Here is a 57,671-nt window from a genome sequence, read left to right as displayed (position 1 = left end):
CAGACCCATCGACATGATGCTGTCGCCGCCGAGATCGAAGAAGCTGTCGTGGACGCCCACCACGTCCAGCCCCAGCGCCTCGCGGAACAGCCCGCACAGGATCTCCTCCTGGGGGGTGCGCGGACCGCTCCACTCCCGCGGGTTGTAGTCGGGTGCGGGCAGCGCCTTGCGGTCCACCTTGCCGCTGGCGGATCGCGGCATCTGGTCCACCACCACGAACGCGGACGGGACCATGTAGTCGGGCACCGCGGCGGACAGCCGTTCGCGCACGGCCCCGACGTCCAGCCCGGCGCCCGCCACCGGCGCCAGGTAGGCGACCAGCCGCCTGCCCGGCCCATCGTCCGTGCGCAGGACCACGGTCGCCTGGCCCACCGCGGGGTCCTGGGTCAAGGCGGCCTCGATCTCGCCGAGTTCGACGCGGTAGCCGCGGACCTTGACCTGGTCGTCCATCCGCCCCAGGTACTCCAACTGCCCGTCGTCGTTCCAGCGCGCCAGGTCGCCCGTGCGGTACAGGCGACCGCCCGGCGCGCCGAACGGATCGGCCACGAACCGGGAGGCGGTGAGGCCGGGCCGCCCCAGGTAGCCGCGGGCCAGTTGCTCGCCGCCGATGTACAACTCGCCGACGGCGCCGCGCGGCGCGGGCCGCAGCCCGGCGTCCAGTACGTACAGCCGGGTGTTGGGCGTCGGCCGGCCGATCGGCACCGCGCCCGACGGCGTCTCCTCACCCGGTTCCAGTCGCAGCACGGCACAGCCCACGGTGGCCTCGGTCGGCCCGTACTCGTTGACCACGGCCACGTCCCGGTGCGCGGCGCGCCACAGCTCCAGCGTCTCGCCCAGCAGCTGCTCGCCCCCGACCACCAGCTCGCGGGTCGGGGAGCACTCGGGGTCGGCACCGGTCAGCAGCGGCAGATGCGACGGGGTGACCTTGCAGAACGCCGGCCGGACCCGCCCCTGTGCGGGCTGCTCCAGCTCCGCCACATGGACACAGCCGCCGGTGGTCAGCGGTCCGAACAGCGAGGTGACCGCCATGTCGAAGGAGACCGGCGAGTGCAGCAGGGCCCGCTCTCCCAGCGAGGGGTAGGCCTCGGCGGCGTAGTCGAGGTACTGCGCGAACGAGCGGTGTTCGACCACGACACCCTTGGGCCGCCCGGTAGAGCCCGAGGTGTAGATCACATACGCGGGGCTCTGCGCATGCCACCGGTGGCCACCGGCTACGGCGGGGGCGGGCTCGGCCGACGGCTCGTCCAGCAGCCGCACCGGTGCCGCCGTCTCGGGCAGGCCGGGCGCGATGTCCGAACGGGTCAGCACCAGCACCGGAGCCGCGTCGGTGAGGACGTGGCGCAGCCGGTCGCCCGGGTCGCCCGGGTCCACGGGCAGATAGCCGCCGCCCGAGATGAGCACCGCGAGCGCGGCGATCACCAGCTCCGCAGAGCGCGGCAGGGCGAGCGCCACCAGCCGCTCGGGGCCGACCCCGGCCGCGATCAGCTCGGCGGCCAGCCGATCGGCGGCCGCGTTCAGCTCGGCGTAGCTGAGCGCGGTGCCGTCCGCGAGCAACAGCGCGGCGGCGTCCGGGGTGCGCTCGACCTGGGCCCGGAAGCGCTCGGGCACCAGGGCGGCGGGCGCGGGTCGCGCCGTGGCGTTGAACTCCTCCAGCAGGGTGCGGCGTTCGTCGGCGGCCAGCAGATCGACGCGGAGCACCGGCTGCTCCGGCGCGCCGATCATGGCGTCGAACGCCCGCACCAGCCTGCCGCCGATGGCCTCGACGGCGTCGCGGCCCACCATGTCCGGCCGGTAGCCCAAGCGCAGCCGCAGGGCACGTCCCGGCATCGCCACCAGGCTGATCGGGTAGTGGTTGGCGTCCGAGCCATAGGCGCCGATGATGCGCAGGCCGTCCTCGACGGCGGGCATCCCGTCGCCTTCCAGCGGATAGTTCTCGGTCACCACGATGGTGTCGAACAGCGTGTCCGGCTCCACCAGGCGCAGCACGTCCTGGAGGCCCAGATAGTGGTGGTCCATCACAGCCGTCTGCTGGCGCCGCAGCCGCTCCAGCAGGGTCGCCCAGGTGTCGCCGGCCCCGAACCGGGCGCGTACCGGGACGGTGTTGATGAACAGGCCCACCATGGTCTCCACGCCCGGGAGGTCGGCTGGGCGGCCGGAGACGGTCGCGCCGAACACCACATCGGTCCGGCCGGTCAGCCCGGCCAGCACCACGCTCCACGCCGCCTGGACGACCGTGTTCAGGGTCACCTCGTGGCGTCGGGCCAGCGCGGTCAGTCGCGTGGTGGTGGCCTCGGGGAGTTCCACGAGCACATCGCCGGGGACCGCGGCGGGCTTGCCGCCGCTGTCGGGCGCGATCAGGGTCGCGTCGTCCACTCCGGAGAGCACCTCGCGCCATGCCGCGTGTGCCGCCTGCTTGTCCTGCTGCCCGAGCCACGCCAGATAGTCGCGGTACGGGGTGACCTCCGGCAGTGCCGACTCGTCGCCGTCCGCCTCGTACAGCGCGAACAGCTCACGCATCAGCAGCGGGCCCGACCAGCCGTCGAGCAGCAGATGGTGGTTGGTCATCAGGAACCGGGCCAGTCCCTCGCCCATGTGGATCAGGGTGAAGCGCAGCAGCGGCGGCCGCTCCGGGTCGAACCGGCGCACCCGGTCCTCGTCCATCAGCGCGTCCAGCCGGGCGGCCCGCTCCGCCTCCGGCAGAGGGGTGAAGTCCACCTCGGTCCACGGCAGTTCGAGGTCCCCGATCACCACCTGTACGGGGCGGCTCAGCCCCTGCTGGCGGAAGCCGGCGCGCAGGTTGGCGTGGCGCCGCAGCAGCGCCCTCGCCGCGCCGCGCAGCCGGTCCGCGTCCAGGGGGCCCGCGAGGTCGATGCCGAGCTGCACGGTGTAGAGGTCGGGCTCGTCCTCGTCGAACTGGGCGTGGAAGAGCAGGCCTTCCTGCATCGGCGTGAGCGGCAGGACGTCCTCCAGCCGCTCCTCCCCCGCGGACTCGACCGCGTCGATCTCCTCCTGGGTCAGCGGGACGAGTGTCAGGTCGGAGGGGCTGTAGCCGCCCGCCTCCGGCCGCTCGGCATGCCTGACCAGGGCGGTGAGCGCGGTCAGCCAGTTCTCGCCCAGTTCGCGGACGTCCTCCTCGCTCAGCAGCTCCCCCGCCCATGACACATCGGCGACCAGATGCGGGCCGTCCGGCAGGTCCTGGGTCATCGCGTTGATGTCGACGGCGTGCGCGAGCGGGCGGTCGGGGTCGCTGCCGCCGTCGAGGTCGAAGCCCTCCGGTGCCGGCCCCCAGTCGGCCAGGGTGGCCTCCGGCGTCGCGACGGCACCGGGGAAACGACCCAGGTAGTTGAAGCTGATCTGGGGTTCGGGCAGCCGCGAGAGCACCGGAGCGGTCTGCGGGTTGAGGTACCGCAGCAGGCCGTAACCGATCCCGTTGTCCGGCAGGGCGCGCAGTTGCTCCTTGACCCGCTTGAGCACCCGGCCGGTCACCGGGCCGCCCGCCCGGAACTCGTCCCAGTCGTGCGCGCCGGGGTCGAGCCGTACCGGGAACAGGCTGGTGAACCATCCGACGGTCCGGGACAGGTCGATGCCCTCGTCGAGCTCCTCCCGGCCGTGGCCCTCCAGGTTGACCAGGACATGGCCGGGTTGGTGGCCGCGCCGCGCGCGCCACTGGGCGACGGCGACCGAGAACGCGCTCAGCAGGACGTCGTTCATCCGGGCGTGGAACGCGGCGGGCACCGTGGTGAGCAGGGCCGAGGTCTGCTCGGTGGGCAGCGTGAGCATCAGCCGCTTCGTCGTCGCGGTGATGTCCCGCCGGGGGTCCAGCGGCCGCCCGGCCAGCGCCGGATCCGGCTCGGCGAGGGTGTCCAGCCAGAACCGCAGTTCCTCGATGCGCTCCGGCCGCTGAGCGGCGTCGGACAGCAGCTGTGCCCACTCCCGGAACGAGGTGCCGACGGCATCGAGACCGGCGGTGTCGCCGCCCGCCTGTGCGGACCAGGCCCGGGTCAGGTCAGGCAGCAGGATGCGCCAGGACACACCGTCGACCGCCAGGTGGTGGATGGTGAGCAGCAGCCTGCCGGAGACGTCCGGGCCCGCGTCGAACCAGACGGCCTGGAGCATCAGCCCCGCCTCGGGGTCGAGCCGGTCCCAGGCGCCCTTGGTCTCCTCCGCCATCCGGGCCCTGGCCCGCTCGGCGTCCAGTCCGGTCAGATCGACCCGGCGCAGGCAGTCCGCCGCCCGGACCGCGCCGCGCTCGGGCACCTCCAGGCTCCACACCACGCCACCGGTGCGGCGCAGCCGCATCCGGAGCGCGTCGTGGTGGTCGAGGACCGTCTGCAGCGCGGACCGCAGGCCCTGCTCGCCGAGGTCTGCGGGGACCACGATCATGTTGGTCTGGCTGAAGCGGTCGGGACGGCCGCCCCGCTCGCGCATCCAGTGGATGATCGGCGTCAGCGGTACGTCGCCGACCCCGGCGGCGGCCGCCACGGGCTCGGCCGCGACGGCGTCAGCGGGAGCCTCCTCGACGGCTGTGGCCTTGGCGAGACCCGCCACCGTCTTGTGCTCGAACACATCCCGCGGGGTCAGCTTGATGCCCGCGTCGCGGGCCCGGCGGACCAGCTGGATGGACATGATGCTGTCCCCGCCGGTGTCGAAGAAGCTGTCGTGGATGCCGACCCTCTCCAGCCCGAGGACCTCGGCGAACAGCGCGCACAACAGCTCTTCATGGGGGGTGCGCGGTCCGTCCGCGGCGCCGGTGGCCGTGGTGTACTCCGGCGCGGGCAGCGCTTTGCGGTCGACCTTGCCGTTCGGGGTCACCGGCAGCGAGTCCAGCGGCACCACCGCGGCGGGCACCATGTACTCGGGCAGCTCCGCGGCCATTCGCGTGCGCAGGTCGGCTCCCGCGAGCGGCCCGGCCGCGGCATCGGCCACCGCGTAGGCCACCAGCCGCGGCTCACCGGGGCGGTCCTCGCGCACCATCACCTCGGCCTGACGGACCGAGGGCTGACGCAGCAGCACCGAGCGGACCTCGCCGAGCTCGATCCGGAAGCCGTGCAGCTTGACCTGCTCATCGGCGCGGCCGACGAACCTCAGCACGCCGTCGCGGGTCCACCTGGCCAGGTCACCCGTGCGGTACATCCGGCTGCCGGGCGGGCCGAACGGATCGGCCACGAAGCGCTCCGCGCTCGCACCGGGCCGGTTCAGGTAGCCGCGGGCGAGCCCGGGGCCCGAGAGGTACAGCTCGCCGACCACACCGGGGGCCACCGGCCGCAGCGCCGCGTCGAGCACATGCACCCGGGCGTTGGGGATCGGTGTGCCCAGCGGCGGCTCGGCCACGCCGGACAGCGGCGCGCTGATGGTGGCGCACACCGTCGCCTCGGTCGGGCCGTACGCGTTCACCATCCGCCTGCCCGCCGACCAGCGGCCGGCCAGCTCCGGCGGGGTCGCCTCCCCCGCCACCAGCAGGGTGACGCTCGCGGGCACCTCGCCGTCCGCCATCACACCGAGCGCGGCCGGAGGGATGGTCGCCTGGGTGACCCGCTGCTCGGCGAGCAACCCGGCCAGCGGGGCGCCGGGGTCCAGGCGCTCGGGCGGCGCCATCACCAGCGTGGAGCCGGAGAGGAGCGCCTTGCACAGCTCGGCGAAGGCGGCGTCGAAGCTCGGCGAGGCGAACTGCAGGACGCGGCTGCCCGGACCGAGCCCGAGCGCCTCCACATAGCCGGTGAGCAGACTGGCGAAGCCGGTGTGCGGAACCACCACGCCCTTGGGCCGGCCGGTGGAGCCGGAGGTGTAGATCAGATAGGCCGGGTGGTCCACCGACAGCCGGACCTCCGGCGCGGTGTCCGGCGCCGTGGCGATCCTGGCCGCGGTGGCCTCCTCGTCGAGGAGCAGGACCGTGGCGTCGCCCATGGGGGGCAGGGTCGCGGCGATCGCCCGGGTGGTGACGACCACGCCGGGCCGGGCGTCGGAGAGCATGTAGGCGAGGCGCTCGGCGGGGTACGCCGGGTCGAGCGGCACATAGGCCGCGCCCGCCTTGTGCACGGCCAGGACCGCGGCCGGCCAGTCGGGGGACCGGGGGAGCGCCAGGGCGACGAACCGCTCGGGGGCCGCGCCCTCGGCGCGCAGCACATGCGCGAGCCGGTTCGCCCTGCGGTCCAGTTCGGCGAAGGAGACCTCGCGGCCCTCGAAGGCCACCGCGGGGTCGTCGGGCGCCTCGGCGACACGGCGGGCGAACAGCGCGGGGAAGGTCGCCGGGGGGAGGTCGCGCGCGGTGTCGTTCGCGGCGGCGAGTTGGGCCTGCTCCTCCTCGGTGAGCGGGGAGATGTCGCACACGCGCAGGTCCGGATCCTCGGCGACCCGCTCCAGAAGCCGCACCAGGCGCTCGAACAGGGCCACGACCGTCTCCCGGTCGAAGAGGTCGAGCCGGAAGTCGATCAGCGCCTGGAGGCCGGCCGGGGCACCGCCCGGCCCGGTGCTCTCGTTGAAGGTGAAGGCCAGGTCGAACTGGGTCGCGTTGACCGGCACCGGGTACGCGACGGCGTCGACCCCGGGGAGGCCGACCGGCGAGGTGGTGGTGGTCTCCAGGTTCTGGACGTTCAGCCAGATCTGGAACAGGGGGTGCCAGGCCAGCGAGCGCTCGGGGTTGAGGAGCTCGACCAGGCGCTCGAAGGGCACCTCCTGGTGGGCGTACGCGGCCAGGTCGTACTCGCGGACCCGGTCCAGCAGTTCGCGGAACGTGGGATCGCCGGAGGTGTCGGTGCGCAGCACCAGCGTGTTGACGAAGAAGCCGATCATCCCCTCCAGCGCCTTGTCGTTGCGCCCGGCGATCGGCGAGCCCATGGGGATGTCGGTGCCCGCGCCATGGGCGGAGAGGAGCGAGGCCAGACCGGCCTGCAGCACCATGAAGAGGCTGGTCCCGGTCGTGCGGGCGACGCGGGCCAGCGCGCGGTGCAGTTCCGGTGAGATCTGCCGCTCGACCGTCTCGGCCGTGTAGTCGGCCTCCGGCGGCCGGGGACGGTCGGTGGGCAGCGCGAGGACGTCGGGGCTGCCCTCCAGCCGCTGCCGCCAGAAGTCGAGCTGCTTGCTGACCAGGCTCTCCGGGTCGCTCTCCGCGCCGAGGACCGAGTAGTTCCACATCGTGTAGTCGGCGTACTGGACCGGCAGCGGCTCCCAGTCCGGGGCCCGGCCGGCCGCCCTCGCCAGATAGGCCGAGGTGAGGTCGGCGGCGAAGGGGCCGACCGACCAGCCGTCGCCCGCGATGTGGTGAATGATGATCAGCAGGACGTGGTGGTCCGGGGCCACCCGGAACAGCGTCACCCGTATCGGGGTCTCGGTCGCCAGGTCGAAGTCGCGCGCCGCCTGCTCGGCGATGGCCGCGTCCAGCGTCCGCTCGTCGACGGTGGTGACGACCAGTTCGGCCGGGCACCGGTCCGCGGGGAGGATCAGCTGCCGCGCGGAGCCGTCGGTCTCCGGGAAGATCGTGCGCAGCGTCTCGTGCCGGGCCGTGATGTCCCGGACGGCCGCCGCCAGCGCCTCCTGATCCAGCGTGCCCTTCAGCCGCAGGCCGAGGCTGATGTTGTGGGCCGCGGCGCCGTTCTCGAACCGGTTGAGGAACCACAGCCTGCGCTGGGCGTAGGACAGCGGGATCCGCTCGGGGCGCTCCACCGGGACCACCGGCGGCCGCGCGGTGTCGGCGTCACGGAGCCGTTCCGCCAGGCGCGCCACCGTGGGCGCCTCCCACAGCGCGCGCAGCGGCAGTTCCACGGAGAAGGCGGTCCGGGCCCGGCTGACCAGCCTGGTGGCGTGCAGCGAGTGGCCGCCCAGCTCGAAGAAGTCGTCGTGGATGCCGACCGAGTCCAGGCCGAGTGCCTCCATGAACAGGCCGCAGAGGATCTCCTCCTGCGGGGTGCGCGGGGCCACGCTCGTGGACAGGGCGGCGAAGTCGGGCGCGGGCAGCGCCTTGCGGTCGGTCTTCCCGTTGGGCGTCAGCGGCATCTCGTCGAGCACCATGAACGCCGACGGCATCATGTACTCCGGCAGCCGCGCGCCGATCCCCTGCCGCAGCGCGGGCACCGGCACCGTCGCGCCCGGGGCGGCGACCACGTAGGCCACCAGCCGCTGCTCGCCCGAGCCGTCCTCGCGTGCGGCCACGGCCGCCTGGGCGACCCCGGGCAGCTCGCCGAGCACGGTCTCGATCTCGCCCAGTTCGATCCGGAACCCGCGCACCTTGACCTGGTCGTCGGTGCGGCCGGCGAACTCCAGCTCTCCGTCGGCCGTCCACCGGGCCATGTCGCCGGTCCGGTACATCCGGGTGCCCGGCGCGCCGAACGGGCAGGCGACGAACCGCTCGGCGGTCAGGTCCGGGCGGCCGGAGTAGCCGCGCGCCACGCCCCGTCCGGCGATGTAGAGGTCGCCGAGGACCCCGGGCGGGGCCGGGGACAGCCCGGCGTCCAGGATGTAGACCTGGGTGCTCGCGATGGGCCTGCCGATGGCCGGGGGGCCGGAGACCTCGGTGAGCCGGGCCGCCGTCGACCACACGGTGGTCTCGGTGGGGCCGTACAGGTTGGTCACCTCGGGCGCCAGCTCGCACAGCCGGGACGCCAGCGCGGCGGGCAGCGCCTCACCGCCGGCCAGCACCCTCAGCCCGGTCAGCGCCTCCGGGTGCTGCGCCACCAGGGCCTGCCACAGGGTGGGGGTGGCCTGCATCACGGACGCGCCGGTGGCCTTCAGCAGCGCGGCCAGCCGGGGTACGTCGATCACCTCGTCCCGGGTGGCCAGCACGACCCCGGCACCGCAGACCAGCGGCACGTACAGTTCCAGGCCCGCGATGTCGAAGGCGATGGTGGTGACGGCGGCCAGCCGGTCGCCGGGGCCCAGCGCGAACCGGTCGCGCATGTCCTGGACGAAGTTGGTGAGGTTGTCGCGGGTGACGACGACGCCCTTGGGCTTCCCCGTCGATCCGGAGGTGTAGATGGCGTAGGCCGGACGCGCCCCCGCCGGCGTGGCGAGCTCCAGCGCCTCGCCGGACAGGGCGGCGAGCCGGGAGCGTACGGCCGGGTCGTCCAGCAGCACCCGCTCGACGCCGTCGGCCACGGGCACCGAGGTGACCGAGGAGTCGGTCACCACCACCGCGGGCGCGGCGTCGGCCACGATGTACGCGACGCGCTCCGCCGGGTACTCCGGGTCGAGCGGGATGTACGCGCCGCCGGCCTTCATCACCGCGAGCAGGGTGGCCACCAGGTCCGCCCCGCGCGGCAACGCCACCGCCACCCGCACCTCGGGGCCGACGCCCAGGCCGGTCAGCAGCCTGGCGAGCCGGTTGGCGCGGGCGTCCAGGTCGCCGTAGGTCAGCTCGGTGCCGCCCGCGATCAGCGCCACCGCGGCCGGGTCGGCGGCCACCGCTGCCTCGAACAGCTCCGGTACGGACGCCCCGGGCGCCCCGCCGTCCGGCTCGTTCCAGTCCCGCAGGACGGTGCGCAGCTCCCCGGGCGCCAGCACCTCGGTGCGGCCGACCGGCGCGGACGGGTCCGCCTCGATCTGCTCCAGAACCCGGCAGAAGGCGTCCAGCAGCGCCTGCGCCCGCTCGCGCTCGTACAGGTCGGGCCGGTATCCCAGGCGCAGCCGCAGGGTCGGGCCGGGGGTGGGGAAGAGGGTGAGCGCGTAGTGGGTCGCGTCCTGGCCGGTGAGGTCGGTTATCCGGGCACCCTCGGTCCGTTCGGCCAGGCCCTCGGAGTCCAGCGGGTAGTTTTCGAAGACCACCAGCGTGTCGAAGAGTTCGCCGGTGACCGAGGTGGCCTCCCGCACGGCGGACAGCGGCAGGTGGTGGTGGTCCAGCAACGCGGCCTGCTGCCGCTGCACCGCCGTCAGCAGCTGGGTCCAGGAGCCGCCGTGGTCCACCTGGACGCGGACCGGCAGGGTGTTGATGAAGAGCCCGACCATGGACTCCACCCCCGGGATGTCCGCCGGGCGCCCCGACACGGTGGCGCCGAACACCACATCGCCGCGGCCGGTCAGCCGGCCCAGCAGCACCCCCCAGGCGCTCTGCACCAGCGTGTTCAGGGTGACACCGGCCGAGCGGGCCAGCTCGCCGAGGCGGGCGGTGCGGTCCGCGGGCACCTCGGCGACCAGGTCCTCGGGCAGCACCGCCGCGCCGGGGCCCGCGTCGGGCACCAGCAGCGTCGGCGAGTCGACGCCTTCGAGCGCCTCCCGCCAGGCCCGCTTCGCCGCCTCCTCGTCCTGCCCGGCCAGCCAGGAGAGATAGGTGCGGTACGGGGTGACCGGCGGCAGGGAGGTGTCCTCGCCTCCCGCCCGGTAGTGCTGGAACAGCTCCCGCATGACCAGCGGCGCGGACCAGCCGTCCAGCAGGATGTGGTGCGCGGTGAGCACCAGCCAGAAGGCGTCGGCGGCGACCTTGATCATGGTGACCCGCAGCAGCGGCGGCCGCTCCAGGTCGAAGCGGCGCGCGCGGTCCTCGTCGGCGAACGCCCGGACCCTCGCCCGCTGTTCGTCCTGCGGGCTGTCCGTGAAGTCCAGCTCGGTCACCGGGAGTTCGACGTCCCGGAGGATCACCTGCATCGGGTCACCGGTCTTGCGGCGCCGGAACACCGCCCGCAGGCTCGCGTGCCTGCGCATCAGCGCGGCCGCCGCCCGGCGCACCGCGGGGGCGTCCACCGGGCCCTCGGCCCTGACGGCCAGTTGCACCGTGTAGACGTCGAGCGCGTCCTCGGAGTACTGCGCGTGGAAGAGCAGCCCTTCCTGGAGCGGCGACAAAGGCAGAAGGTCCTCGATACGTGTCTGCTTCACTGCACAGGCTCCCTGGGCGTCTTCGTGAGGCGGTGTGTCATGGGATCCGGCGGGCTGATGGGCGGCAGCGATACGCCTGACCCGCGTCGTCGGCCTCGGCGGGGCCGATCCCCCTGTCGGGGTGAGCCCCGCCGGTCCGACGGTAGCGGCGCCGCGGCCCGGTGACGGCCGCACATCAACAACTCGGAAGTGGGGCTTGTCCGCTACGGCTGCCAGTCGTCCAACTCGCTCGCGAGCTGGTCCAACTCGTCCTGGCCGATCTCGATCAGGTCCATGTCGGACGGGGTGTGGCGGACGGCCTGGGGAGTGTCGGCATGCCGGGCCAGCGCCTCCAGGGCGCGGACGAAGGTCTCCGCGAGATCCCGCACCACGGCCTCCTCCAGCAGCGCCGAGGGCCACTGCCAGAGCACCGACAGCTCCGGGCCGCCCCTGCCGTCCTGTGCGGAGGAGGTGACCTCCAGCGCGTGTGCGACCGGCATGCCCGGGTCCTCACCGCCGACCGCACCCGCCTCGGGGGCCAGTGCCCAGTCGGCGGCCTCGGGCGCGGCCGAAGTGTCGAAGCGGCCGAGGTAGTTGAAACCGATCTGCGGCTCGGCCAGGTTCCGCAGCGAGGGCGCGGTGTCCGGGTTCAGATGGCGCAGCAGGCCGTAGCCGACCCCGTTGTCCGGGATCGAGCGCAGTTGCTCCTTCACCCGGGCGAGGATGTCGCCGAGGGCCGCCCCGCCGGTCCACACCTCGCCCCACGCGACCCGCCCGGGGTCCAGCCGCACCGGGTAGACGCTGGTGAACCAGCCGACGGTGCGGGACAGTTCGGCGTGTTCCACGATCTCCTCGCGGCCGTGCCCCTCCAGGTCCACGAGCAGCCCCCGCGTGGGCCCGCCGAAGCGCCGCCGGCGCCAGTCGGCCACGGCGAGGGTCAGACCGGTGAGCAGGACGTCGTTGACCGACGCGTTGAACAGGGCGGGCAGCCGGGTCAGCAGGTTCGAGGTGATGTCCGCCGGCAGGGACAGGGCGATCGTGCGCAGGGTGCGGGTCAGGTCCCGGTCCGGATCGAGGGTCAGCTCGGCCATGGGGGCCGGGGCGTCGGCGAGCCGGTGCCGCCAGCCGGACAGTTCGGCGATGCGCTCCGGCCGTGCGGCCTCGTCCAGGAGCGCCTGCGACCACCGCCGCAGGGAGGTGCCGACCGGCTGGAGTTCCGGTGTGCGTCCCTTCCGTACCGCCTCCCAGGCCACCGCCAGGTCGGGCAGCAGGATCCGCCAGGACACCCCGTCGACGACGAGGTGGTGCACCGCGAAGAACAGTCTGCCGCGCTCCTCGGGTCCGGCGTCGAACCAGACGCACTGCACCATGGTGCCGTCGTCGGGGGCGAGCCGGTCCAGCGCCGCGTCGCTGTGCTCGGCGAGCACCGCGCGGCGTTCGGCGTCGTCCAGGCCGGTGATGTCGACCCGCCGGATCAGGTCGCGCGCGGGCACCGCGCCGCGGTCCGCCACCACCAGGGTCCACTCGTCTCCGGTCCGGTTCAGCCGGGCCCGCAGGGCGTCGTGGTGGTCCAGCAGCGCCTGTACGGTCGCGGCGAGCCGCTCCTCGTCGAGCGCGGCGGGAGCCCACAGCAGCATGGACTGGTTGAACCGGTCGATCGGCCCGTTCCGGTCCCGCGTCCAGCGCATGATCGGCGTCGCCGGGATCTCTCCGATGCCCGCGCCCGGGCCCTCCGCCGCGGCCTGCGCGACGGCGCCCGCGGCGGCCGCGAGGGCGGCGACCGTCTGGTGCCGGAACACGTCCTTCGGGGAGAAGGCCAGCCCGGCCGTGCGCGCCCTGGCGACCAGCTGGATCGAGACGATGCTGTCGCCGCCGAGGTGGAAGAAGTTGTCGTCCACGCCCACCTCCGGCAGGCCGAGCACCTCCGCGAACAGCGCGCACAGCAGCCGCTCCGGTGCGGTACGGGGCGCGCGCAGCGTCGTGGCCCGGGCGAAGTCGGGTGCCGGCAGGGCCGCCTCGTCGAGCTTGCCGTTGACGGTCACCGGCAGGGCGGGCAGCGTGACGAAGGCCGACGGGACCATGTAGTCGGGGAGTGTCCGGGCCGTGTGCGCGCGCAGCTCCTCGACATCCGCCTCGGCGCCGTCCGCGGTCACCACGTAGGCCACCAGCTGCCTGCGGCCCGGCTGGTCCTCCCGGACCCGCACCGCGGCCTGGCCGATCTCGGCCCGCGCGAGCAGGGACGCCTCGATCTCGCCCGGCTCGACGCGGAAACCACGGATCTTGACCTGGGTGTCGGCGCGGCCCACGTACCTCAGGTCGCCGTCCGTCCCCCACCGGACGAGGTCCCCGGTCCGGTACAGCCGGGATCCGGCGGGGCCGAAGGGGTCGGCGACGAAGCGCTCGGCGGTCAGGTCCGGCCGGCGCAGATAGCCGCGCGCCAGACCGGCCCCGCCCACGTACAGCTCCCCGACGACCCCGGGCGGCACCGGCCGCAGCGTCGCGTCCAGTACGTACAGCCCGGTGCCGGTGACGGGACCGCCGATGGGCGGCGCCTGCGCCGGCTCCAGGGGTCGGCTCATGCTCGCGCACACCGTGGTCTCGGTCGGCCCGTACGCGTTGATCATCCGCCGGCCCGGTGCGAACCGCGCCACCAGCTCAGGGGCGCAGGCCTCGCCCGCCACGATCAGCGTCATGCCCGGGGGAAGCCCGTCGTCCGGCAGGACGGCGAGCGCCACCGGCGGGATCGTCGCGTGGGTGACCGCGTGACGGGCCAGCACCTCGATGAGATCGGCCCCGGGGGCCAGCCGTTCGGCCGGGGCGAGAACCAGGGCGGCGCCCGACAGCAGCGCCATGCACAGCTCCCAGAACGCCGCGTCGAAGCTGGGCGAGGCGAACTGCAGCACCCGGCTGCCGGGGCCCACCTCGAACCGCTCGACCTGGGTCGCCGACAGAGCGGCCACGCCACGGTGGGTGACCACGACGCCCTTCGGCCGACCCGTCGACCCCGAGGTGTAGATCACATAGGCGGGGCTGTCCGGCGACGGGGCGGGCATCCGGCCGGCGGGCCGGGCGGCCTCCTCGGCCGCCGTGTCCCCGGCGTCGAGCAGCAGCCGGGGCACACCCGGCCCGGGCAGCCGCCCGGCCACCTCACCGGTCGTCAGCAGCAGGGCGGGTCGGCTGTCCCGGAGCATGGCGGAGACGCGGTCGGCCGGGTACTCCGGGTCCAGGGGCAGATAGGCCGCCCCCACCCGCATCACCGCGAGCAGCGCCACGATCAGCTCGGGCGAGCGCGGCATCGAGACCGCCACGATGGTCTCGGGCCCGATCCCGCGGGCCGCCAGCAGCCGCGCGACCCGCTGTGCCCGCGCGTCCACCTCGGCGTAGGACAGCTCCTGGTCCTCGAAGACCAGCGCGGGTGCGTCGGGGGTACGGGCCACCCAGCGGGCGAACAGCTCGGGCACCGTCACCGCGGGCACCTCGCGGCCCGGGGCGTTCCCGCCGCCCAGGACGCGCTCGCGTTCGCCGGGCAGCAGCACATCGAGCCGGTCGACGGGCGTTTCGGGGTCGGCGGTGACCGAGGCGAGCACCCGCGCCAGCCTGGCGGCCAGCAGCTCGACGGTCTCCCGCTCGAACAGATCGGTGCTGTAGGAGATCACTCCGTCGAGGCCCGCCGGAGCGCCGTCCGGCCCATGGGTCTCGGTGAGGCTGAAGGACAGGTCGAACTTGGCGACGTCGAGGCCGAACGGCTGGGGCGCCGCCGCCACGCCCGGCAGGTCGAGGACGGCCTGGGCGTTGTTGTCGAGGGTCAGCATCACCTGGAACAGCGGATTGCGGGCGAGCGACCGCTCGGGGTTGACCAGTTCGACCAGCCGCTCGAAGGGCAGGTCCTGGTGGGCGTACGCGGCCAGGTCGGTCTCCCGGACCCGGTCCAGCAGCTCCACGAAACCGGGGGAGCCGGAGACGTCCGTCCGCAGGACCAGCGTGTTCACGAAGAAGCCCACGAGGTCGTCCAGGGCGTCGTCGGTGCGTCCCGCGATCGCCGTGCCGATCGGGATGTCCGTGCCCGCGCCGAGCCCGTTCAGCAAGGTGGCCAGGCCCGCCTGCACCGCCATGAACAGGCTGGCGCGGTGGGCCCCGGCCAGGGCGAGCAGGTTCCGGTGCACCTCGGCGTCGATGCGGATGGGCACCACGCCGCCCGCGTAGCTCGGCGTCGGCGGGCGCCGGTGGTCGGCGGGCAGCGCCAGTTCCTCCGGGGCACCCTCCAGGGTGGCGCGCCAGAACGCGGCCTGCCGGGAGATGGTGCTGTCCGGGTCGTCCTCGCTGCCCAGCACCTCGTGCTGCCACAGGGTGTAGTCCGCGTAACTCACCGGCAGCGGGGCGAACTCGGGGGCGCGGCCCTGGCTGCGGGCCGCGTAGGCGGCGGACAGATCACGGCCGAGGGGGGCCATGGACCAGCCGTCCCCCGCGATGTGGTGCACCACGAGGAGCAGGACGTGGTCGGCCGGGCCCAGGGCGAACAGCCGGGCGCGCACCGGTATCTCGGTGGCGACGTCGAATCCGTACCCGGCGGCCTCGGTGATCGCCCCGGACAGCTCGTCCTCGGTGATGTCGACGACGGGCAGCTCGGGGGTCACATCGAGCACCACCTGGCGGGGGCGGCCCGCGACCTCCGGGAACACGGTGCGCAGGCTCTCGTGCCGGGTGACCACGTCGGCCACCGCGGCGGCCATCGCCGTCCGGTCCAGGGGGCCGGTCAGTCGTACGGCGACCGGAAGGTTGTAGGTCGCGCCGGGGCCCTCGAACCGGTTGAGGAACCACAGTCTGCGCTGCGCGAAGGACAGCGGCACCTCCTCCGGCCGCTCGCGCACCGTCACCGCCCGCCGGGCCCGGTCGGCGACGCCGACGCGTTCGGCCAGCCCCGCGGGCGTGGGCGACTCGAACAGGTCGCGGACGGTGAGCTCGGCGCCGAGCGTCGAGCGGATCCGGCTGGTCAGCCGGGTGGCGAGCAGCGAGTGGCCGCCGAGGTCGAAGAAGTTGTCGTCCACCCCCGCCTCCGGCAGGCCGAGCACCTCCGCGAACAGCCCGCACAGGGCCGCCTCCCCCGGCGTGGACGGGGCCCGCCGCTCGGCGTCGTCGGGTACCGGAGCGGGCAGCGCCCGGCGGTCCAGCTTTCCGTTCGGGGTCAGCGGCAGGGCGTCCAGGGCGACGAACGCCGAGGGCACCATGTAGTCGGGCAGCGCGGCGCCCAGGTGCTTGCGCAGTTCGGCCGCCTCCGGAGCGGTCCGGCCCGCCGCCGGGACGAGGTAGGCGACCAGTCGCCGTACCCCCGGCCGGTCCTCATGGACGGGCCGGTCCTCACGGACGAGTACCGCCGCCGAAGCGAGGTCCGGGTGCGAGACCAGCGCCGCCTCGATCTCTCCGAGCTCGATCCGGAAGCCGCGCACCTTGACCTGGTGGTCGGCCCGGCCCATGAACTGGAGCCGGCCGTCCTTGCCCCAGCGCACCAGGTCACCGGTGCGGTAGAGGCGGGAGCCGGCCGGGCCGAAGGGATCGGCGACGAAGCGCTCCGCGGTGAGCCCCGGCCGCTTCAGATAGCCGCGGGCCAGCCCCGCGCCGGCGAGGTACAGCTCACCGACGACGCCCGGGGGCACCGGGCCCAGCGTGTCGTCCAGAACGTAGACCCTGTCGTTCCACACCGGGCGGCCGATCGGCGCCGCGGCGGGCCAGTCGCCGGGGTCGGCGGGCAGGGTGGTGCCGGTGACCACATGGCTCTCGGTGGGCCCGTAGTGGTTGTGCAGCCGCAGCCCGGGGCGAGCGGCGCAGAAGGCACGCAGCCGCGGCGTGAGCGCCAGGGCCTCGCCCGCCTGGGCGATCGTGCGCAGTCCGGCGAGCGGGACGCCGTTCTCCAGCGCGGCCTCCGCGACGGCGTCCACGACCAGGTTCGGGGCGTACAGCTCATTGATCCGCGTCTCGTCCAGCCACCTGGCGAAGGCGGCCGCGTCCCGGCGCGTCTCCTCCTCGGGGATGACCAGCGTCTTGCCGGTGAGCAGGGTCGCCAGGATCTCCTGGGCGGAGACGTCGAAGCTGATGGCGGTGAACTGCGCGACCCGTGACTCGGGCCCGCCCCGGACCTCGGCGTGGTGCCAGGCGACCAGGTTGGTCATGGCGCCCGCAGGCATCACCACGCCCTTGGGGCGGCCGGTGGAGCCCGAGGTGTAGATGACGTAGACCGGATGGTCCGGGTGGAGCGGACGGGTACGGTCCGCGTCGGTGGGGTCGGTGCCCGCCTGCCCGGCCAGGAGGGCGGCGGTCTGAGGTGTGTCGAGGGCGAGGACCGGGGCCCGGTGGCCGTCCGGCAGCACCCCGGTCCGGGTCAGCACCACCGACGGCGCCGCGTCGGCCAGCATGAAGGAGACGCGCTCGGCCGGGTACGCCGGGTCGATGGGCAGATAGGCCGCTCCGGTCTTGAGCACCGCGCACACCGCCACCAGCAGCTCCGCCGAGCGCGGCAGCGCGATGCCGACCGTGTCCTCCGGTCCGGTGCCCCGCGAGATGAGCAGGTGTGCCAGCCGGTTCGCCGCCGCGTTCAGCTCGGCGTACGACATCTCCGTGTCGCCGTGCACCACGGCCGTGGCGTCCGGCAGGGCGCGCGCCTGCCGCTCGAACAGCTCCGGGAGCAAGGCGCCGTCGAGCTGGTGCGCGGTGTCGTTGTAGATGGTCAGCTGGCGGTGGCGCTCGATCGGGTCCAGCAGGTCCAGGGAGCCGATGGGACGCTTGGGGTCCTCGGCCGCACCGGCCAGTACGCGGATCAGCCGGTCGGCGAGCCGCTGGACGGTCTCCCGGTCGAACAGGTCGGTGCTGTACTCGATCCACCCGGCCAGACCGTCCGGTGCGCCGTCGGGTGTGCGCTGCTCGACCAGCCCGAAGAACAGGTCGAACTTGGCCAGGCCGCCGAGGTGTTCGTAGGGGTCCACCCGCAGGCCCGGCAGCGCGAGCTCGGCCGGGCGGTTGTTCTGCACGGTGAACATCACCTGGAACAGCGGGTGGCGGGCGAGGGAGCGCTCGGGGTTGAGCTGCTCGACCAGGCGCTCGAACGGCACGTCCTGGTGGGCGTACGCGGCCAGGTCGGTCTCCCGCACCCGCTGGACCAACTCGCGGAAGGTCGGGTTGCCGGAGGTGTCGGTGCGCAGGACCAGCGTGTTGAGGAAGAACCCGATCAGTCCGTCGACGGCGTCGTCGGTGCGGCCGGCGATCGGCGTACCGATGGGGATGTCGGTGCCCGCGCCGGACCGCGACAGCAGCACCAAAAGACCGGCCTGCGCCACCATGAACAAGCTGGCCTGGGAGGTACGGGCGATGGTGAGCAGCCGCTTGTGCAGCTCCTCGTCCAGGTGGAACGTCACGGTGTCGCCCGCGTAGCTCGCCACCGCGGGGCGCGGCCGGTCCACCGGGAGGTTGAGCTCGTCCGGGATCCCGGACAGGGCGGTCGACCAGTAGGCGAGCTGCTGGGCGATCGCGCTGTTCTCGTCCGCCTCCTCACCCAGCACGCGCTGCTGCCACAGCGTGTAGTCCACGTAACTCACGGGCAGCGGGTTCCAGGACGGCTCGGCGCCCTTCAGCCTGGCCGCGTAGGCGAGCGAGAGGTCGTGGCCGAAGACACCCAGCGACCAGCCGTCCCCGACGATGTGGTGCATCACCACGAGCAGGACGTGGGTGTGGGCGCCGGTACGGAAGACGCGCACCCGGAGCGGGAGTTCTTCGTCCAGCCGGAACCCGGCGGTCGCCTCCTCGTTCAGTACCTCGTCCAGCCGCTCCGGGGCGCCACGGAGATCCACCAGGGACAGGTCGAGCTCGGCCTCGGCGGGGTCCAGCACCCGCTGGTAGGGGTCGCCGTCCACGTCCGGGAACACCGTCCGCAGGCTCTCGTGCCTGGCCAGGACGTCGTGGAAGGCCTGCCGCAGTGCGTCCAGGTCCAGTTCACCGGTCAGCCGTACGGTCAGGGGGACGTTGTAGATCGGCTTCGCGCCCTCGAAGCGGTCCAGGAACCACAGCCGGCGCTGGGCGAAGGACAGCGGTACCCGCTCGGGACGCGGGCCCGCCTCCAGCGCGGGCCGGCCGTCCACGGCCTGGTGCAGCCGGCGGGCGATCCCGGCGGGCGTCGCCGTCTCGAACACCGCGCGCAGCGACAGCTCCACGCCGAACACCGCGCGTGTCCTGGTGACCAGCCGGGTGGCCAGCAGCGAGTGGCCGCCGAGCTCGAAGAAGTCCTCGTCCACGCCCACCGTGGCCACGCCGAGCAGTTCGGCGAAGAGCGCGCACAGGATCTCCTCCTGCGGGGTGCGCGGCCCGCGCCCGGCCGGCTCGGCCGCGCCGCCGGGCTCGGGCAGTGCCTTGCGGTCCAGTTTGCCGTTGGGGGTGAGCGGAAGGGCGTCGAGGGCGACGAAGGCCGAGGGCACCATGTACTCGGGCAGCGAGGCGCCCACGTGTTCGCGCAAGCCGACGGGGCCGGGCACCTCTTCCCCGCCCACCGGCACCAGGTAGGCGACGAGCCGCTTGTCGCCGGGGGTCGGTTCACGCACCACGACCACCGCACGGTCGATCTGCTCGTGCGCGGCGAGGACCGACTCGATCTCACCCAGCTCGATCCGGAATCCGCGGATCTTCACCTGGTCGTCGGCCCGGCCGGCGAACTCCAGCACGGCACGCTCGCCCTCGGTGTTCCAGCGCACGAGGTCGCCGGTGCGGTACATCCGCTCGCCCCCGTCGCCGAACGGATCGGCGACGAAGCGCTCGGCGGTCACACCGGGCCGGTTCAGATAACCGCGCGCCAGGCAGGGGCCGGAGACGTACAGCTCCCCGATGACGCCGGGCGGCACCGGCCGCAGCGCGCCGTCGAGCACCCGCAGCCGCGCGGTGCCCAGGGCGGTGCCGATGGGCGGGGCCACCGCGCCGGAGAGCGGCTCGCTGAGGGAGACGCACACGGTGCTCTCGGTCGGCCCGTAGGCATTGATCATCGTGCGGTCGCCGGACCACGCTTCGACCAGCTCCGGCGCGGATGCCTCACCGCCGACCACCAGCAGGCGTATCGACGGCAGATCGCCCTCGGCGAGCACGGCCAGCGCGGCGGGCGGGATGAGCGCGTGCGTGACCTGGTGCTCGGCGACCAGGTCGACCAGTGCCCGGCCGGGCCGCAGCCGTTCGGCGGGGGCGAGCACCAGCGTGGCGCCGGTGAGCAGTGCGGTGTAGGTCTCCCAGACGGCGGCGTCGAAGCTGGGCGAGGAGAACTGCAGCACCCGGCTGCCGGGCCCCGCTCCGAACCGCTCGACGTTCGTGGCGACCAGACCGGCGATACCGGAGTGCGTCACCATGACGCCCTTGGGACGGCCGGTGGAACCGGAGGTGTAGATGACGTAGGCGGGGTTGGCGGGCGCCGTCGCTCCCCGCCGCTCACCCGGCTCCACATCGGTGTCCGGCCTGGCGTCGGTCTCGCGGACGGTGGCCGGGTCGTCCAGCAGCACGCGCGGCGCGGCGCAGACGTCGGGGATCACCCCCGCCGACGCGGCGGTGGCCAGGACCAGCGCCGGGCCTGCGTCGGTGAGCAGATAGGCGATCCGGTCCGCCGGATAGGAGATGTCCACCGGCAGGTAGGCCGCGCCCGCCTTGAGCACCGCCAGCATGGCGACGACCAGCTCGGGTGAGCGCTCCAGGGCGAGGGCGACCACCCGCTCCGGCCCCGCGCCCCGGTCGATCAGGGTGCGGGCCAGGCGGTTGGCGCGGCGGTCCAGTTCGGCGTAGGAGAGCGTGAGGCCTTCGTAGGCGACGGCGACGGCGTCCGGATGCCGGCGCACCTGTTCGGCGAAGAGCGCGGGGATGGCGTCACCGGCCGGCAGCGGCCGTGCGGGCGCGCCGAGGGCGAGCATGCGGTCGGTCTCGGCGTCGCCCAGGAGCGGCAGTCGGCCGATCAGCTGCTCCGGATCGACCGCGAAGGCCTCGAAGAGGCGGCGGAAGCGTTCGCCGAGCACCTCGATGTCGGCGGGCGAGAAGATCTCCTGCCGGTAGCCGAAGTGCAGCCGCAGCCCGTCGCCCGGCAGGGCCGCGATGCTCAACGGGTAGTGGTTGGCGTCGGTGCCCTTGGCGCCCGTCAGCGTGAGGTCACCGGGCAGCTGGGGCAGGTCGTCCCCGCCCATGGGGTAGTTCTCGGTGACGGTGAGCGTGTCGAACAGGGTGCTGAGCCCGGCGGCCCGCTGGATGTCCGGCAGGCTGAGGTGGTGGTGTGCGACCATTCCGGCCGCCTGGCGCTGCACCCCGGTCAGAAGGGACAGCAGGCTCTCCCCAGGACGCACCCGCACCCGGACCGGCACCGAGTTGATGAACAGGCCGACCATGTGCTCCGCGCCCTCCAGCTCGGCGGGACGCACGGATACGGTCGAGCCGAACACCACGTCGTCACGGCCGGTCAGCTGCCCCAGTATCAGCGCCCAGCAGCCCTGGAACACCGCGCTCAGGGTGAGGTCGTTGCGCCGGGCGGTCTCCCGCACCCGGGCGGCCAGCTCGTCGGGCATGGCGATGACCTGCTCGGCCGGCACGACCTGTGCCCCGGTGTCGCCGGGCGCGATGAGCGTGGGCTCCTCCACGTCGGCGAGCACGGTACGCCAGGCGTCCTCCGCCGCTGCCCGGTCCTGCCGTTCCAGCCAGTTCAGGCAGGCCCGGTACGGGGTCGCACGCGGCAGGTCCGAGTCGTCGCCACGACGGTGGTAGATCTCGAACAGCTCGTACATCAGCCGGGCGGTGGACCAGCCGTCGAGCAGGATGTGATGCGAGTTGAACATCAGCCGGTGGGTGCGCTCCCCCAGCCTGATCAGAGTGAAGCGCAGCAGCGGTCCCGCCGACAGGTCGAACCGGTGCGCCGCCTCCTCGGCGGCGAGCCGCTCCAGCTCCCGCTCCTGGGCCCGCTCGTCGAGTCCGGTGAGGTCGACCTCCCGCCAGGGCACCGGGACTTCCCGGGGGATCACCTGGACCGGGCGGCTCAGCTTCTCGTACCGGAAGCCGGCCCGCAGATTCGGGTGCCTGCGCAGCAAGGTGGCCACCGAGTCGCGCATGGCCGAGGCGTCCAGGGCGCCGTCGAGGTCCATGAAGATCTGCGCGACGTAGACATCGAGCTCCCCCTCCCCGTACAGGGTCTGAAACAGCAGACCTTCCTGCAGCGGCCACAGCGGAAGGACGTCATCGATGGCTGCTCGCGTCATTATGGAACTCTCCACTCGTCATTCCGGGGTCGCCGACAAAAAGGGGGGGTTCGGCCGACTGCCACCAGCCTGGATCGCCCCGAGTCTTGTGTCCGGCCGGTCCTGCGGCAACGGCGCTGCAAAAACTTCGTTTTGCGCGTGGAGGAGCGCGGAAATGCCCACATCGAAGAATTCTCACTGCCGCTGACCGGACCGGTGAGCCGTGCTGTCATCGGTACGGCCGCGTGCCGTCAAGCGCCCGCGGGCCGCTACCCGCACCGCGACTTCAGGGAGTACTGGTGACGAACACCGGCACGCTGTCCCGTTACTGGATGTTCAGCGACGAGTACACGCAGGATCCCTATCCCTTCCTCGCCCAGTTGCGCGCGGAACAGCCGGTGTGCCGGGTGGAGACCCCGGACGGGGTGCGGGCCTGGGTGGTGAGCCGCTACGACGACGTCCGTGACGCGCTCGCCGACCCCCGGCTCGGCCGGGACATCGGCAAGCTCTACGCGGCGCTGGGCAAACAGCTCGGCCAGGAGATCAAGCCCGCCGACGAGATCAGCAACCACCTGGCCAACTCCGACCCGCCGCGCCACACCCCGCTGCGCAAGGCGCTCACCTTCGCCTTCACCCCCAAGCGGGTCAGGGGGCTGCGCGACGGCTGGGAGAAGGTGGTCGACGACCTGCTCGATACGATGGTGCGGACGGGCAACCAGGACCTGGTCTCCGGGCTCAACGAGCCCCTCCCGATCATCACCATCGCGCAGCTGATGGGCGTGCCCGACGCCGACTGGCCGCGGTTCCTGGTGTGGACGAACACCCTGCGCCGGGTGGACGCCAGCGATCCGACGGGCATCATCGCCGAGCACACCCGGCAGTTGTCGGACTACCTCAAGGCGCTGATCGCGGCCAAGCAGCGCGAGCCCCAGGACGATCTGATCTCCGCGCTGGTCCACGCCGACGAGGACAAGCGGCTGACCGCCGCGGAGGCGCTGTCCACCGCGTTCGCCCTGATGACCGGCGGCAACGACACCACCACCAGCCTGCTCAACGGCTCCTTCGCGGCGCTGCTCACCCATACCGGCGAGGCCGACAAGATCCGGGCCGACTGGAGTCTGCTGCCGAACGCGGTCGAGGAGCTGCTGCGGTTCACCAGCCCGCTGATCAACTCCCTGCAGCGGGTCACACTGGAGCCGGTCGAGCTGTGCGGGGTGAAGATCCCCAAGGACGAGATCGTCATCATCTCGCTGGCCGGGGCGAACCACGATCCGCACGCCTTCCCCGACCGCCCCTCGGAGCTGGACATCACCCGTCCCAAGCCCGCGCATGTGAGCTTCGGATACGGAATCCACTACTGCCTGGGCTCCCATATGTCCAAGGCGCTGACCGAGCTGGCGATTCGACGGGTCTATGAACGCTTTCCCGGTATCCGGCTGGCCGTGCACCCCTCGGAGGTGCGTTATCGGCCCGGGCTGATGGTCCGTCCGATGATCGACCTGCCGGTGCGTTTCTGAACGGCGCACAGCAGCGACACCGCCCGGGGCCCGCCGTCAGCGCGCCCCGGGCTCTTTTCTTTCGCTTCCCGGAGGACTCATGGATTTCAGTCTGTTCTACTTCGCCAACAACGACGCCGAGGAGCGTGACCGTTATCGGCTGCTGCTGGACGGCGCCCGGTTCGCCGATGAGAACGGCTTCACCGCGGTGTGGACCCCCGAACGCCACTTCCATCCGTTCGGCGGCCTCTACCCGAACCCCTCGGTGACGGGCGCGGCGGTGGCGGCGGTCACCAAGCGGGTCGCGGTGCGCGCCGGAAGCGTCGTGGCGCCGCTGCACCACCCGATGCGGATCGCCGAGGAGTGGTCGGTCGTGGACAACCTGTCGGGCGGCCGGGCCGGGGTGGCGCTCGCCTCGGGCTGGCACGCCGCGGACTTCGCGCTCCGCCCGGAGAACTACGAGACCCGTAAGTCCGGGCTGATGGAGACGGTCGAGACCATCCGCCGGCTGTGGCGGCGGGAGAGCGTGTCCCTGGTCGACGGGGCGGGCGAGACGGTGGAGCTGACCATGTTCCCGCCGCCCGTCCAGCCCGAGCTGCCGATGTGGCTGACCAGCGGCGGCACTCCGGCGACGTTCACCCTGGCCGGCGAGAACGGCATGGGGATGCTGACGCACCTGCTCGGACAGGAGATCGACGTCCTCGCCCAGCGCATCGGCGAGTACCGCCAGGCCTATCGGGAGAGCCGGTCCGGGACGGACGGCCGGGGGCATGTGGCACTGATGGTGCACACCTTCGTCGGCACCGACCGCGAGGCCGTGCGGGAGACCGTGCGCGAGCCGTTCTCCCGCTATCTGGCCAGCTCCTTCGACCTGCTGATAAAGGCCGCCGAAGCGGTCGGCGCCCAGGGCGCGGCCATGTCCCGCGAGCTGAAGAGCATGGGCCCGGAGGACCGTCAGTTCCTCGTCGCCCAGGCCTTCGACCGGTACTTCGAGACCAGCGGGATGTTCGGAACGGTCGAGGACTGCATGGCGATGCTGAAGCGGCTGAAGGACGCCGGCGTGGACGAGGTGGCCTGTCTGGTCGACTTCGGTGTGGCGACCGATCAGGTCGTCGGCGGCTTCGAGCACCTGGCCCGTCTCCACGAGACCTGGCGCGCGCACGTGGGGAACTGACCTACGCCGGCCCTGCCCCGCGTTGGCGAGCCGTGGTTCGACCTCCGTGCAGCGGGCCAGGTCGAGCGAAGCCCGGACGGCCGGTGGTTCCGGTCGTCCGGGCTTCGGTGCGGGCGGGCGCGGGGCCGCGCGGGGCGGGTCAGCGGGTGGCGGCCCGCTCGTAGGCCCGGTTGGCCAGCGGGACGACCACGATCAGCAGGGCCACCACCATGATCAGCGAGGCCGCCGCCGGATGCCGCAGCGGGAACGCCGGATCGGCGCCATTGCCCGTGGGGTTCCCCCACAGTTCGCGCATCCCGGTGGTCAGGGTGGTCACCGGGTTCCACTCGGCCACCGGACGCACCCAGCCCGGCAGGTTCTCGGCCGGGTAGAAGGTCGCCGACAGGAAGGTGAGCGGCATGGTGATCACCATGGCCACCGAGTTGACCGCCTGGGGATCGCGCAGCAGCAGCCCGATGAGGCAGCCGAGCCACGCCGTGGCGTAACCGAGCAGCAGCAACAGCCCGAAGCCCGCGAGCGCCTTCAGGGGCCCGCCGTGGATGCGCCAGCCGATGATCAGGCCGACGGAGAGCATCGCGGTACAGGAGATCGCGTTGAGCACCACATCGGAGATGGTCCGGCCGAGCAGCACCGATCCCTTGCCCATCGGCAGCGAACGGAACCGGTCCACCAGGCCGTTGGAGAGGTCCTGGGCCACCCCCACACCGGTGTTGATGACGCCGGCCAGCATCATCTGGGTGAAGATGCCCGCCATGATGTACTCGTGGTATTCGCCCTCCGGCACGTTCATCGAACTGCCGAAGAGATAGCCGAAGAGGAACACGAACATGATCGGCATCAGGGTGACGCTGAGGATCCGCTGCGGTGCCCGCTTCAGATGCCGCAGATGGCGGCCGGCCAGGGCCAGCGCATCGCTCAGGACATAGGTGGTCATCGGCTCGTCGCCTCCAGTTCGGCCTCGGGTCCGGCTCCGGTCAGCTCCAGGAACACGTCGTCCAGCGAGGGGCGCCGTACGAGGAAGTCGACGACCTCCACCGAGGCCCCCTGGAGCTCCGCCGCCGCCGCGGAGACACCGGCGATACCGGTCTCCAGCGCGACCGACACCCGCATCCCGCTGTCGTCGACGGCCGGCGGGGCGGAGCCCCGTGCGGAGATCCGGGCCAGCGCGGCCCGGGCGGCCTCCACCATCCCGGCGGTCCGTACGGTGATCTCCAGCCGCTCGCCGCCGACCTTCTTCTTCAGCTCGTCGGGCGTGCCCTCCGCCGCCACCCGCCCCTTGTCGATCAGCGCGATGCGGTGGGCGAGGTGGTCGGCCTCCTCCAGGTACTGGGTGGTCAGCAGCACGGTGACGCCCTCGGCGACCTGTTTGCGCACCATGTCCCACAGCGCGTTCCTGCTGACCGGGTCCAGACCCGTGGACGGCTCGTCCAGGAAGATCACCGGCGGGTTCCCGATCAGGCTGGCGCCCAGGTCCAGCCTGCGGCGCATACCGCCCGAGTAGGTCTTGACGACCCGGTCGGCGGCGTCGGTGAGGTCGAACATCTCCAGCACCTCATCGGCGCGGGCACGGGCCCGCTTGCGGCCCATGTGCAGCAGCGTGCCCATGAGCACCAGGTTCTCGCGACCGGTCAACTCACCGTCCAGCGCGGCGTACTGACCCGTCAGCCCGATGCTGCGGCGCACCTCGTGGGCCTGGCTCAGCACGTCGTAGCCCGCCACCGTCGCGGTGCCCCCATCGGGCTTGATCAGCGTCGACAGCGTCCGCACCGTGGTCGTCTTGCCGGCGCCGTTGGGGCCCAGGAGCCCGTAGACCGTGCCTGCCTCGACGGACAGGTCGATGCCGCCCAGCACCTCGTTGTCGCCGTAAGCCTTCCGCAGACCCGCCGCGGAGATTGCGATATCCATCAGACTCCTCATCATCGGCCGGTACGCCGGTCCGGTCCGCCTCGCTCAGCCGAGCCGGACCGGCAGTGACTCCAGCCCCCGGGTCAGGTTCACCTCGCGGCGCAACTCCGTCGGCGCCACGGCCAGTTCGATCCGCGCGAAGCGGTCGAGCAGCGCGCCGACGGCGATCTCGGTCTGCAGACGTGCCAGGGGCGCGCCCATGCAGTGGTGGATGCCGTGGCCGAACGCCAGATGTCCGCCGGCCTCCCGGCGGATGTCGAACCGCTCGGGGTCGGCGAAGCGCTCGGGGTCGTGATTGGCCGCGCCGAGCGAGACGATGACGAACTCGTCGGCCGGGACGCGTACGCCGCCGATCTCCACCGGTTCCGAGGTCACCGAGAGCGTGCTCAGGTGCAGCGAGTTGTCATAGCGGCAGCACTCCTCGATCGCGCCCCGCAGGAGGGACCGGTCCGCGCGCAGGGCGGCGAGCTGGTCCGGGTGGCGCAGCAGGGCGAGCACACCGTTGCCGATCAGATGCGCGGTCGTCTCGTACCCGGCCACCAGCAGTTGGAAGACCATCGACACCAGCTCGTTCTCGCTGAGCCGGTCCTCGTTGTCGCGCGCCTGGATCAGCCCGCTGATCAAGTCGTCGGCGGGGGCGGCCCGTTTGGTGGCGATCAGCCCGGTGAGGTAGTCCGCCATCTGTTCGGCGATCCGGTGCATCTCCTGCGGTTGGGCGGCCACGGTCAGCGCGTTGGACCACGCCCCGAAGGCCGCCTGGTCCCCCTCGGGAACCCCGATCATCTCGGAGATGACGGTGAGCGGCAGCGGGAAGGTGAACGCCTTCAGCAGATCCACCTCGCCCTGCCCGGCGATGTCGTCGAGCAGCCGGCCGACCGTGCGCTCGATGCGCGGGCGTAGCGCCTGGATCTGCCGCACGGTGAACGCCTTGGCGACCAGCTTGCGCAGCCGGGTGTGGTGCGGCGGGTCCATGCCCAGCATGTGCTCCACCAGCATCCGCTGCCCGGGCGACTTCTCGGCGGGCTGCTCGACCGGGTCCACGCCCGCGTGCCTGGCGGCCAGTCGCGCACAGCGCTCCGGGTCCTTGTGCAGCTTCGGCTCGGTCAGCGCGGCGCGCGCCGCCTCATGGCGGAGCACCAGCCACATCGGGGCCCCGCCGAGCACGACCCGGGCCACCGGGGTCCGTTCGCGCAGCCGGGCGTACACCGGGTACGGGTCGCGGATGAAGTCCTCACCCAGCACCTCCGGCGCCTGCATGGTGTCCTCGGCCATGTGTCGGATCCTCTCGGTGGGGTGAACGACGTCTCCGACCCGTTGATAGCAGGCTTTTCCGCCCTTCCCCGGCGCACTTCGAGGACTTCTATCCGGCTCCCGCGGCGCGTGTACCGTGGCTGTCGAAAGCCGCACGGCACTCATGCCGAAGGGGTGCCCGCCGCACGATGGACGGCCGCCGGTTCGGGGAGGGCGGCCGGCGCGGAGCGCTCATCGAGCGTTCAAATGAAGAGAATCGAATAAGCCGTTGCCAGGCTCCGCCAACCACCTTCTCGATCATCGCCGACCGCCCGAAAAGAGGCGATTGACGCGGCCGGCCGGCCTTCTCGGCGGTACGCCCCCCACCGCCTTCCACCTGAATTCCGAACCCGCGCCTTTTCCGCTATAGAAGAATTCTTGGCGGCCCATGGCACCGCTCCCCGGTGCCGGTACCGTGCGATTCCACGAGTTGCACACACATGTGTGGCGAGGCAATCGTCGGATGGGGAGCATCGTGACCGCGCATGACGTCGAGTACATCGAGATCTACACCAGCGATCAGCGGAAAACCACGGACTATTTCGTGTCCGGCATGGGTTTTCGGGAAGAGGCCCAGTGCCGGACCGATGCGCTGGAATCGATCCTGCTCCGCCAGAAGGACATCCAGCTCGTCATCACCTCGGGACCGCATACGGCCGACTTCCTGGCCGAGCACGGTGACGGCATCGCCGATATCGCTTTCGCCTGCGAGGACCCCCTCGCGGCCCGGAAGGCCGCCCTGGCCGCCGGTGCCGGCGATCTGACCTCGGGCAACCCGGCCGGCCCCGCCGTCTCCGGCTTCGGCGCCGTCCGCCACACCCTCCTCCAGCGCTCCGCCGACCAGCCGCACGGGCTGCCCCCGGGCCGGGACTGGGTCATGTCGCCGAAGGGTGCCCCCCGGGCCGGCACCGCCACCGAGCTGCGGCTGCTCGACCACATCGCGGTCTGTCTCGACGCCGGCACCCTGCACGACACGGTCCGGTACTACATCGACGGATTCGGCTTCGAGGAGTACTCCAGCGAATACGTCGCCGTGGGCGAGCAGGCCATGGACTCCATCGTGGTGCGCAGCCCCTCGTCCGGGATCACCTTCACCATCATCGAGCCCGACAGCACCAAGAAGCCGGGCCAGATCGACGAATTCCTGGAGCGGAACGGCGGCCCGGGGGTGCAGCACCTGGCGTTCCTCGTGGACGAGATCATCCCGGCCGTCCTGGAGTTCGAGACCCGGGGCATCGAGTTCCTGCAGACCCCCGGCACCTACTACGACGCCCTCGCCGAGCGGATCGACAACCTCGACGAGGCGATCGCCGATCTGCGCAAGACCAATGTGCTGGCCGACCGCGACGAGTGGGGCTATCTGCTGCAGCTCTTCACCCGCTCGCCCTTCGAGCGGCGCACCCTGTTCTTCGAACTCATCCAGCGCCACGGGGCCCAGGGCTTCGGAAGCTCCAACATCCGCGCGCTGTACGAGGCCGTCGAGCGCGCCCGGGCGGCCACCTCGTGACCGGCCGCACGGCCCCCTCCGGCGCCTCCCGGCCGCCGCTGTCCCTCCAGGAGTACGCCGAGCGGGCCCGCGGCCGACTCGGCCCGGCGGTCTGGGACTTCATCGAGGGCGGGGCCGGGGAGGAGCGGACGCTCGCCGCCAACCGGGCGGCGTTCGACCGCACCCGGCTGAGTCCCCGGGTCCTGACCGGGTCGGGTGAGTGCGACCCGTCCACCACGGTCCTGGGGCGGCGGTGGGGGGCGCCGGTGGCCGTGGCACCCATGGCCTACCACACGCTGACGCACCCGGACGGCGAGACGGCCACCGCGCGGGCCGCGGGCGCGGCCGGTCTCCCGCTCGTGGTGAGCACCTTCGCCGGGCGGACCTTCGCGGAGATCGCCGCGGCCGCCACCTCGCCCCTGTGGCTCCAGGTCTACTGCTTCCGCGACCGCGCCACGACCCGGCGGCTCATCGAGCACGCCGAGGCCGCGGGCTTCGAGGCCCTGGTTCTGACCGTCGACACCCCGCGGCTCGGCCGCCGGCTGCGCGACCTGCGCAACGACTTCCGGCTGCCGCCGCATATCGTGCCCGCCAACCTGCCCGCGGACGAGGCCGATTACTCGTCCCCGTCCGAGCACGGCCGCACCGGCCTCGACCCCTCGCTCGACTGGTCGGTCATCGCCTGGCTGCGCTCGGTCAGCCGACTGCCCGTCCTGGTCAAGGGCGTCATGACCGCCGAGGACGCCCGGCGCGCGATCGCCGCCGGCGTGGACGGCATCGTGGTCTCCAACCACGGCGGACGGCAGCTGGACGGGGCACCGGCCACCCTGGACGTGCTCGCCCCGATCGCCGCCGCCGTGGCCGGCCGCTGCGCCCTGCTCCTGGACGGCGGCGTCCGCCGCGGCCGGGACGTCCTCGCCGCCCTCGCCCTGGGGGCGGACGCGGTGCTGCTGGGCCGCCCCGTACTGCACGGACTGGCCGTGGCGGGCGAGGAGGGCGCGGCGGGCGTCCTGGACCTGGTCCTCGACGAGCTGTCCGAGGCCATGGCGCTGACCGGCACCGCCACCGTCGCCGACGCGGACGCCTCGCTGCTGGCGGTGCCGGCGGACACCTCCCGCACGGAGCACCCGCACGCCGGTGTGGCGGGCGCGTCCCTGCCGACCGCGCCCGAAAGCACCGCAACGGCCGGGCTGCGCAAGGAAGACCTGCACGCCAGCGTGTCCGATCCGGTGCTGGACACCATGAACTTCCTGAACGAGATCACCGGCCGCTACCCGGACGTGGTCTCCTTCGCTCCGGGGCGGCCGTACGAGGAGTTCTTCGACAAGGACGAGATCCTCGATCACATCCGCCGCTACCTCGACCACCTGGCCGCGGGCGGCGCCTCGGACGACGCCATCCGCACCGCGCTGTACCAGTACGGCCCGACCGCGGGCCAGATCCGCGGACTGATCTCCGACTCGCTCCGCGCCGACGAGGGCATCGACGCCCCGCCGGACGCGATCGTGGTGACGGTGGGCGCCCAGGAGGGGATGCTGCTGGCCCTGCGCGCGCTCTTCGCGGCCCCCGGCGACGTCCTGCTGGTCGCCAGCCCCTGCTACGTGGGCATCACCGGAGCCGCCAGTCTGCTGGGGGTGCCCGTGCATCCCGTCGAGGAGCGGGCCGACGGTCTTGACGTGGCCGATGTGGAGGCCGCCGTCCTCGCCGAGCGGGCCCGGGGCCGCCGCCCGCGCGCCTTCTACGTGGTGCCGGACCATTCGAACCCGTCGGGCAACACCATGTCCCGGCGCGCCCGCGAGGAGCTGCTGGAGCTCGCCGCCCGGCACGATCTGCTGATCCTCGAGGACAGCCCGTACCGGCTGGTCAGCCCCGGCGTCCAGCTGCCCACCCTGAAGTCGATGGACCACGCGCGGCGGGTGATCCACCTCGGGTCGTACGCGAAGTCGGTCTTCCCCAGCGCCCGCGTCGGATTCGTGGTCGCCGACCAGCCCGTGCGGGACGCGTCGGGGGCCGAGAGCCTGCTCGCCGACGAACTCGCCAAGGTCAAGAGCATGGTGACGGTGAACACCCCGGCGCTGAGCCAGGCGGCCGTCGCCGGTGCCCTGCTGGCCTGCGGCGGCCGGCTCACCGAACGCAACGCGGTGCCCGCCAAGCACTACGGCGAGGCGCTCCGCGTCACCCTGGAGCAACTGGACCGCCACTTCCCCGAAGACGTCCGCGACCGGCTCGGCATCGGCTGGAACCGGCCCAGCGGCGGCTTCTTCCTCACCGTCCGGGTGCCGTTCCCCGCCGACAACGCCGCGCTGCTGCGCTCGGCCGAGGACCACGGCGTCATCTGGACGCCCATGGCCTACTTCTACCCCGGCGCCGGCGGTGAACGGGCCATCCGGCTCTCCTTCAGCTATCTGAGCACCGCGGAGATCGAGGACGGCATCGCGCGGCTCGCCGCCTTCCTCCGGGCGGAGACCGAGCGCTCTGGAACCACCGGACCCACCCCGGGACGTGATACATGAGGACCGCCGTCGTCGTCGGAACCGGGCTGATCGGGACGTCCATCGCCCTCGCCCTGAGTCGCCGGGGCGTCCTGGTGTACCTGGACGACGCAGACACCACGGCCGCCAGGACCGCCGAGGCCCTGGGGGCGGGCTCGCTGGAGATGCCCGCCGGGCAGGCGGACCTCGCCGTCCTCGCGGTGCCGCCCGCGAGCATCGGCACCGTGCTCGCCCGCTGCCAGCGGGACGGGCTGGCACACACCTACACCGATGTGGCCAGCGTCAAGGTGCGGCCGCACGAGGAGGTCCGCGCGGCCGGCGGCGATCCGTCCCGCTACATCGGCGGACATCCGCTGGCCGGTGCCGAGCGCTCCGGTCCGCTCGCGGCCCGCGCCGACCTCTTCGAGGGCCGCCCCTGGGTGCTGACCCCCTCGCCCCTCACCGATCGCTCGGCGCTCAACCGGGGGCTGGAGCTGGTCTCGCTGTGCGGTGGCGTCCCCGTCCTGATGGACACCGACGCCCACGACCGCGCCGTCGCCCTGACCTCGCACGCCCCGCATCTGGTCGCCTCGATGATGGCGGCCCGGCTGGAGCACGCCGAGGCCGAGCACATCCGGGTGTCGGGACAGGGCCTGCGGGACGTCACCCGCATCGCGGCGGGCGAACCCGCCCTGTGGAGCGACATCCTGACCGCCAACGCCGACGCGGTGGCCGACGTCCTCGACGACTACGCCAAGGACCTGGACCGGCTGATCGCCGTCCTGCGGGCGCTGCCCGGCCCGGAGTCCGAGGCGCGCCGGCAGGCCGCCGCCGAGCTCCAGGAGTTGCTGCGGCGCGGCAACCGGGGCCACTCCCGCGTACCGCACAAACAGCGTTCGCAGCCCGCCGAGTACATGGCGATCCCGGTGGCCGTCCCGGACCAGCCCGGAGCGCTGGCCCGGCTGTTCTCCACCGTCGGCGAGGCCGGGGTCAACATCGAGGACGTGCGCATCGAGCACTCCCTCGACCAGCCGAGCGGCCTGGTCGAACTGCTCGTGGAGTCGACCTCCGTCGCGGGCGTACGGCGGGTGCTGGACGCCAACGGCTGGACCATGCGGGAGAAGCCACTGCTGGTGGGCGACGCCTGACGCTCCCGGACCGGCTCCGCCCAGGAGCCGGTCCGCGGACGATTGACGGCCGGTCGTGGCACATCCAGTGGAGCCGCTCAGTACATGTCGTGGGTGTTCGGCCGGCGTAGCGCCGTGTAGAGGGCGCGCAGCATGAGGATCGCGCTGACCGCGAGCATCTGATAGCCCAGCAGCGGGAACAGCTCCACCTCCGCGGTGACCCGGGGCCCGCGCCCGGTGCCGAACACCACCAGGACCACCCCCATCAGCCCCGTGCAGGCCGCCAGCAGCGTGACCGTCAACTGGTGGATCAGCCCGGAGACGAAGCGCCGCTCCCGCTCGTCGGCGAGCACCCGCACCCGGACCGTGAACCGCCCCTCCTCCAGCGACGCGCCGATCCGCTCCGCCCTCCGGGGCAGCCGCCGCAGCATCGGCAGCGCGGAGAGGAACTCATGGGTCGCGCTCCGCGCCAGGGACGAAAGACCGGACGCGAACCCGCCCTCCTCCTCGCCCCCCGTACCCGTGGCGCGGAACCGCAGCCGGTCGGTGAGGAGGTCCACGGCGATCGCCCGGGCCTCGTCGATCATGTTGAAGTCGGGGGTGACCCGGCCCAGGGTGCCCTCGATGGTCGCCAGGGCCCGGAAGACGGCGGCCACCTCCGGCGGCACGGCGAGACCGAACCGGGCGAGCAGCTGGAACAGCGCGGTGAACATCTCGGTGTCCGGCCGCGCCCCCACCCCCAGGTGCTGGGCCATGAACTGCCCCAGCTCACGCTCCAGCAGCAGCGAGTTGAGCACGAGGTCCTCGCTCCTGGTGGCCCTCGTGCCGAGCAGGGCCATCAGCGCGTCGTGCAGACCGGCCCGGTCGCCGCGGTCGACGGCCACCAGCATCTCCTGCAGGGCATGGCGTACCGACGGGTCGATACGGCCCACCGAGCCGAAGTCGAGCAGGCCGATCCGCCCGTCGTCGAGCAGCAGCACATTGCCCGGATGCGGATCGGCGTGGAACACCCCCGCCTTCAGGATCTGGTGGAGCATGGCGGCGAAGGCGGTCCGGGCGATCTGGCGGCGGTCCAGCCCCTCGCGGTCCGCGACGGCCGCCGCACGGTCGAAGGTGACCCCCTCCAGCCACTCCTGGACCAGCACCCTGGCCGTGGTGAACTCCTCGTACACCCGGGGCACCCGCACCAGGGCGTCCGGCTCGTACCCGCCGCAGGACGCCGCCACCACCGCGGCGTTGTTGGCCTCGATCCGGAAGTCCAGCTCCTCCCGCACCGAGGTGGAGAAGCCGTCGCCCAGATCCCGCAGCCCCATGGCGTGGGAGGACCGGGACCGCTGCTGGAGGCCGTGGGTGACCGCGACGACGATGTCCAGATCGCGCTCGACCATCTCGCGGATCCCCGGGCGCTGGACCTTGACCACGACCACCGGACCGCCGCTCAGCTTGGCGCGGTGGACCTGGGCGATGGAGGCGGCCGCGAGCGGGACCTGCTCGATCCACTCGAAGGCGTCCTCCACCGGCCTGCCCAGTTCCTCGCGCAGCAGCGCCGCCACCTCCCCCCACGGCGCGGGGGCCACATCGCTCTGCAGACGGCTGAGTTCGTCGATGAAGTGCGGGGGCAGCAGATCGCGCCGGGTGGACAGCAGCTGGCCCAGTTTGATGAAGGCACCGCCGCACTCCTCCAGCGCCAGCCGCAGCCCCCTGGCCATCCGCTCGCCGAACTCGCCGGGCCGCAGGGCCCGTTCGAGACTGCTCCGGCTGCGCAGCGGACGGCTCAGCCCATGGCGCATGAAGATCCCGCTGATCTGCGAATAGCGTCGGGTGCGCCGCAGTCGGCTGCGCATCGCGCGCCACAGCCGCATGGGCAGCGCCCAGCTGCCACGCGGCAGGAAGACCTCGGCCAGCACCAGGGTGGCCATCGCGGCGAGGACGGACACCCCGACCTGGACCCCGTACAGCACGCCCATGCTCTGCTGGTCGTGCACGGTCGGCTTGAAGACGAGCATCGCGCCCAGCCCGACCAGACCGGCGCCGAGGGCGCGCAGCGGGCCCACCCGGATGCCGAGCAGCCGGCCGGAGATCGCCGAGACGCCGTAGACGAAGACGCCCAGCGACGATACGGCGATCAGCACGATCAGCAGCCCGAAGGACAGGTCGTCGATGCCGGTGGCAGCCAGCCAGGTCATGGCACGTTCCCCCGATGTGCGATGAAGAGTGCGTCAACAGTAGTCCGGATCGTCCCTCTCGGACCGTGCTGTCCGCATGTCACGCAGCAACCTGCCAGAGACACACCACGGGGCCCGACGTCGCGTTGTCGGACCCCGTGGCATGGGAAGGGTGGGGCGGGCGTCAGCCCATCGCCTCGATCAGGCTCTTGGGCCGCATGTCGGTCCAGTTCTCGTTGATGTAGTCCAGGCACGCCTGGCGGTTGTCCTGGCCGTGGACGACGGTCCAGCCCGCGGGCACCTCCGCGAAGGCCGGCCACAGCGAGTGCTGCTGCTCGTCGTTGACCAGCACGTAGTAGCTGCCGTTCTCGTCCTCGAAGGGGTTGCTCATGACGTAATCGCCTCTCTGACGGGTCTCTCGGGTCTTTTTGAGTATGTCCGGTCAGCCGCAGCCACCGGCGTGGCCGGCGTCACCGGCGGGGACGAGCAGGGCGGGCTCGACCTCGCGGTCGTTCTCCCGCTGTTCCATGGCGGCGGTCCGGGTCTTGGCGCGGACGCTCGCGACAAAACCCGAGAGCCGGTCCAGCCCCCAGAACTTGTCGTGCCGGTGGATGAAGAACGGCACTCCGAACACTCCGTCGCGGTCCACCGCCCGCAGCGCCTCGATGCCCCGCCGGCGGATCTCCGGATCGTCCACCGCACCGGCCAACGCGTCGGGGTCGAGGCCGAGTTCATGGCCGATCGCGGCCATGGTGGCACGTTCGGAGATGTCGATGCCGTTCTCCCAGCGGGCCCGGTACACGGCGTCGATGAAGTCCCGCCCGCGGCCGGCGTCCTCGGCGACCAGATAGGCGAGATGGGAGACGTCCCAGTTGGGAGCGGTGTCGATCGGCCAGACCACCTGCAGACCACGCTCGGTGGTCGCCCGCTTGACGTCCTGCAGGATGTAGAAGTGCTTCTCCTTGGACATCGCGACATAGGGAAGGTGGATCCCGGCGTCGGCCAGCATGCGCTCGCTCACCTCGTCCGGCTCCCAGTACGGGCGCCATTCGATCGCGTCCGCCACATCGGGTGCGTTCTCGGTGAGTTCACGGTAGGCGAGCCAGGAATAGGGGCTGCGGAGTGAGAAGTACCAGCGCGGTGGCTTGACGGCCAACGAAACCTCCTGGGTTCGGGGCGATGCTAGATGGTGATGCCGCCGTCGATCCGGACGACGGAGCCCGTGACATAGGCCGCACGGTCCGAGACGAGGTACGAGACGAGGTCGGCGACCTCATCGGCCCGCCCCAGCCGCCCGAGCGGCACCGACTCCAGCGCCTTGTCCTTCACCTGGCCGGTGAGCACGGAGGTCATGTCGGTGTCGATGAACCCCGGGGCGACGACATTGGCGCGGATTCCGTACCGCCCGGCCTCCTTGGCCAGGGCCCGGGAGAACCCGATGATGCCGGCCTTGGAGGCCGAGTAGTTGGACTGGGTGGCGTTGCCGTACACGCCCGCGACCGAGGAGATGTTGACGATCACCCCGCTCTTCCGCTTCATCATGCCGAACACCACGGAGCGGCAGACGTGGTAGACCCCGTCGAGGTTGACGTCCAGCACGTCATGCCATTCGTCGTCCTTCATCAGCAGCAGGGGGTTGTCACGGGTGATACCGGCGGCGGTCACGGCCACGTCGATCGGGCCGAGCGTCTGCTCGGTCTCCGCGACCAGCGCGCGCACCGCCTCCGCGTCACGGACGTCGGCCTTGCGGCTGAGCACCCGGGCCCCGGTCTGGGTGACCTCCTTCTCCAGCTCCAGGGCGGCCGCCTCGTTCGACTGGTAGCAGAAGGCGACATCGAAGCCGTCCCGCGCCAGACGCTCCACCGTGGCCCGGCCGATTCCCCGTGAACCGCCGGTGACCAGCGCCACCCGGGATGCGTTCTCTGCCATTGGTTCTCCAAAGCGATTCGGCCGGCCGCATGGGGCCGGAGGTCTGTTGCCAGGGGTCAGACGAGGGCACTGGGCCGCAGCTCCCCCGCCGGGCGGAAGGCCAGCACCGCGAGGCCGACCGTCACGGCGAGCTCACCGGCCACCGTGGAACCGCCCTCCATGATCACGGTGTCGTCCACCACCCGGGTGATGGACGCCCGGTGTTCCAGTACGTCCCCCGGCAGCACCGGCCGGTGGTACTCGACCCCGGACACGCTTCCGAAGAGCATGACCCGGCCCTCGAGCACATCGGGATCCGGCGACTCCCAGGTGGCCAGCAGCCCGGCCGACTGGCACCAGGACTCCAGCAGCAGCACCCGCGGATAGGCGTAGGCCTCCGCCGCCGCGTCCGGCCCGAGCCCCTGGTACCAGGGCTCATTGCAGGTCACGGCCTTGACGGCGGTCACCCGCTGCCCGGGGACCAGGTCGGTCACCCGGTCCAGCAGCAGCATCGGAAACCGGTGCGGCAGCACCTTCCGGATCTCCAACTGACCGATCATCACGCCTCCTCGGCCGTGAACCGCAGTCTGACCTGGGCGGCGGCACCGCGCCCGGTGGCCACCTTGGCGGCGCACTTCCACGTCCCGGACCCACCGGTCCACACCAGCTCCATCTCCAGCCGGTCGCCGGGGAAGACCGGGCTGAGGAACCGGGCGCTCTCCACCGCCACCAGCTCCAGACCGGCCGAGCCCGGCGGAGGGGTCCGCAGACCGCTGAGGTGTACGCACTCGATCACGCAGACCCCGGGGAAGATGGGGAAGCCCGGGTAGTGCCCGGGGAAGACCGCCTCGTCCTCGCCCACCGTGACGGCCGTCGTCGCACGCACCCTGCCCCGGTCGTCGGCGACGGCCGGACGGACGACCTCCACCCGCGCGGCGACCGGGCTGCTCGGCCGGGTGTCCGTCGTTCCGGCAGTCCCGGTCATCGCGGCCCGGCCAGACGCAGCAGGGCGCAGCCGACCGCGCCGTCACGGTCCACGGAGGTCACCAGCGCCACCCGGCCGGCGGCCTCGGGGGTGGCTTTGGCGTGCACCAGCACCCCGGCGATCTGGAACGCCGCCGCCGCGGCCCCGGTGTCCCCGATCAGCGCGGCCTGGGTGAGGTGGACGGGGTCCGCTCCCCCGGCGGCCTCGGCCACGGCGGCCCGCTCCTGCTCCCCGGACGGGCCGGGCGCCTCACTGGTGGAGACCGCCCAGATCTCCTCCGGGCGCACCCGCGCGCGGCTCAGGGCCCGGCGCAGACAGGCCGCCAGCGCGGGGCGGACCCCGCCGTCCAGGGCGATGCCCATCTCCACCGCGAGGACCTCCGCCAGCACCGGCTGCTCGGTGTCGTCCCGCGCGTCGGGGCCGCGCTGCTCCACCAGCAGCAGTCCGCAGCCCTCACCGGGCAGCCGCGCGGTCCCCTCGGTGCCCGGCCGGTGGGCGTGCCTCTCCAGCCAGGAGCGGGCGTGCGAGAACTCCTCGACCGCACCGCACAGCACGGTCCTGGCCCGGCCGAAGGTGAGCAGCCGGCGCGCGTAGTTGAGGGCGTAAAGACCCGCCGCGTGGCCGCCGGCGATCGTGGTGTTCGGCCCCTTGAGCTGGTGCCAGATCGCGCTCTGTCCCGCGGCGCAGTTCATGACGGCGTTGGGAAAGCGCGCCGGATCCACAAGATACGGCTTCTCTCCCGTGAACGAGTCCCGGGTGAAGTCCATTTGGCTCTGCACGCTGCCGGTGGTGGTGCCCAGGACCAGGGCGGCGTCCTCGCCGGTGGCCACCCACCGGTTGCGCGGCGCGTCGTCGAGCAGCCGGGCGACCGTGGTGACCGCGAGGCCGGTCACCCGGTCCATCGAGCGGACCCCCTTCTTCCCGAGCACCGTGCGCAGGTCGAAGTCGGGCACCAGACAGGCGCGGTCCCCGGCCGCCTGCCACCGCTCGTCGTCGAGCGGGGCCGCCGCGGGCCGGCGTTCCCTGATCCCCTCGGCGAAGGCCGCGCGGCCTATCCCGAAGGGCGATACCGCGGACCAGGCGGTGATGACCGGTCGATTCGCAAGAGCTGTGCCGCCACTCATGTCTGCTCCGTCGCCGTCGTCGGTCAGGACTCGCCGCGCAGCGCCTTGGAGACGCGCTCGTCGAAGGTGATCAGGTTCCAGTCCCGCCGGTTCTCGATCAGGGCGTAGCCATGGGTGACCTTGCCGGTCGCGGTCGGCACCAGATGGCCGTCGCGCACCACGTAGCAGTCCATGCGGGAGGTGTAGGTGAAGTCCTTGAAGACGTTCTCGACGGTGTAGACCGTGTAGAGGTCCTCCTCCATCAGCGCCTCGTCCAGGATCTGGATCCGGGAGTGCGGGCAGGCGGGGATCCACCGGCGCTCGTCCAGCAGGGTCTTCACCGAGATGCCCCGGTCGGCGAGGAAGAGGTCCACGACCTCCTCCATCTGCCGCAGATAGCTGGACATCTGGAGCCGCTCGGAGAAGTGGCAGTACGGGTAGGGGATCCGCCACTTCCAGCCGAACGCGTTCTTCCCCGAGGTCAGCAGGTCGAGCACCGGGTCGGGGCCGGAGGTGCCGCGGCCGGCCGACAGCGAGGTGGTGACGGCCGTGAGGTCGGCGCCGGTCAGCTCCGGCGGCTCGGGGGCGACGGCGCCGGGGGTGCTCAGCCGGCCGGTGACGAACCGGGCGAGCTCGGCGGGCGGTTCACCGGCCGCCTCGACATAGCTGTCCGAGCGCAGCACCACCTTGGCGTTGGCGCCCACCACCTTGGTGTCCGCGCCGTCCCGGTCGGCGTGCAGGGACACCGTGAAGGAGATGAAGGAGTCGTCGTCCCCGGCCGTCGGCACCACCCGCGCCTGGACCGTCTCGTCCATGTAGAGGGCGTGCAGGATCCGGGTGTCGAGGTCGACGATGTCCACACCGAGGCCATGCTCGGCATACAGCGCCCGCGCCGGGAGGTCCGCATCGGCGAAGTGGTAGAGGATGGCCTCCTCGACCAGGTAGTTGATGTGCTTGAACCCGATCCAGGTGCAGACGTTGGAGCCCTCGTACCGGGTGCGCAGCGACGCGGTCGTCTCGCTGGTGAGCAGCCTCTTGACGGCGCCTTCGGCCACTGTGGTCATCGATCGTGCTCCCATGGGAATCCGGGGCCGGGACCGCCGTGCGGACGGACGGCCGAACATGTGCTGACGAAGCGGTCGAGCAGGGTGGCGAACTGCCGCGCCCGCTCGATCATCAGAAAGTGCCCGCAGCCGGGCAGCAGTCGGAACTCGGCGTCGGGGAGGCCGTCCGCGAGCGCGCGGCCCTCGGTCGGCGGCGCGGCGAAGTCGTCCTCACCGGCGAGGACGAGGCACGGCACGGTGAACCGTCCCAGGCGCAGGGCGGGGGTGCGCAGATAGATCTCGAAGAACCGCATCCAGCCGTAGGGGCCGACCCAGTCCCGGATGCGCTCGGCGAGGTGGCGGCGGGTGGCCCCGGGGACCCGATCCCCGGCGTGCACCCGGATGCCCTCGGCGATCAGCGGGGCCATGGTGTCCACGGAGTACGCCAGGCTCGCCCAGTCGAACTCCTCGGCCGTGCGCCGGTAGAACGGGGCCACCAGCACCATGCCCTCGACGCCGAACTCGGTGAACGGGTCCAGGCCCTCCTCGATCCGGCGGCCCAGGAACTCCATCAGGACGTTCGCGCCCATGGAGTGGGCGACCACCACACCGGCGCCGCCCGGCACCGCGCGCAGGGCGTCGCCCAGATACGGCACCAGATCGCCCCGGGCGCTCCACCCGGCGACGCTCCGGCCCCGCCAGGGCAGGTCGGCGGCCCACATCTCGGGTCCGCCGGCCCGCCGGCCCTGCTCGACACAGGCGTCCCACACCGTGCTGCTGTTGGACAGTCCGTGCAGGAAGAGCACCCGGCCCCGCCCGGGGTCGCCCGGGGCGCGCCGGGTCACCACCACGGGGCTCTCCTTGTCGCCCCGCGCGGATGCCACGGCGGGCCCGCCGTCCTCCTGTGCGAGCCCCCGCACGAGGCGGTCACCGGCCGACATCAGGCCGCTGCCCGCCCGCGCAGCGCGATGCCCGCGCTGGCGTCGTCGGCGTCGGTGCCCGCCGTGGCGTACACCGGACCGGCGCCGCCCCGGGCGAACCAGCCGACGGCCGCGGCGCACTGGAGCACTCCCAGCGCACCCGAGCCCAGGCCGAAGACCTCGCCCAGATCGTGCCGGGGCACGCCCTCCAGCAGGGTGTCCGGCACGGCGGCCGCCCGCTGTTCGGGCAGTTGCCACAGGGCCGGCCGGTCACCGGTCGTCCCCGCCAGCCGCTCCAGACAGCGGTCCAGTCCGGCGCCCCGGACGTACGCACCGAGAACGGCCGGCGCGCTCGCTCCCCGTTCGGCGGCCGACTCCCCGCTCTCCACCACCAGCGCCGCCGCCCCGTCGATGGTCCGCGCGCCGCCGGTGAAGGCGCGCACGGACGCGTTGTCGGGTTCGACGCCGAGCACCAGCGCCCGGGAGGCCCGGCCGCCGCGGATCAGCGCGGCCGCCCAGTGGACGGCGTCCAGCCCGGAGGTGGCGCCGTTGCACAGCATCAGGTTGGGGCCGCGCAGCCCGAAGCGGATGGCGACGGAGGAGGCGATGACATTGCTCGAGGCGTTCGGCAGATCCATGGCGCTGCCCGCCGCCGCCGTGCGCTCGGCGATGGTGTCGATCGCCCGGCAGATGGTGTCCAGATTGCCGTAGTTGGAGCTCGCGACCACCGCGACGCTTCCGCCCGGGACGCGCAGGCCCCGGTCGTCCAGCAGACCGGCGTCGCGCAGGGCCGCGTCGGCCGCGCAGTAGGCGAGTTGGGTGGCCCGGTCCTTGTACCGCAGGCCCTTCCGGCCGACCAGGTCCTTCGGCTCGACCGGCGGGGCCTGCGCCGCCGGCGCCATCAGCTCCGGTGCCGACCTCGCGCGGGGCAGCACCACGCCGACCCCGCTCACCACCACCGTCATCGGGCCGCCTCCAGGATCGCGACGGCGTTGATGCCGCCGAAACCGAACGCGTTCAACTGCGCCACGGTCAGCGGCCGGTGGGCCGCCTCTCCGGTGACGAAGCGGAATCCGGCCGCCTCGTCCACCGGGTTGTCCAGGCCCACGGTCGGCGGCACCCGCCCCTCGGCGAGGCAGCGCAGGGTGACCACCAGGTTGAGCAGCCCGGAGGCGCCCGAGGTGTGCCCGGTCATCGACTTGGTGGCGGTCACCAGGGGCTTGTCCCGGTCCGGGCCGAAGACGTCCGCGAGCGCGGTCGCCTCCGCCTCGTCGTTGAGCAGCGTCCCGGTGCCGTGCACCATCAGCAGGTCGATGTCCGCTGGCTTCACCCCGCCCCGGGTGTGCGCCTCCCTGATCGCCTCGGCGATACCGGCCGGGTCCGGCGCCGTCACATGGAAGGCGTCGCAGTTGACCGCCACGTCCCGGACCAGGCCGTGCACCGGACGTCCGCCGGGGACCCGGCTGAGCACGACCGCCGCCGCGCCCTCGCCCATCAGGACGCCGTCCCGGTCCCGGTCGAACGGCCGCACCCGGGTCGGGGGCACCGGCTGCACCCGCTCCAGCAGGCCGTACATGGTCTCGGTGAGCACATCGACCCCGGCCACGACCACCGTGTCCGCCCCCTGCGCCAGCAGGTCCACGCCCAGCGCCAGGGCGTACAGCCCGGCCGAGCAGGCGTTGGACAGGGTGTGGGTGTCATCGGCCCGGAACGTCTCGCGCAGCGCGGTGCCGAAGTGGAGCTCCCCGGCGGGGAAGTCGGCGCCCTGGGTGCGCCACAGCTCCACCGAGCGCAGCTCCCGCAGACCGGTGCCGACCAGGACCGGCACCCCGCTCAGATCGCTCTCGTCGAGGCCCGCGTCGCGGACCGCCTGGCCGACCGCGTCCAGCAGCAGCCCGGTCGCCCGCCGGGTGACGTCCACCCCGGGTGCGGGGCGGTTGTCCACCTCGTACGCGTGGCGGGCCGTGTGCAACGCGTGGTCGAAGCCGCGCAGCTCGGCCACTGCGGACCGGCCCGCGCACAGGTTGCCGAAGAGCTCGTCGACATCGCCGCCCAGCCCGGCCACGGCCCCCATTCCGGTCACCGCCCAGCTCATGCCGGCACCCCGTCGTACCGGCCGAGCAGCACCACCGCGTTGTTGCCGCCGAAGGCCAGGCCGTTGTTCTGCACGACCTTCAGCTCCGCCTCGATCGCCACATTGGGCACGCAGTCCACATCGCACTCGGGGTCGGTGGTGGTGTGGTTGATGGTCGGCGGAATGAACTTCTCGGTGATCGCCAGGGCGCAGCCGATGGCCGACAGCGCGCTGGCGGCGCCCATGGTGTGGCCGATCATCGACTTCATCGAGATGGTCCTGGGGGGCCGGGCGCCGAAGACCTCACGGATGGCACGTGCCTCGGTGACGTCGTTGGCCTTGGTGCCGGTGCCGTGGGCGGAGATGAGGTCCACCTGGTCGGCCTTGACCCCGGCGTTCTCCAGGGCGAGCTGCATGCACCGGCCGACGCTGTCCTGGTTCGGCGCCACCTGGTGGTAGGCGTCGCAGTTCAGGCCGTACCCGAGCACCTCGGCGTAGATCCGGGCGCCACGTGCCAGCGCGGACTCCAGGCTCTCCAGGACCAGCACCCCGGCACCCTCACCGGTGAGGATGCCCTTGCGGTCGACGTCGAACGGCCGGCACCGGTCCGGCGCGATGGTGCCCAGCCGGTAGAAACCGGAGAACGTCTTGCGGCACATCGCGTCGGCGCCACCGCACAGCGCGTACTCCGCGTCCCCGGAGCGAACCGCGTCATAGCCGTAGCCCAGGGCGTAGTTGCCGGCCGCACAGGCGGTCGGAATCGTGACCGCCTCCACATCGGACAGCTGCAACTCCTGTGCGATGGCCGCCGACAGGCGGCCGGCCGGAACGCGGCGGGCGAGGTCGGCCGGCATGTGCTCGGGACCGTGGGCGATCTCGGCCTCGACCAGGTGGTCCAGATCCCTCGATTCGCCGTCGGTGGTACCGATGGAGATCAGACCCGGCAGCGACCGCCAGTCCGCGATGGACACCCCCGCGTCCTCGATCGCCATCCGGGCCGCGGCGACCGAGTACTGCGTCGCCCGGCCGAGGTGCTCGACCGCGAGGTGGCGTATCCACCGCTCGGGGTCGAAGTCCTCCACCTCACAGCCGTTCGCGTGGTCGAAGCCCTCGACGTCGAACACCGTGATCGGCTTGGCCCCGCTGCTTCCGGCGCGTAGTCCCCGCAGGAACTCCTCGACGCCCATACCGATACTGGAGACCACACCGAGACCGGTGATCACCACTCTTCGCGGGCTCGTATGCCCCGACTCCGCCATCCCGACCCCTTAAGTCCGCTGTTCCGGCCGTGCCGCGATTACGAAAACGCCGCTTTACCAGCCGGCGGACTCGGCGACTACCTCGTAGACGCCCTTGAGGTGCACCATCCGGGGCAGTTCCGACTGGTCGATGGTGACGTGGAATTCCTTCTCGAGATTCGCGAGAATTTCGATGGAACGCAGCGAGTCAGCCGAGTGGTCCTCCTTGAAGAGGCTGGTCTCGGTAACCTCGTCCTCTTCGATCTCCAGAACGTCGCAGACGATCTCCTTGATCTTCTGCACCCGCTCCTCGTGCACCGAACTCATGATGGATCCCCCACTTTCGAACAAGGCCGACCCAACAGGCCGTTTCCATTTCGGACTCGGATCTTTCTATGGCACCCCGCCATACCGCGCAATGCCCACTGCATAAAGCTGCCACATCCCGGTCGGCAGACCTGCTCGCTACCCGGATTCCCGCTCATCGGCGGTTATTTATCGGCGCTTCCTCCAGAACTATCCGGGCGGCCGGTACCGCGCAACAGCCGGTACAGGAAGCTGCCAGCGAATCGTTCTCGTCCGCCGCCGTCCCCTGATCAGGGGCTCGGTTCCGTGGCAGATTCGCACGGTGCGTCCGAGCCCCTGATCTCCTCCCGGCGGCATGCCGCGGCGGGTGCGCGGAGCACCGCGGGCGCGCCGAAGGGAGGCACCGGCGGTCGTTCGGGGGATGACCACCGCCGGAGTCGGATCTGCCGCCGGCCACGTCCCGGGCACGGGGTGTTCCGCCGACTGACCGGTTTTCTATCCGAGCCCGTTGATCTTCCACAATGGCGCTAACAGGAAGGTGCCAGCGCACGGCCCGCCCGCGCCGCACGCCGGCGGGACACCATGGCACCATCGAACGGTGATCGAGCTCGGCTACTCCCTCTCCAACCGCTTCCCGGACCCGCCGCAGACGGACTACCGGGGCGCACCCGTCCAGGCCCTGCGCCACGACCTGTTCTGCGGCGATGTCCACCTCGTGGACACCGCGACCGGCCGTGAACTGTCCACCGCCTGGGGATGGGTGCCGGTGCTGGACTTCGCCTGGGCGCTGTGCGACATCGTCGAACTGCTCGACCGTGATCCGCGCGGCAGCCGCTCCGCCACCCCCGTCCACGCGGAACTGGACTTCACCGAATCCACCGACCGGATGCGCTTCGAGCGCCGCTTCGGATGGGTGGACATCGCCGCCGACTGGGCACCTGCCACCGAGCCACCGCTGAATTTCTCCCATGCCGCACTGCGCCGCGAGGCCCGGGACTTCCTGCACGATCTGATCGCGGATCTGACGGATCTGCACGACGGTCTCGCGGACAACCCCGCCATCTGGAATCTGCAGGCCCGTTTCCCCCGCGTCCAGCCGGACGCCGTACGGCCCCCCGGCCCGTCTATCACCGACCTATAGCGACGGACCTCCGCAGGAATAGGACGGCCATAGGCGGGCATTCCATGCTGGTCCCGCGGACATGAATGCCGGTCCGCATGAACCAGGGAGGTGCAGTGGAAAACGTATCGACCACTGAGATTCCGGCCGGAGCGGAACTCGATTTCACGGCCTGGCTGCAGCACCTGGAACGCCGGGACCTGAGCGATCCGGCGGAGTACGCCGCGGTCGTCAGGGAGCTGGCGCTCGACCCGCACCGCACGGAGTACGCCGAGTACATCGGGCCCCGGCAGTCGCTGATGAGCGACGCCGGCGCCCGCTGGGCCAGCCTGGTGGCCATGCTCATCAACGCCGTCCACAGCACCATGGCGGACACGCCCTGAGGCGTCTCCCCCGCCGGATCCGGCCACGCACATCGGCCGGGCCCGGCGACGGCCAGGACCGCCCGGGACAGCCGGAGGCAGCCGGGGTTCACCCACGGGGGCTCGTTCGGCCCCGGTCCCGGGGCGGCCGGATCAGCCCGTACCGTCCGGCGGTGGCTGCGGCCCCGGTCCGCTGCCCCGCCGCTCACGGGCGAACAGCCACACCAAGGGGCGGTACCGGTACCGCAGTTGATCCCCGTCGGCGATGACGTCCAGCAGACGGACCTCCGAGATCGACTCCAGCACCTCCTCGGTCCGCCCCTCCGGCCACCGCAGCTCCACGGCCGCCTGACGCGCCGTGAACGCCGAGCCCTCGTCCCGGTGCGCCAGCACCCGGAACGCGTACCGGGCCGTCGGCGCCAGCCGGGCGTGACAGCGGCTCAGGGTCGCCCGCACATCGAGGCTGCCCACGGACAGCTCGCCCAGCCGCCGGTCCACGGGCGCCAGCCGGTCCGCCAGATGCGCCAGCCGCCACTGCGGATAGGCCGCCAGCCGCGCCGCGCAGATCCGCAGCGCCAGCGGAAGCCCGTCACACCGCGCCACGATCCGATCGGCCGCGTCCGGCTCCGCCGCCACCCTTCCGGGCCCGGCGAGCGCCGCCAGCAGCCGCCGCCCCTCCGCGGCGTCCAGCGGATCGAGCCGCACCAGACGCACCCCCTCCACCGAGGTGAGCGAGGAGTGACCGGTGATCAGCGTGCGGCAGCCGTCGCCGTTCACCAGCAGCGGGCGCACCTGCCGGTCCTCGACCGCGTTGTCCAGCACCACCAGCGCCCGGCGGCCGGCCAGCCGGCTGCGGTACAGCTGCGCCCGTTCGTCCAGGGCGACGGGCAGATCGTGAGGGCCGACGCCGAGCGCCCGCAGGAACCAGCCGAGCACATCCAGCGGATCCTTGGGCCCGCCGTCCTCCCCCCGCAGATCGGCGTACAGCTGCCCGTGCGGGAAGTCCTCACGGCACCGGTGCGCGGCGTGCACCGCCAACGCCGAGGTGCCCGTCCCCGGAGCGCCGGTCAGCACCGTCGCCCCGCCGCGCCCGGGAGCCCGCAGCCCGTCCAGAACCACCGCGAGCTGCTCGGCGCGCCCGCTCAGATCGGCGATGTCGGTCGGCAGCATGGCGGGCACCAGACCGGCCCAGATGTCCCCGGCCAGCGGCCCGGGACCGGGGCCGCCCGCCCGCCCCGCCTTGTGCAGCCGCACCCGGACCGGCTCCGGGGCGGCGGGCCCGGGCAGATCGCCGCGCAGCACCCCGTGGTGGACGTGGCGCAGCCCGGCGCCGGGGTCCATCCCGAGCTCGTCGCGCAGCACCCGCCGTCCGCGCTCGTAGACCGCCAGCGCGTCCGCCCGCCGGTCACACCGGTACAGGGCGGTCATCAACTGGCCGCGCAGCGCCTCCCGGAGCGGATGCTCGGCCACCAGCCGGGTCAGTTCGGGTATGGACCGGGCGTGCCGGCCCAGCGCCAGCTCCGCCTCGATACGGTGCTCCACCGCGCTGATCCGGGCCTCCTCCAGCCGCGGCAGCTCCGTCTCCTCCAGGAAGCCGGTCACATCCGACAGGGCGGGCCCCCGCCACAGCGCCAGGGCGGTGTGCAGCCGCTCGGCGGCGTCCGCGTACCGGCCGTCGGCGAGTTCACCGCGCCCCTGCTCGGCGAGGCGCTGGAACTCCTCCCAGTCGAACCGGGCCCCGCTGTGGTCCATGGTGTATCCCGGGCCCCGGCGGACCAGACGGAGCCAGGGGGCGCAGCGCTTGCGCAGCCGCGAGATATGGGTGTAGAGCTGCGCGGTCATCGTGACCGGCGGATTGCGTCCCCACAGCAGCTCGCTGAGCCGGTCGTCCGAGACCACCCGGCCGCCGGACAGCAGCAGCGCGGCCAGCACGGTCCGCTGTTTGGCGCCCTCGACGGGCAGCAGCCGCCCATCCACGCGCACCTCCACCGGCCCGAGGATTCCGAACTCCACCTGCAGCACAGCTGCCTCCCCACGGCCTCGGTGTCGTTCGGCCCGACCACCCCCGCCCTCGTCCCGTCCCGCCCGCCGTCCACGAGGCGTCAGCAACCTGACAACTCGGCGATCCGCACCGCCGCGTCGATCGCCTCACAGCCGAGCTGATGCCCCGGATTGCGGCTCACCCGGCTGATCGGCCCGGAGAGCGACAGCGCCGCGACCACCCGCCCGTCCGGGGAGCGCACCGGCGCCGACACGGTCGCCGTGTCGGGCTCCCAGCCCCCGACGCTCTGGGCCCAGCCCCGCCGCCGTACGCCGGAGAGCATGGCCGCGGTGAACCGGGCCCCGCGCAGCGCCTCGTACAGCACCTCGGGCTCCTCCCACGCCAGCAGCACCTGGGCCACCGCCCCGGACTTCATGGGAAACGCGGTGCCCACCGGCATCGGCTCACCGCCCAGCACCTCGGAGGAGGCCACGCAGATCCGCATCCGGCCGCGGCGCCGGTGGAGCCGGGCGCTCGTCCCGGTCCGGGCGCTCACCTGCGCCAGCACCGGGCCCGCCTGGGCCTTCAGCCGGTCCTGGCGCGCCTCGACGACCATGTCGCCCAGCCGGGGGCCGAGGGCGAAGCGCCCCTGCCCGTCACGGGCGACCAGCCTCAGCCGTTCCAGGGCCACCACCAGCCGGTGCACGGTGGGCCGTTTCAGACCGGTGTCGGAGACCAGCCGGGCCAGCGTGGCGGGGCCGCCCTCCAACACGCCCAGCAGCAGCGACGCCTTGTCGAGCACGCCCACTCCGCTCATCAGCGGCGGTGAGGTCATCGTCGAGTGGGCCATGAGCTCAACCCAGATGCGCGGCAAGCGCGCGGACGACGGCGTCGCGCTGCTCCACCAGGTAGAAGTGGTTCCCCGGCAGCACCCGCAGTTCGAAGCCCGCCGGCGCCACCTCGCCCCAGGCGGCCATGTCCTCCGCGGTGATATGCGGGTCGCCGTCCCCGACATGGGCCACCACCGGGCAGCCGACCGGCACCGCGGTACGGGGGCCGTACGTCCCGACCGCCTTGAAGTCCGCCCGGAGCGCGGGCAGCACCACCTCGCGCAGATCCGGGTCGTCCAGCAGCTCGCCGTCGGTGCCGCCGAGCCCCCGCACCTCCTCCAGCAGCGCCTCGTCGCCGTCCAGATAGGTGGTCCGGGGCGTCAGCCTGTGCGGGGCCTTCCGGCTGGAGACGAAGAGCGCCTGGGGGCGGATGCCGTACCGGCTCTCCAGCCGCAGCGCGACCTCGTACCCCACGGACGCGCCCATGCTGTGGCCGAAGAGGGTCAACGGCACGTCCGCGAAGGGCAGCAGGGCCGCGGTCACCTCGTCCGCGAGGTCCTCGACGCGTTCGATGCCCGGCTCGGCGAGCCGCTCCTGCCGGCCCGGATAGCGCGTGGCGAGCACTTCCACGCCGTAGTCGAAGGCGGTCCCCCAGCCGTGGAAGAACCCGGCGGATCCCCCCGCGTGCGGCAGGCAGACCAGCCGCCTGCGCGGCGCCGCCTCGGTCCCGTATCTGCGGAACCACTTGCTGTCGATGCCGACGGCCATCTTCTCCACGCACCTCCTCGTCATCGTCGGCCGATCCCCCGTCGCCCTGGTGACCCGCCCGCATTCCTTGCGGCCAGTTCTAGCCGCGCCCCGATGCACCGGGCAACGGCCGGTCATGAAGCTGCCATGGGGCAGCTGAAAAGAATGCGATGGCTTGTCACCGTCACTGGGGATTACGGGACGGCCCTCAGCCGGGCGATTGCGAGATGAGCAGACCGAGTTCCGCGGCGCGCACCCCGGCCTGAAATCGTGAATTCGCCCCAAGTAATGCCATGATCTCCGCGACATATCTTCGGTAGGTGCGCACGGACATCGCGAGTTCCCGAGCAGCGACCTCGTCGGTCACCCCGGCCCGCAGCCGCTCGAGTATCTGCTGCGCGATATCCGCCCGCGTCTTGTCACCGAATTCGATGCGGTCGGAGACCTCGACCGCGTTGCGCCACACCCCGTCGAACAGCGCGACCAGCGGCTGGATGACACCGGGGGCGCGTACCACCGAGGCCCGGCGGCCGGCCACCGACGCGGCACACACCAGCGCGCGCTCACCGTCGGCGATCACGGCGACCAGCGCGGGGATGCGGGCCACCCGGGTCCGTACCCGCGGTTCGGCGGCATGGGCCGAGACGAACCGCCAGTCGAGCGTCGAGGGTGTGCACAGCAGCCGCACCCGGGAGACGTTCCGCGCCGTACCGGACAGCAGCGCGGTCAGGGCGCCGTGGACCGCCTCGGAGTACGCGGGCTCCGCGGCGAGCACCACATCGACGCGCCTGGTGGCACCCGTGACCAGCCGCGCCGCGGTCTCGACGGCGTCCTCATGGGCGTCGATGACGTCCACCATCGAGTCGCGGTGCAGCTGGTTGCGGCGTCTGTCCACCGTGGACGCCAGGAGCGCGCTGACTTCCAGCAGCTCCCGTTCGAATTCATCGGCGGCCTCGACCGGAACGAGGTCGACCTCTCGACGGCTGCTGCCCGAAGCGCTCTCGGGCATCCCGGATGGCACACCACTCACCCCCGCGTGAGTTCTTCATCGCGTATCAACCGCGGAACACCCACTGTGTCCGCCCATCAGCACGGCCCGCCCCGCACCGCGCCGCTCCACGGGTCAGTCGGCCGTCGACAGCAGGCCCAGCTCGACCGCCCGCACCCCCGCCTGGAACCGGGAACTGGCCCCCAACGCCCGCATGATCTCCGCGACATGGCGCCGGTAGGTGCGCAACGACACCTCGACCTCACGCGCCGCGACATCGTCGGTGTAGCCCTTGCAAAGCCGCTCCAGGATGCGCCGGGCGGACTCGGTACGCAGCCGCTCGCTGATCCAGCGGTGCTCCGCGAGGCGCACCGCGCCCGACCACGCACCGGCGAACAGCAGATCCAGGGCCCGGACGGACGCGGTGTCCTCGATGACCGACACCACGTCCCCGCCCCCGCGCTCCACACAGGACCGGACCATGGCCACGCTGCCGTCCACGATCAGCATCTCCATGACCGCGTCGACCACCTTGACCTGCGCGTTCACACCGCTTTCCACGGCGGCCCGGGTCGCGGGGTCGGCGAGCGCACCGGGAGTGCACAGCAGCCGCACCGGAATGCGCTTATGGCCCGGCCCGTTCAGCCGGCGCAGCGCCGACACCATGACCTCGGCCCGGTCGCCGCCGGCGGGGAGCGCGATGCTGATGCCGTGCCGGGCCCGGTCGACGAGCCCCTCCACGGCGTTCGCGACGGCCGCGTCATTCCCCTTCATCGTCACCACGGCGTGCGGGGCCATGGTGCGGCGGTGCAGATTCACCGTCGATTCGATCAATTTACGGGCCTGGAGCAGTGCCTGCACCACACCGTCACGACCCGGTTCGGGGCCACCGGCTCCCGAAGCCGCGCTTACCGTCGCCGGTTCCCCCGCTCTCGCGGAAACAGGCGCCATCGCCAAACCTGCCACGCTTTTACCCCCGTTATGACACAACGATCACCAGCGGCCCTCGGACCGGTAGGCCCGGGATGCGGCTGGGAGGTTGAAGTAAGTGACCATCCCCCTGAATGGCCAGGTATGCTCCGTCGCCAAAGGTTGAAAGGCGGAACACTTCAATTATCGATGCGCGGCCGACACTAGTTCCCACTCCTACGCCAGTCAACGCGTTCGAGTCGGCCCGGAAAGAGTGGGCACGCCTCCCCCTTATCGCCCCCGTCGCACGAAGCCCCCGAAGTTGTCAGCTAGCTGTAATGCATCCCGGGACTCCCCCGCCTCCGCCGCTTCCGATCATCACTGTACGCATCGATCCGGAGGCTTTCAGCGAGCATGCCGGGCTGTTTCTGTCCTGTTACTGCCAGCCAACATAGGGAATCGGAGATTGACCCCGACAAGTCGTGAACCAGCGGGTCATACCACTCCAAAGCCAGGCGGCGATCACCCGCATGAGGAGTTCCCCATTCCTGAGTGACGACCGCCACAGCCTGACCGAAGTGGTGATTGCAGCACACATCAGGCCGCCGCGCAGACGCCCTTCATGCTGTCGATCAGCGCGAGCACCGCGCGTGCGGACGGAAGAATCATGCGACCTTCCCTGGTGAGCTGGGCACCGGTGGAGTCACGGGTGAAAAGCTTGGTGCCCAGCATCTGCTCCAGGCACTTGATCTGGTAACTGATGGCCGGTTGTGAATAGCCGAGCGCCTTGGCCGCTTGGTCCATGCGCCCTATCTCTGCGATGGAAACGAAAGCGCGGAACTCCCGCTCATGCATTTTGCCCCCTGTCCGGCGACCACCATCCGATGGCCGTCGAGAACCCGTTGCCGAGAACGCACGGGTTATCCGATCCGTCGAGACCATATCAACGTACTCAATCTCGGAAGGCAACATCCGGTGCAGGAAGCTGCAATGCGATGGGCCGCGATGACTTCGCAAGAGCGGAACATGCTGCAACACCGGAGGTGAAGAACCCGGCCCCGATGAGAGTTCACCCGGCGTTCACCGCACCCGCCGCGAGTTGCCCGGACCGCCCGCACGGAACGCTCCCGCATGCCACCGCCCGCCCGGGCGGCTGATGGGTGGTCGGTCGTGGATGTCGGTGGTGTCGGTCGTGGATGTCAAACGCCCCGGAGGGCGGACCATCCGGGGCGTCTCCCCTGTTCGGGCTCCGAGCCGACTGTCGGGTTCGAACCGACGACCTTCGCTTTACAAGAGCGGTGCTCTACCAGCTGAGCTAAGTCGGCGTCTCCTGCAGTGTACCCGGCCCCGGGGCGTGATCCGTTCGAAAATTCTCGGGTCCTGGCTAGAGACAGGGCAGCCCTCGCCGGTATAGCGTCACGCCAATCCACCTCCGGTGGACTAGACCCCTACCTTTACTCGGATCGTCCGGCACGTTCCTGCCGGTGAAGGGACCAGATCACCATGGCCACGGTCACGTACGACAAGGCGACCCGGGTGTACCCGGGCACCGAGAAGCCCGCTGTCGACCAGCTCGACATCGCCATCGAGGACGGCGAGTTCCTCGTCCTCGTCGGCCCCTCCGGCTGCGGGAAGTCGACCTCCCTGCGGATGCTCGCGGGGCTGGAGGACGTCAACGGCGGGGCCATCCGGATCGGCGACCGCGATGTCACCCATCTGCCACCGAAGGACCGGGACATCGCCATGGTGTTCCAGAACTACGCGCTGTACCCGCACATGACCGTCGCCCAGAACATGGGCTTCGCGCTCAAGATCGCCGGCGTCAACAAGACCGAGATCCGGCAGAAGGTCGAGGACGCGGCCAAGATCCTCGACCTCACCGAGTACCTCGAGCGCAAGCCGAAGGCGCTGTCCGGTGGTCAGCGGCAGCGTGTGGCGATGGGCCGGGCGATCGTCCGCGAGCCGCAGGTGTTCCTCATGGACGAGCCGCTGTCCAACCTGGACGCCAAGCTGCGTGTGCAGACGCGTACGCAGATCGCCAGCCTCCAGCGGCGGCTGGGCATCACGACGGTGTACGTCACCCACGACCAGGTCGAGGCCATGACCATGGGCGACCGGGTGGCGGTGCTCAAGGACGGGCTGCTGCAGCAGGTCGACTCGCCGCGCAACATGTACGACCGCCCCGCCAACCTCTTCGTCGCGGGCTTCATCGGCTCGCCGGCGATGAACCTCGTCGAGGTGCCGATCACCGACGGCGGCGTGAAGTTCGGCAACAGCGTCGTCCCGGTCTCGCGTGAGGCGCTGACCGCCGCGGCCGACAAGGGCGACCGTACGGTCACCGTGGGCGTCCGGCCCGAGCACTTCGACGTGGTGGAGGCTAACGGCGGGACGGCGAAGACGCTGTCCAAGGCGGCCGACGACGCCCCGGCCGGTCTCGCGATCACCGTCAACGTCGTCGAGGAGACCGGCGCGGACGGCTACATCTTCGGCTCGGCCGACGTCGGCGGCGAGAGCAAGGACCTGGTGATCCGGGTCGACAGCCGCCAGGTGCCGGAGAAGGGCGCCCAGCTGCACGTCGTGCCGCGGCCGGGTGAGACGCACGTCTTCTCGACCTCGTCCGGGGAGCGGCTCAGCGACTGAGGCCGCCGGCCCGTCAGTTCGCCCCGACTCGTCCCGACGGCGCCGCTCGTCCGCTTCCCGCGGACGGGCGGCGCCGTGGCGTTGGGTGGGCGTCGCGTTGGGTGGGCGTGGAGCGCGTCGCGGTGTTCCGTTGTCGATAAATTCCCCGACATTTCGAGCATTTCGCCCCCGAGCGTCAACACCCCGAACGCCAAGAGCGGGTTTCCATCACCCGGCCTGGTGACGGAATGTCGCCAAATCGTCGCTCCTCGCTACGATCACGGCGTACCGCAGTTCCGTACCACCCACTCCGTACCACCCACCCGCGAGGAACCACCCCGTGAACCACGCAGCCCGCCGCATCGGCAGAACGCTCGCCCTCGTCCTCCCCGTCGTGCTCGTCCTCTCCGGCACCCTCGCGGTCACCCGCGTCCCCTGGGCCTCGCCGAGCGCCGAGTCGCAGATCCTCACCGCCTCCTCCGACCGGGCGTCCACCCGTGCCACCCACCGGGCCCCGCATGAGCTGCTGCGCGACCGGCTGCTCGCCGAGCTCCAGGAGAAGAACCCCTCCGTGGCGCTCACCCACCTCCAGGTGGCGACGGCCGAACGGCCCTCGCTCGCCAAGCACTGCGCCTCCATCGCCCGTGCGCTCGGCCGCGCCGCGGTCGCCAAGTACGGCGGGGTGAGCCGCGCCCAGGCGTACGCACGGCCCGTCTGCGACACCTCGTTCGCGTCCGGGATCACCCAGGCGTACCGCTGACCGCGTCCCCGACCGCACCGCCGGGGCCCTTCCCGCAGCCCTTCCCGCTCTCGTTCCCGCCCTTGTTCCCGCTCCGGCTCCGCCTGCGGCGGTCCCCGCACCGCATATGGTGCGGTTCATGAGCGATGACGACGAGCGCAGACCCGGGCATCACCACCAGACCGCGCGCCCCACACAAGCCGTCGTCCTGGCCGGAGGCCAGGGCTCACGGCTGCGTCCGTACACCGACGACCGCCCCAAGCCGATGGTCGAGATCCCGGGCACCGGGACTCCGATCATCGGCCACCAACTGGCCTGGCTGGCCGCCGAGGGCGTCACCGACGCCGTGGTCTCCTGCGGCCACCTCGCCGCCGTCCTCCAGGACTGGCTCGAGACGGCGGAGCTGCCGCTGCGAGTGAAGACCGTCGTCGAGAAGGAACCGCTGGGGCGCGGCGGCGGCCTGAAGTTCGCCGCCGCCAGGCTCCCGGAGCCCGACCAGCCCTGGTACGCCACCAACGGCGACATCTGGACCCGCTTCTCGCTCCGCGACATGGCGGACTTCCACGACGAGCGCGGCGCCACCGCCACGCTCGCCCTCGCCCGGCCACGGATCCCGTGGGGGGCGGTGGAGACCAACGAGTTCGGCCACGTCCTGGACTTCATCGAGTCGCCGCCCTCGCCGTACCTCATCAACGCGGGCGTCTACGTCTTCTCCGCCGCCTTCACCGCGCTGCTGCCCGACCGGGGCGACCACGAACGCACCACCTTCCCGCGCCTGGCGCGGGAACGTCGGCTGGCGGGCTTCCCCCTGCCCCAGGGGGCGTACTGGCGCGCGATCGACACGGCCAAGGACCTGACCGAAGCCGCCAAGGAACTGGCCGCCGGCCCCCCACCTCACGGCCACGGCCCCTTCGACACGACCCCTGTGCCACACGGCTGAACCCCGAGTACGCCGTCCGGCACCGACAGGGCGGCCGCGGCTCAGCACCCCGACGAACCGCGCCGCCTACGGCGGGCTGTTCCCCCTCCCCGCAGCCCCGTCACGCGGCTCCGCCGCATGACGGGGCTCCGCCCCAANCGCGGCTCCGCCGCATGACGGGGCTCCGCCCCAAACCCCGGGGTCCAGGGGCGAAGCCCCTGGTAACGGGAAGGGGCGGGGAGGGGAAAGCCGCCTCGACCCAACCGCCAAACACCACCACCCAAACAAGCCAGCACCCCAAGGAGTGCCCGGGACTCCGCCCCGAACCCAGGCCCCGGGGCCTGGGGCGAAGCCCCAGTTTCGGGAAGGGGCGGGGAGGGGGCAGCATCGATATGCGGCTCCGCCGCGTGGCCCGCCGCAGGCGCCACGATCCGGCGACAGGGACGGGCACCGCACCGCCCCCGCCCCCGCACCCGCACCCGCACCCGCACCCGCCTGCGAGCGGATGCCGAAGCCGTCGTGCGCGGCGGGTGGGCGCCCAGGCGCGGCGGCGCGGTCATGCTCAGCCGAGGAGGCCGCCGAGCGCGGCTTCCTCGGCGGCCGGGTCGCTGTAGTTGTACGTGTTGTCCTCCGGAGGGCCGCCCGCCGGGCCGCCCGCGGACATCCCTCCACCGGCGCCGCCCAGCGAGGACGGGCCCGGCACTGTCGGATCGAGGGGGTGGCGCGGGGAGCGGGGCGCGGCCCCCGTGCCCGGGCGGGGCCGCGACGCGCCGCTCGGGCGGCCGGACGTGCCGGACGCCGAATCCGTCGCGCTCGGCACCCCGGACGAGGACGTCGACGCCGAGGAGTCCGACGCGGACGGCTCGGGGCGGTGCGACAGCCGCTCACGCGGCGACGGCGCGCCCGCCGAGCCGCCACCCGTGCCCGCCGTCCCGCGCTGCCCGCCGCGCGGGCTCTCCGCGTGCTTGCTGGGCAGCGGCGAGCCGGGGAGGTTGTTCGTCGGCATATCGCTCGGCTCCGGCGCCTTCACGACCTCCGACGACCGTACGGCGGCCCCCAGCGTCGAGCCCACCAGCAGCGTCAGCCCGGCGACCACCATCGCCATCACCCCGCCGCGGCGCAGCACCCGGCGCCGCAGCTCCCACAGTTCGGCCCGGGGCCCGAGCCGCCGCCACGCCTCGCCCGCGAGGCGGCCGTCCACCGAGTAGACCGGCGCGCCCGCGATGATCAGCGGGCTCCAGGCGGCGAGGTAGATGATGTCGGGCGCGTCGTAGACCGGCACCGTGCGCCAGCTCACCGTGACGATCAGCGCGGCGGACAGCAGCGCGCCGAACGAGGCGGCCAGCCGCTGCCACAGCCCGAGCACGGTCAGCACCCCGACCACGATCTGCAGGAACGCCACGGTCAGCCCGGCGCCCACCGGATGCTCCAGCGCCAGGTCGCGCAGCGGCTCGGCGATCGGCCAGGGGTGCAGCCCGTTCAGCCAGGTGACCATCGAACCGCGCTCGCCGCCGTCGAAGTAGACGGGGTCGGAGAGCTTGCCCATCCCGCCGTAGATGGAGATGAAGCCGAGGAAGATGCGCAGCGGGAGCAGGACGACGCCGAGGTTCATCCGGCGCCCGGGGTAGTAGGCCTGGCGTACGGACTCGGAGTGGCGGCGCGGGCGCGGCACGGTGGCGCCGCGCCGCGACCCGTCCCGCTCGCCGTCGAGGGCGCCCGGCCGCCCGGAGGACGCGCCGCGCCGCTCCGCCCCGGCCGCCCTGGC

At 72.3% G+C, this 57,671-nt stretch carries 35 protein-coding genes and 1 tRNA gene (1 of these 36 running past the window's edge); 10 read left to right on the top strand and 26 right to left on the bottom strand.

Annotated features, from left to right (window positions below; all coding sequences use genetic code 11):
- Both IEJ02_RS39075 and IEJ02_RS39070 read right to left on the bottom strand, forming a co-directional pair.
- Positions 1-10,797, bottom strand: the 5' portion of a protein-coding gene (locus IEJ02_RS39075) for a non-ribosomal peptide synthetase (protein ID WP_191069127.1). 921 nt of this gene lie to the left of the window's left edge; 10,797 of the gene's 11,718 nt are visible here — the first part of the coding sequence; its start codon is at positions 10,795-10,797; the stop codon falls past the left edge of the window.
- Positions 10,798-11,000: 203 nt separating this feature from the next.
- Positions 11,001-22,022: a non-ribosomal peptide synthetase gene (locus IEJ02_RS39070; RefSeq protein WP_191069126.1), complete on the bottom strand. Its 11,022-nt coding sequence runs from the start codon at positions 22,020-22,022 to the stop codon at positions 11,001-11,003.
- A 278-nt stretch (positions 22,023-22,300) separates the two neighbouring features.
- Between IEJ02_RS39070 and IEJ02_RS39065 the strand changes: the two genes are divergently transcribed.
- Positions 22,301-23,518: a cytochrome P450 family protein gene (locus IEJ02_RS39065; RefSeq protein ID WP_191069125.1), complete on the top strand. Its 1,218-nt coding sequence runs from the start codon at positions 22,301-22,303 to the stop codon at positions 23,516-23,518.
- Between the two features lie 79 nt (positions 23,519-23,597).
- Positions 23,598-24,671: an LLM class flavin-dependent oxidoreductase gene (locus IEJ02_RS39060; protein ID WP_191069124.1), complete on the top strand. Its 1,074-nt coding sequence runs from the start codon at positions 23,598-23,600 to the stop codon at positions 24,669-24,671.
- 139 nt (positions 24,672-24,810) lie between these two features.
- Here IEJ02_RS39060 and IEJ02_RS39055 read toward each other — a convergent pair whose 3' ends face one another.
- Genes IEJ02_RS39055 through IEJ02_RS39045 form a run of 3 tightly spaced genes read right to left on the bottom strand, consistent with a single transcriptional unit; the run spans position 24,811 to position 27,848 of the window.
- Positions 24,811-25,605, bottom strand: coding sequence for an ABC transporter permease (locus IEJ02_RS39055; protein WP_191069123.1), 795 nt, complete (start codon positions 25,603-25,605; stop codon positions 24,811-24,813).
- Positions 25,602-26,576 (bottom strand): ATP-binding cassette domain-containing protein, encoded by a 975-nt coding sequence (locus IEJ02_RS39050; protein ID WP_191069122.1) that lies wholly within the window; start codon positions 26,574-26,576, stop codon positions 25,602-25,604. The genes IEJ02_RS39055 and IEJ02_RS39050 overlap by 4 nt, the downstream gene beginning before the upstream one ends.
- A gap of 45 nt (positions 26,577-26,621) precedes the next feature.
- Entirely contained in the window at positions 26,622-27,848 is a 1,227-nt protein-coding gene (locus IEJ02_RS39045; RefSeq protein ID WP_191069121.1) for a cytochrome P450 family protein, read from the bottom strand.
- A 493-nt stretch (positions 27,849-28,341) separates the two neighbouring features.
- Here IEJ02_RS39045 and hppD point away from each other — a divergent pair, with 493 nt between their 5' ends.
- Genes hppD through IEJ02_RS39030 form a run of 3 tightly spaced genes read left to right on the top strand, consistent with a single transcriptional unit; the run spans position 28,342 to position 32,971 of the window.
- A complete protein-coding gene (gene hppD / locus IEJ02_RS39040; RefSeq protein ID WP_317986031.1) occupies positions 28,342-29,373 on the top strand; it encodes a 4-hydroxyphenylpyruvate dioxygenase in 1,032 nt (343 codons plus the stop codon).
- Positions 29,370-31,865 carry an aminotransferase class I/II-fold pyridoxal phosphate-dependent enzyme gene (locus tag IEJ02_RS50575; protein ID WP_191069118.1) on the top strand — a complete coding sequence of 832 codons (2,496 nt, stop codon included), beginning with the start codon at positions 29,370-29,372 and terminating at the stop codon, positions 31,863-31,865. The genes hppD and IEJ02_RS50575 overlap by 4 nt, the downstream gene beginning before the upstream one ends.
- Positions 31,862-32,971 carry a prephenate dehydrogenase gene (locus IEJ02_RS39030; RefSeq protein WP_191069117.1) on the top strand — a complete coding sequence of 370 codons (1,110 nt, stop codon included), beginning with the start codon at positions 31,862-31,864 and terminating at the stop codon, positions 32,969-32,971. The genes IEJ02_RS50575 and IEJ02_RS39030 overlap by 4 nt, the downstream gene beginning before the upstream one ends.
- Before the next feature lie 77 nt (positions 32,972-33,048).
- Here IEJ02_RS39030 and IEJ02_RS39025 read toward each other — a convergent pair whose 3' ends face one another.
- The 13 genes from IEJ02_RS39025 to IEJ02_RS38965 form a co-directional block, all read right to left on the bottom strand.
- Entirely contained in the window at positions 33,049-35,136 is a 2,088-nt protein-coding gene (locus IEJ02_RS39025) for an ABC1 kinase family protein (RefSeq protein ID WP_191069116.1), read from the bottom strand.
- A 163-nt stretch (positions 35,137-35,299) separates the two neighbouring features.
- Positions 35,300-35,506: an MbtH family protein gene (locus IEJ02_RS39020; RefSeq protein WP_044573519.1), complete on the bottom strand. Its 207-nt coding sequence runs from the start codon at positions 35,504-35,506 to the stop codon at positions 35,300-35,302.
- 51 nt (positions 35,507-35,557) lie between these two features.
- Positions 35,558-36,271, bottom strand: a complete 714-nt coding sequence (locus IEJ02_RS39015; protein WP_191069115.1) for a 2-hydroxychromene-2-carboxylate isomerase — start codon at positions 36,269-36,271, stop codon at positions 35,558-35,560.
- Between the two features lie 26 nt (positions 36,272-36,297).
- Positions 36,298-37,044, bottom strand: coding sequence for a 3-oxoacyl-[acyl-carrier-protein] reductase (gene fabG / locus IEJ02_RS39010; protein ID WP_191069114.1), 747 nt, complete (start codon positions 37,042-37,044; stop codon positions 36,298-36,300).
- A 56-nt stretch (positions 37,045-37,100) separates the two neighbouring features.
- Entirely contained in the window at positions 37,101-37,583 is a 483-nt protein-coding gene (locus IEJ02_RS39005) for a 3-hydroxyacyl-ACP dehydratase FabZ family protein (RefSeq protein ID WP_191069113.1), read from the bottom strand.
- Complete coding sequence (locus IEJ02_RS39000; RefSeq protein WP_191069112.1) at positions 37,583-38,008, bottom strand: 3-hydroxyacyl-ACP dehydratase FabZ family protein; 426 nt, start codon at positions 38,006-38,008, stop codon at positions 37,583-37,585. Before IEJ02_RS39000 ends, IEJ02_RS39005 begins: the two co-directional genes overlap by 1 nt.
- A complete protein-coding gene (locus IEJ02_RS38995; RefSeq protein ID WP_191069111.1) occupies positions 38,005-39,132 on the bottom strand; it encodes a beta-ketoacyl synthase N-terminal-like domain-containing protein in 1,128 nt (375 codons plus the stop codon). The genes IEJ02_RS39000 and IEJ02_RS38995 overlap by 4 nt, the downstream gene beginning before the upstream one ends.
- Positions 39,133-39,155: 23 nt before the next feature.
- Positions 39,156-40,175, bottom strand: coding sequence for a hypothetical protein (locus tag IEJ02_RS38990; RefSeq protein ID WP_191069110.1), 1,020 nt, complete (start codon positions 40,173-40,175; stop codon positions 39,156-39,158).
- Positions 40,172-41,038, bottom strand: coding sequence for an alpha/beta fold hydrolase (locus IEJ02_RS38985; protein ID WP_275562100.1), 867 nt, complete (start codon positions 41,036-41,038; stop codon positions 40,172-40,174). The genes IEJ02_RS38990 and IEJ02_RS38985 overlap by 4 nt, the downstream gene beginning before the upstream one ends.
- Positions 41,039-41,094: 56 nt before the next feature.
- Complete coding sequence (locus tag IEJ02_RS38980; RefSeq protein WP_191069108.1) at positions 41,095-42,039, bottom strand: beta-ketoacyl synthase N-terminal-like domain-containing protein; 945 nt, start codon at positions 42,037-42,039, stop codon at positions 41,095-41,097.
- Positions 42,036-43,169: a beta-ketoacyl-[acyl-carrier-protein] synthase family protein gene (locus tag IEJ02_RS38975; RefSeq protein WP_191069107.1), complete on the bottom strand. Its 1,134-nt coding sequence runs from the start codon at positions 43,167-43,169 to the stop codon at positions 42,036-42,038. Before IEJ02_RS38975 ends, IEJ02_RS38980 begins: the two co-directional genes overlap by 4 nt.
- A complete protein-coding gene (locus IEJ02_RS38970) occupies positions 43,166-44,407 on the bottom strand; it encodes a beta-ketoacyl-[acyl-carrier-protein] synthase family protein (RefSeq protein WP_191069106.1) in 1,242 nt (413 codons plus the stop codon). Before IEJ02_RS38970 ends, IEJ02_RS38975 begins: the two co-directional genes overlap by 4 nt.
- A gap of 54 nt (positions 44,408-44,461) precedes the next feature.
- Entirely contained in the window at positions 44,462-44,713 is a 252-nt protein-coding gene (locus tag IEJ02_RS38965; protein WP_014061562.1) for an acyl carrier protein, read from the bottom strand.
- 577 nt (positions 44,714-45,290) lie between these two features.
- Here IEJ02_RS38965 and IEJ02_RS38960 point away from each other — a divergent pair.
- Positions 45,291-45,833 (top strand): hypothetical protein, encoded by a 543-nt coding sequence (locus IEJ02_RS38960; protein ID WP_191069105.1) that lies wholly within the window; start codon positions 45,291-45,293, stop codon positions 45,831-45,833.
- Positions 45,834-45,928: 95 nt separating this feature from the next.
- Positions 45,929-46,195 carry a hypothetical protein gene (locus IEJ02_RS38955; RefSeq protein WP_191069104.1) on the top strand — a complete coding sequence of 89 codons (267 nt, stop codon included), beginning with the start codon at positions 45,929-45,931 and terminating at the stop codon, positions 46,193-46,195.
- A gap of 132 nt (positions 46,196-46,327) precedes the next feature.
- Here IEJ02_RS38955 and IEJ02_RS38950 read toward each other — a convergent pair whose 3' ends face one another.
- From IEJ02_RS38950 to IEJ02_RS38920, 7 genes are all read right to left on the bottom strand, one after another.
- Positions 46,328-48,196: an AfsR/SARP family transcriptional regulator gene (locus tag IEJ02_RS38950; RefSeq protein ID WP_317986030.1), complete on the bottom strand. Its 1,869-nt coding sequence runs from the start codon at positions 48,194-48,196 to the stop codon at positions 46,328-46,330.
- Positions 48,197-48,276: 80 nt separating this feature from the next.
- The gene (locus tag IEJ02_RS38945) at positions 48,277-49,005 is read right to left on the bottom strand and encodes an IclR family transcriptional regulator (RefSeq protein ID WP_223865183.1); all 729 of its coding nucleotides are present in this window, start codon (positions 49,003-49,005) and stop codon (positions 48,277-48,279) included.
- A 4-nt stretch (positions 49,006-49,009) separates the two neighbouring features.
- Positions 49,010-49,753 carry a thioesterase II family protein gene (locus IEJ02_RS38940; RefSeq protein ID WP_191069134.1) on the bottom strand — a complete coding sequence of 248 codons (744 nt, stop codon included), beginning with the start codon at positions 49,751-49,753 and terminating at the stop codon, positions 49,010-49,012.
- Between the two features lie 187 nt (positions 49,754-49,940).
- Positions 49,941-50,741 (bottom strand): helix-turn-helix domain-containing protein, encoded by an 801-nt coding sequence (locus IEJ02_RS38935; protein WP_191069103.1) that lies wholly within the window; start codon positions 50,739-50,741, stop codon positions 49,941-49,943.
- 114 nt (positions 50,742-50,855) lie between these two features.
- Positions 50,856-51,584 (bottom strand): helix-turn-helix domain-containing protein, encoded by a 729-nt coding sequence (locus IEJ02_RS38930; RefSeq protein WP_275562090.1) that lies wholly within the window; start codon positions 51,582-51,584, stop codon positions 50,856-50,858.
- Between the two features lie 642 nt (positions 51,585-52,226).
- Positions 52,227-52,484 carry a LysR family transcriptional regulator gene (locus IEJ02_RS38925; RefSeq protein WP_014061570.1) on the bottom strand — a complete coding sequence of 86 codons (258 nt, stop codon included), beginning with the start codon at positions 52,482-52,484 and terminating at the stop codon, positions 52,227-52,229.
- A 397-nt stretch (positions 52,485-52,881) separates the two neighbouring features.
- Positions 52,882-52,954 (bottom strand) — tRNA-Thr (locus tag IEJ02_RS38920).
- 178 nt (positions 52,955-53,132) lie between these two features.
- Here IEJ02_RS38920 and IEJ02_RS38915 point away from each other — a divergent pair.
- The 3 genes from IEJ02_RS38915 to IEJ02_RS38905 all read left to right on the top strand — a co-directional run bounded on the left by IEJ02_RS38915 (position 53,133) and on the right by IEJ02_RS38905 (position 55,927).
- Positions 53,133-54,269 (top strand): ABC transporter ATP-binding protein, encoded by a 1,137-nt coding sequence (locus IEJ02_RS38915; protein ID WP_137978487.1) that lies wholly within the window; start codon positions 53,133-53,135, stop codon positions 54,267-54,269.
- A gap of 319 nt (positions 54,270-54,588) precedes the next feature.
- Positions 54,589-55,008 carry a hypothetical protein gene (locus IEJ02_RS38910; RefSeq protein WP_137978488.1) on the top strand — a complete coding sequence of 140 codons (420 nt, stop codon included), beginning with the start codon at positions 54,589-54,591 and terminating at the stop codon, positions 55,006-55,008.
- Positions 55,009-55,126: 118 nt separating this feature from the next.
- Entirely contained in the window at positions 55,127-55,927 is an 801-nt protein-coding gene (locus IEJ02_RS38905; protein ID WP_191069102.1) for a nucleotidyltransferase family protein, read from the top strand.
- 541 nt (positions 55,928-56,468) lie between these two features.
- Here IEJ02_RS38905 and IEJ02_RS38900 read toward each other — a convergent pair.
- Positions 56,469-57,671, bottom strand: a 1,203-nt coding sequence (locus tag IEJ02_RS38900) for a DoxX family protein (protein WP_191069101.1), incomplete at its 5' end; no start/stop codon positions are given.

This window comes from Streptomyces sp. 5-10 (genome assembly GCF_014712245.1).
Lineage (GTDB): Bacteria > Actinomycetota > Actinomycetes > Streptomycetales > Streptomycetaceae > Streptomyces > Streptomyces violaceusniger.
Note: the sequence above shows the minus strand (reverse complement) of the source record. Positions and strands in the feature narration are given on the sequence as shown.

Coding starts and splice junctions, on each gene's coding strand:
- IEJ02_RS39030 (WP_191069117.1), top strand. CDS start 31,862: ATGAGGACCGCCGTCGTCGTCGGAACCGGGCTGATCGGGACGTCCATC.
- IEJ02_RS38965 (WP_014061562.1), bottom strand. CDS start 44,713: ATGAGTTCGGTGCACGAGGAGCGGGTGCAGAAGATCAAGGAGATCGTC.
- fabG (WP_191069114.1), bottom strand. CDS start 37,044: ATGGCAGAGAACGCATCCCGGGTGGCGCTGGTCACCGGCGGTTCACGG.
- IEJ02_RS38945 (WP_223865183.1), bottom strand. CDS start 49,005: ATGGCCCACTCGACGATGACCTCACCGCCGCTGATGAGCGGAGTGGGC.
- IEJ02_RS38970 (WP_191069106.1), bottom strand. CDS start 44,407: ATGGCGGAGTCGGGGCATACGAGCCCGCGAAGAGTGGTGATCACCGGT.
- IEJ02_RS38925 (WP_014061570.1), bottom strand. CDS start 52,484: ATGCATGAGCGGGAGTTCCGCGCTTTCGTTTCCATCGCAGAGATAGGG.
- IEJ02_RS38935 (WP_191069103.1), bottom strand. CDS start 50,741: ATGCCCGAGAGCGCTTCGGGCAGCAGCCGTCGAGAGGTCGACCTCGTT.
- IEJ02_RS39055 (WP_191069123.1), bottom strand. CDS start 25,605: ATGACCACCTATGTCCTGAGCGATGCGCTGGCCCTGGCCGGCCGCCAT.
- IEJ02_RS38995 (WP_191069111.1), bottom strand. CDS start 39,132: ATGAGTGGCGGCACAGCTCTTGCGAATCGACCGGTCATCACCGCCTGG.
- IEJ02_RS38980 (WP_191069108.1), bottom strand. CDS start 42,039: ATGACGGTGGTGGTGAGCGGGGTCGGCGTGGTGCTGCCCCGCGCGAGG.
- IEJ02_RS38905 (WP_191069102.1), top strand. CDS start 55,127: ATGAGCGATGACGACGAGCGCAGACCCGGGCATCACCACCAGACCGCG.
- IEJ02_RS38975 (WP_191069107.1), bottom strand. CDS start 43,169: ATGAGCTGGGCGGTGACCGGAATGGGGGCCGTGGCCGGGCTGGGCGGC.
- IEJ02_RS39020 (WP_044573519.1), bottom strand. CDS start 35,506: ATGAGCAACCCCTTCGAGGACGAGAACGGCAGCTACTACGTGCTGGTC.
- IEJ02_RS39060 (WP_191069124.1), top strand. CDS start 23,598: ATGGATTTCAGTCTGTTCTACTTCGCCAACAACGACGCCGAGGAGCGT.
- IEJ02_RS39005 (WP_191069113.1), bottom strand. CDS start 37,583: ATGATCGGTCAGTTGGAGATCCGGAAGGTGCTGCCGCACCGGTTTCCG.
- IEJ02_RS39025 (WP_191069116.1), bottom strand. CDS start 35,136: ATGACCTGGCTGGCTGCCACCGGCATCGACGACCTGTCCTTCGGGCTG.
- IEJ02_RS38990 (WP_191069110.1), bottom strand. CDS start 40,175: ATGACCACAGTGGCCGAAGGCGCCGTCAAGAGGCTGCTCACCAGCGAG.
- IEJ02_RS39000 (WP_191069112.1), bottom strand. CDS start 38,008: ATGACCGGGACTGCCGGAACGACGGACACCCGGCCGAGCAGCCCGGTC.
- IEJ02_RS39070 (WP_191069126.1), bottom strand. CDS start 22,022: ATGACGCGAGCAGCCATCGATGACGTCCTTCCGCTGTGGCCGCTGCAG.
- IEJ02_RS39045 (WP_191069121.1), bottom strand. CDS start 27,848: ATGGCCGAGGACACCATGCAGGCGCCGGAGGTGCTGGGTGAGGACTTC.
- IEJ02_RS38940 (WP_191069134.1), bottom strand. CDS start 49,753: ATGGCCGTCGGCATCGACAGCAAGTGGTTCCGCAGATACGGGACCGAG.
- IEJ02_RS38915 (WP_137978487.1), top strand. CDS start 53,133: ATGGCCACGGTCACGTACGACAAGGCGACCCGGGTGTACCCGGGCACC.
- IEJ02_RS39050 (WP_191069122.1), bottom strand. CDS start 26,576: ATGGATATCGCAATCTCCGCGGCGGGTCTGCGGAAGGCTTACGGCGAC.